The organism is Mucilaginibacter sp. L196 (assembly GCF_009765905.1).
In the GTDB taxonomy this organism is placed as follows: Bacteria; Bacteroidota; Bacteroidia; order Sphingobacteriales; family Sphingobacteriaceae; genus Mucilaginibacter.
The window spans coordinates 53928-110292 of sequence record NZ_LMUO01000019.1 but is presented as its reverse complement, the minus strand read 5'-3'; the positions used below and the strand labels follow the sequence as shown (position 1 = coordinate 110292).

General features: G+C 40.0%; 54 protein-coding genes and 1 pseudogene. 28 read left to right on the top strand and 27 right to left on the bottom strand.

Annotation, left to right across the window (positions count from 1 at the left end):
- Nucleotides 1–1143 precede the first annotated feature (1143 nt).
- Both GSQ74_RS16920 and GSQ74_RS16915 read right to left on the bottom strand, forming a co-directional pair.
- Nucleotides 1144–1671: an adenine phosphoribosyltransferase gene (locus tag GSQ74_RS16920; protein ID WP_158995413.1), complete on the bottom strand. Its 528-nt coding sequence runs from the start codon at nt 1669–1671 to the stop codon at nt 1144–1146.
- On the bottom strand, nt 1668–2336 hold the full coding sequence (locus GSQ74_RS16915) for a helix-hairpin-helix domain-containing protein (protein ID WP_158995412.1): 669 nt from the start codon (nt 2334–2336) through the stop codon (nt 1668–1670). The genes GSQ74_RS16920 and GSQ74_RS16915 overlap by 4 nt, the downstream gene beginning before the upstream one ends.
- 76 nt (nt 2337–2412) lie before the next feature.
- On the opposite strand from GSQ74_RS16915, the gene GSQ74_RS16910 reads away from it, so the two are divergent.
- Nucleotides 2413–4167, top strand: coding sequence for a lysophospholipid acyltransferase family protein (locus tag GSQ74_RS16910; protein ID WP_158995411.1), 1755 nt, complete (start codon nt 2413–2415; stop codon nt 4165–4167).
- A 107-nt stretch (nt 4168–4274) separates the two neighbouring features.
- Here GSQ74_RS16910 and GSQ74_RS16905 read toward each other — a convergent pair whose 3' ends face one another.
- The 3 genes from GSQ74_RS16905 to GSQ74_RS16895 all read right to left on the bottom strand — a co-directional run bounded on the left by GSQ74_RS16905 (nt 4275) and on the right by GSQ74_RS16895 (nt 6186).
- Nucleotides 4275–4502, bottom strand: coding sequence for a hypothetical protein (locus GSQ74_RS16905; RefSeq protein WP_158995410.1), 228 nt, complete (start codon nt 4500–4502; stop codon nt 4275–4277).
- 124 nt (nt 4503–4626) lie between these two features.
- Nucleotides 4627–5892, bottom strand: coding sequence for a metallophosphoesterase (locus GSQ74_RS16900; protein WP_158995409.1), 1266 nt, complete (start codon nt 5890–5892; stop codon nt 4627–4629).
- Nucleotides 5893–6009: 117 nt separating this feature from the next.
- Nucleotides 6010–6186 (bottom strand): hypothetical protein, encoded by a 177-nt coding sequence (locus tag GSQ74_RS16895; protein ID WP_158995408.1) that lies wholly within the window; start codon nt 6184–6186, stop codon nt 6010–6012.
- Between the two features lie 5 nt (nt 6187–6191).
- Between GSQ74_RS16895 and GSQ74_RS16890 the strand changes: the two genes are divergently transcribed.
- Together GSQ74_RS16890 and GSQ74_RS16885 are read left to right on the top strand one after the other, a co-directional pair.
- Nucleotides 6192–6353 carry a hypothetical protein gene (locus GSQ74_RS16890; protein WP_158995407.1) on the top strand — a complete coding sequence of 54 codons (162 nt, stop codon included), beginning with the start codon at nt 6192–6194 and terminating at the stop codon, nt 6351–6353.
- A gap of 361 nt (nt 6354–6714) precedes the next feature.
- On the top strand, nt 6715–7365 hold the full coding sequence (locus GSQ74_RS16885; protein ID WP_158995406.1) for a hypothetical protein: 651 nt from the start codon (nt 6715–6717) through the stop codon (nt 7363–7365).
- A 79-nt stretch (nt 7366–7444) separates the two neighbouring features.
- On the opposite strand, the gene GSQ74_RS16880 is transcribed toward GSQ74_RS16885, so the two are convergent.
- A complete protein-coding gene (locus GSQ74_RS16880) occupies nt 7445–8302 on the bottom strand; it encodes a methylated-DNA--[protein]-cysteine S-methyltransferase (protein ID WP_158995405.1) in 858 nt (285 codons plus the stop codon).
- Nucleotides 8303–8463: 161 nt separating this feature from the next.
- Between GSQ74_RS16880 and GSQ74_RS16875 the strand changes: the two genes are divergently transcribed.
- The 5 genes from GSQ74_RS16875 to GSQ74_RS16855 all read left to right on the top strand — a co-directional run bounded on the left by GSQ74_RS16875 (nt 8464) and on the right by GSQ74_RS16855 (nt 13858).
- On the top strand, nt 8464–9189 hold the full coding sequence (locus GSQ74_RS16875; RefSeq protein ID WP_158995404.1) for an FkbM family methyltransferase: 726 nt from the start codon (nt 8464–8466) through the stop codon (nt 9187–9189).
- Between the two features lie 42 nt (nt 9190–9231).
- Entirely contained in the window at nt 9232–9861 is a 630-nt protein-coding gene (locus GSQ74_RS16870; RefSeq protein WP_158995403.1) for a porin family protein, read from the top strand.
- A gap of 112 nt (nt 9862–9973) precedes the next feature.
- Entirely contained in the window at nt 9974–11503 is a 1530-nt protein-coding gene (gene guaA / locus GSQ74_RS16865; protein WP_158995402.1) for a glutamine-hydrolyzing GMP synthase, read from the top strand.
- Entirely contained in the window at nt 11460–12698 is a 1239-nt protein-coding gene (locus tag GSQ74_RS16860; protein ID WP_158995401.1) for an ABC transporter substrate-binding protein, read from the top strand. Before guaA ends, GSQ74_RS16860 begins: the two co-directional genes overlap by 44 nt.
- Complete coding sequence (locus GSQ74_RS16855) at nt 12695–13858, top strand: RsmB/NOP family class I SAM-dependent RNA methyltransferase (RefSeq protein WP_158995400.1); 1164 nt, start codon at nt 12695–12697, stop codon at nt 13856–13858. Before GSQ74_RS16860 ends, GSQ74_RS16855 begins: the two co-directional genes overlap by 4 nt.
- A gap of 144 nt (nt 13859–14002) precedes the next feature.
- Here GSQ74_RS16855 and GSQ74_RS16850 read toward each other — a convergent pair whose 3' ends face one another.
- The 3 genes from GSQ74_RS16850 to GSQ74_RS16840 form a co-directional block, all read right to left on the bottom strand.
- Entirely contained in the window at nt 14003–14572 is a 570-nt protein-coding gene (locus tag GSQ74_RS16850; RefSeq protein WP_158995399.1) for a MarC family protein, read from the bottom strand.
- A gap of 4 nt (nt 14573–14576) precedes the next feature.
- Entirely contained in the window at nt 14577–15743 is a 1167-nt protein-coding gene (locus GSQ74_RS16845) for an MFS transporter (protein ID WP_158995398.1), read from the bottom strand.
- A gap of 98 nt (nt 15744–15841) precedes the next feature.
- A complete protein-coding gene (locus GSQ74_RS16840; RefSeq protein WP_158995397.1) occupies nt 15842–17374 on the bottom strand; it encodes an amino acid permease in 1533 nt (510 codons plus the stop codon).
- A 203-nt stretch (nt 17375–17577) separates the two neighbouring features.
- Between GSQ74_RS16840 and GSQ74_RS16835 the strand changes: the two genes are divergently transcribed.
- Together GSQ74_RS16835 and GSQ74_RS16830 are read left to right on the top strand one after the other, a co-directional pair.
- Nucleotides 17578–18153, top strand: a complete 576-nt coding sequence (locus tag GSQ74_RS16835; RefSeq protein ID WP_158995396.1) for a YceI family protein — start codon at nt 17578–17580, stop codon at nt 18151–18153.
- A 173-nt stretch (nt 18154–18326) separates the two neighbouring features.
- A complete protein-coding gene (locus GSQ74_RS16830; RefSeq protein WP_158995395.1) occupies nt 18327–19499 on the top strand; it encodes an ROK family transcriptional regulator in 1173 nt (390 codons plus the stop codon).
- A 24-nt stretch (nt 19500–19523) separates the two neighbouring features.
- On the opposite strand, the gene GSQ74_RS16825 is transcribed toward GSQ74_RS16830, so the two are convergent.
- Both GSQ74_RS16825 and GSQ74_RS16820 read right to left on the bottom strand, forming a co-directional pair.
- The gene (locus GSQ74_RS16825) at nt 19524–19862 is read right to left on the bottom strand and encodes a nuclear transport factor 2 family protein (protein ID WP_158995394.1); all 339 of its coding nucleotides are present in this window, start codon (nt 19860–19862) and stop codon (nt 19524–19526) included.
- 83 nt (nt 19863–19945) lie between these two features.
- Nucleotides 19946–20590 carry an HAD family hydrolase gene (locus tag GSQ74_RS16820; protein WP_158995393.1) on the bottom strand — a complete coding sequence of 215 codons (645 nt, stop codon included), beginning with the start codon at nt 20588–20590 and terminating at the stop codon, nt 19946–19948.
- A 125-nt stretch (nt 20591–20715) separates the two neighbouring features.
- Between GSQ74_RS16820 and GSQ74_RS16815 the strand changes: the two genes are divergently transcribed.
- From GSQ74_RS16815 to arsB, 4 genes are read left to right on the top strand one after another with little or no spacing between them, the layout of a single operon-like run.
- Nucleotides 20716–21045, top strand: coding sequence for a helix-turn-helix transcriptional regulator (locus GSQ74_RS16815; protein ID WP_158995392.1), 330 nt, complete (start codon nt 20716–20718; stop codon nt 21043–21045).
- Between the two features lie 45 nt (nt 21046–21090).
- Nucleotides 21091–21618 (top strand): DUF6428 family protein, encoded by a 528-nt coding sequence (locus GSQ74_RS16810; RefSeq protein WP_254060908.1) that lies wholly within the window; start codon nt 21091–21093, stop codon nt 21616–21618.
- 11 nt (nt 21619–21629) lie between these two features.
- Complete coding sequence (locus tag GSQ74_RS16805) at nt 21630–22046, top strand: arsenate reductase ArsC (protein ID WP_158995391.1); 417 nt, start codon at nt 21630–21632, stop codon at nt 22044–22046.
- 4 nt (nt 22047–22050) lie between these two features.
- The gene (arsB, locus tag GSQ74_RS16800; RefSeq protein ID WP_158995390.1) at nt 22051–23115 is read left to right on the top strand and encodes an ACR3 family arsenite efflux transporter; all 1065 of its coding nucleotides are present in this window, start codon (nt 22051–22053) and stop codon (nt 23113–23115) included.
- 64 nt (nt 23116–23179) lie between these two features.
- Here arsB and phoU read toward each other — a convergent pair whose 3' ends face one another.
- From phoU to GSQ74_RS16770, 6 genes are all read right to left on the bottom strand, one after another.
- On the bottom strand, nt 23180–23872 hold the full coding sequence (gene phoU / locus GSQ74_RS16795) for a phosphate signaling complex protein PhoU (protein ID WP_158995389.1): 693 nt from the start codon (nt 23870–23872) through the stop codon (nt 23180–23182).
- Nucleotides 23873–23947: 75 nt separating this feature from the next.
- Nucleotides 23948–24706, bottom strand: coding sequence for a phosphate ABC transporter ATP-binding protein PstB (pstB, locus tag GSQ74_RS16790; protein WP_158995388.1), 759 nt, complete (start codon nt 24704–24706; stop codon nt 23948–23950).
- Nucleotides 24688–25533 (bottom strand): phosphate ABC transporter permease PstA, encoded by an 846-nt coding sequence (gene pstA, locus GSQ74_RS16785; protein WP_158995387.1) that lies wholly within the window; start codon nt 25531–25533, stop codon nt 24688–24690. Before pstA ends, pstB begins: the two co-directional genes overlap by 19 nt.
- Nucleotides 25534–25539: 6 nt before the next feature.
- Nucleotides 25540–26454, bottom strand: a complete 915-nt coding sequence (pstC, locus tag GSQ74_RS16780) for a phosphate ABC transporter permease subunit PstC (protein WP_216846773.1) — start codon at nt 26452–26454, stop codon at nt 25540–25542.
- 183 nt (nt 26455–26637) lie between these two features.
- Entirely contained in the window at nt 26638–27678 is a 1041-nt protein-coding gene (gene pstS, locus GSQ74_RS16775) for a phosphate ABC transporter substrate-binding protein PstS (protein WP_158995386.1), read from the bottom strand.
- Nucleotides 27679–27707: 29 nt separating this feature from the next.
- Nucleotides 27708–29147: a hypothetical protein gene (locus GSQ74_RS16770; RefSeq protein ID WP_158995385.1), complete on the bottom strand. Its 1440-nt coding sequence runs from the start codon at nt 29145–29147 to the stop codon at nt 27708–27710.
- Nucleotides 29148–29444: 297 nt separating this feature from the next.
- Here GSQ74_RS16770 and GSQ74_RS16765 point away from each other — a divergent pair, with 297 nt between their 5' ends.
- The 3 genes from GSQ74_RS16765 (at nt 29445) to GSQ74_RS16755 (ending at nt 34718) form a co-directional block, all read left to right on the top strand.
- Nucleotides 29445–30104, top strand: a complete 660-nt coding sequence (locus GSQ74_RS16765; protein WP_158995384.1) for a DUF47 domain-containing protein — start codon at nt 29445–29447, stop codon at nt 30102–30104.
- A 127-nt stretch (nt 30105–30231) separates the two neighbouring features.
- Nucleotides 30232–30849, top strand: a complete 618-nt coding sequence (locus GSQ74_RS16760) for an HAD family phosphatase (RefSeq protein WP_158995383.1) — start codon at nt 30232–30234, stop codon at nt 30847–30849.
- Nucleotides 30850–30989: 140 nt separating this feature from the next.
- Entirely contained in the window at nt 30990–34718 is a 3729-nt protein-coding gene (locus tag GSQ74_RS16755; RefSeq protein ID WP_158995382.1) for a S8/S53 family peptidase, read from the top strand.
- Nucleotides 34719–35041: 323 nt separating this feature from the next.
- Here the strand turns inward: GSQ74_RS16755 and GSQ74_RS16750 are convergent, their stop codons facing one another.
- Nucleotides 35042–35557 carry a hypothetical protein gene (locus GSQ74_RS16750; RefSeq protein WP_158995381.1) on the bottom strand — a complete coding sequence of 172 codons (516 nt, stop codon included), beginning with the start codon at nt 35555–35557 and terminating at the stop codon, nt 35042–35044.
- Between the two features lie 219 nt (nt 35558–35776).
- Here GSQ74_RS16750 and ggt point away from each other — a divergent pair, with 219 nt between their 5' ends.
- The 4 genes from ggt to GSQ74_RS16730 all read left to right on the top strand — a co-directional run bounded on the left by ggt (nt 35777) and on the right by GSQ74_RS16730 (nt 39583).
- The gene (gene ggt, locus GSQ74_RS16745) at nt 35777–37492 is read left to right on the top strand and encodes a gamma-glutamyltransferase (protein ID WP_158995380.1); all 1716 of its coding nucleotides are present in this window, start codon (nt 35777–35779) and stop codon (nt 37490–37492) included.
- A 37-nt stretch (nt 37493–37529) separates the two neighbouring features.
- Nucleotides 37530–37973, top strand: a complete 444-nt coding sequence (locus GSQ74_RS16740) for a MarR family winged helix-turn-helix transcriptional regulator (RefSeq protein ID WP_158995379.1) — start codon at nt 37530–37532, stop codon at nt 37971–37973.
- 130 nt (nt 37974–38103) lie between these two features.
- A complete protein-coding gene (locus GSQ74_RS16735) occupies nt 38104–38625 on the top strand; it encodes an FKBP-type peptidyl-prolyl cis-trans isomerase (RefSeq protein WP_158995378.1) in 522 nt (173 codons plus the stop codon).
- A 4-nt stretch (nt 38626–38629) separates the two neighbouring features.
- Nucleotides 38630–39583, top strand: coding sequence for a hypothetical protein (locus tag GSQ74_RS16730; protein WP_158995377.1), 954 nt, complete (start codon nt 38630–38632; stop codon nt 39581–39583).
- 1 nt (nt 39584) lies between these two features.
- Here GSQ74_RS16730 and GSQ74_RS23020 read toward each other — a convergent pair whose 3' ends face one another.
- Entirely contained in the window at nt 39585–40127 is a 543-nt protein-coding gene (locus GSQ74_RS23020) for an FAD-binding domain-containing protein (RefSeq protein WP_371724825.1), read from the bottom strand.
- An 81-nt stretch (nt 40128–40208) separates the two neighbouring features.
- On the opposite strand from GSQ74_RS23020, the gene GSQ74_RS23015 reads away from it, so the two are divergent.
- Nucleotides 40209–40325, top strand: a complete 117-nt coding sequence (locus tag GSQ74_RS23015; RefSeq protein ID WP_371724823.1) for a sortase B protein-sorting domain-containing protein — start codon at nt 40209–40211, stop codon at nt 40323–40325.
- A 90-nt stretch (nt 40326–40415) separates the two neighbouring features.
- On the opposite strand, the pseudogene GSQ74_RS23010 reads toward GSQ74_RS23015, so the two are convergent.
- The 6 genes and pseudogenes from GSQ74_RS23010 to GSQ74_RS16700 form a co-directional block, all read right to left on the bottom strand.
- A pseudogene (locus GSQ74_RS23010) lies at nt 40416–40898 on the bottom strand (deoxyribodipyrimidine photo-lyase); the annotation flags it as partial.
- The gene (locus tag GSQ74_RS16720; RefSeq protein WP_158995375.1) at nt 40891–41796 is read right to left on the bottom strand and encodes a TIGR01777 family oxidoreductase; all 906 of its coding nucleotides are present in this window, start codon (nt 41794–41796) and stop codon (nt 40891–40893) included. The gene GSQ74_RS16720 and the pseudogene GSQ74_RS23010, both read right to left, overlap by 8 nt.
- Before the next feature lie 139 nt (nt 41797–41935).
- Nucleotides 41936–42244: a Dabb family protein gene (locus GSQ74_RS16715; RefSeq protein ID WP_158995374.1), complete on the bottom strand. Its 309-nt coding sequence runs from the start codon at nt 42242–42244 to the stop codon at nt 41936–41938.
- 17 nt (nt 42245–42261) lie between these two features.
- The gene (locus GSQ74_RS16710) at nt 42262–43602 is read right to left on the bottom strand and encodes an AarF/ABC1/UbiB kinase family protein (protein ID WP_158995373.1); all 1341 of its coding nucleotides are present in this window, start codon (nt 43600–43602) and stop codon (nt 42262–42264) included.
- Between the two features lie 89 nt (nt 43603–43691).
- On the bottom strand, nt 43692–44348 hold the full coding sequence (locus GSQ74_RS16705; protein ID WP_158995372.1) for an HAD family phosphatase: 657 nt from the start codon (nt 44346–44348) through the stop codon (nt 43692–43694).
- Nucleotides 44349–44444: 96 nt separating this feature from the next.
- A complete protein-coding gene (locus GSQ74_RS16700; protein WP_158995371.1) occupies nt 44445–45104 on the bottom strand; it encodes a TetR family transcriptional regulator C-terminal domain-containing protein in 660 nt (219 codons plus the stop codon).
- A 232-nt stretch (nt 45105–45336) separates the two neighbouring features.
- On the opposite strand from GSQ74_RS16700, the gene GSQ74_RS16695 reads away from it, so the two are divergent.
- From GSQ74_RS16695 to odhB, 3 genes are all read left to right on the top strand, one after another.
- Entirely contained in the window at nt 45337–46650 is a 1314-nt protein-coding gene (locus GSQ74_RS16695; protein ID WP_158995370.1) for a DASH family cryptochrome, read from the top strand.
- 296 nt (nt 46651–46946) lie between these two features.
- Nucleotides 46947–49748 (top strand): 2-oxoglutarate dehydrogenase E1 component, encoded by a 2802-nt coding sequence (locus tag GSQ74_RS16690; protein WP_158995369.1) that lies wholly within the window; start codon nt 46947–46949, stop codon nt 49746–49748.
- Nucleotides 49749–49832: 84 nt separating this feature from the next.
- Nucleotides 49833–51062, top strand: a complete 1230-nt coding sequence (gene odhB, locus GSQ74_RS16685) for a 2-oxoglutarate dehydrogenase complex dihydrolipoyllysine-residue succinyltransferase (RefSeq protein ID WP_158995368.1) — start codon at nt 49833–49835, stop codon at nt 51060–51062.
- Between the two features lie 63 nt (nt 51063–51125).
- Here odhB and GSQ74_RS16680 read toward each other — a convergent pair whose 3' ends face one another.
- The gene (locus GSQ74_RS16680; RefSeq protein ID WP_158995367.1) at nt 51126–51323 is read right to left on the bottom strand and encodes a hypothetical protein; all 198 of its coding nucleotides are present in this window, start codon (nt 51321–51323) and stop codon (nt 51126–51128) included.
- Between the two features lie 136 nt (nt 51324–51459).
- Between GSQ74_RS16680 and GSQ74_RS16675 the strand changes: the two genes are divergently transcribed.
- Nucleotides 51460–52437 carry an aldo/keto reductase gene (locus GSQ74_RS16675; protein ID WP_158995366.1) on the top strand — a complete coding sequence of 326 codons (978 nt, stop codon included), beginning with the start codon at nt 51460–51462 and terminating at the stop codon, nt 52435–52437.
- Between the two features lie 358 nt (nt 52438–52795).
- On the opposite strand, the gene GSQ74_RS16670 is transcribed toward GSQ74_RS16675, so the two are convergent.
- Nucleotides 52796–53251 (bottom strand): DinB family protein, encoded by a 456-nt coding sequence (locus GSQ74_RS16670; protein WP_158995365.1) that lies wholly within the window; start codon nt 53249–53251, stop codon nt 52796–52798.
- Between the two features lie 117 nt (nt 53252–53368).
- On the opposite strand from GSQ74_RS16670, the gene GSQ74_RS16665 reads away from it, so the two are divergent.
- Both GSQ74_RS16665 and GSQ74_RS16660 read left to right on the top strand, forming a co-directional pair.
- Nucleotides 53369–55075 carry a glycosyltransferase family 39 protein gene (locus GSQ74_RS16665; RefSeq protein ID WP_158995364.1) on the top strand — a complete coding sequence of 569 codons (1707 nt, stop codon included), beginning with the start codon at nt 53369–53371 and terminating at the stop codon, nt 55073–55075.
- Nucleotides 55076–55084: 9 nt separating this feature from the next.
- Nucleotides 55085–56134, top strand: a complete 1050-nt coding sequence (locus GSQ74_RS16660) for a hypothetical protein (protein ID WP_158995363.1) — start codon at nt 55085–55087, stop codon at nt 56132–56134.
- Nucleotides 56135–56365: the final 231 nt, after the last annotated feature.

The following is a 56365-nucleotide window of genomic DNA, read 5'->3' as shown; positions in this document are numbered from 1 at the left end:
ATGCTTCGTTCCTCAGCATGACAAACGCTTTAAATTCTCTTTGTCATGCTGAACGCAGTGAAGAATCTACCGATTAGGCTCACCCCTTGCAGGTTCGCGGATAGATGCTTCGTTCCTCAGCATGACAAACGCTTTAAATTCTCTTTGTCATTCTGAACGCAGTGAAGAATCTATCGATAGGCTCACCTCTTGCAGATTCGCGGATAGATGCTTCGTTCCTCAGCATGACAAACGCTTTTAAATTCTCTTTGTCATGCTGAACGCAGTGAAGAATCTATCGATTAGGCTCACCACTTGCAGGTTCGCGGATAGATGCTTCGTTCCTCAGCATGACAAACGCTTTAAATTCTCTTTGTCATGCTGAACGCAGTGAAGAATCTATCGATTAGGCTCACCCCTTGCAGGTTCGCGGATAGATGCTTCGTTCCTCAGCATGACAAACGCTTTAAATTCTCTTTGTCATGCTGAACGCAGTGAAGAATCTACCGATTAGGCTCACCCCTTGCAGATTCGCGGATAGATGCTTCGTTCCTCAGCATGACAAACGCTTTAAATTCTCTTTGTCATTCTGAACGCAGTGAAGAATCTATCGATAGGCTCACCTCTTGCAGATTCGCGGATAGATGCTTCGTTCCTCAGCATGACAAACGCTTTAAATTCTCTTTGTCATTCTGAACGCAGTGAAGAATCTATCGATTAGGCTCACCACTTGCAGATTCGCGGATAGATGCTTCGTTCCTCAGCATGACAAACGCTTTAAATTCTCTTTGTCATTCTGAACGCAGTGAAGAATCTATCCATTAGGCTCACCCACTTGCAGATTCGCGGATAGATACTTCGTTCCTCAGCATGACAAACGCTTTAAACATGTTTCATTATGGAACAAAAACCGCACGAAAACTCGCCAAAATCATTCAAAAGCATCTCAAAAGCCATTAAAAAATTGATAAAAATGATGGTTTTTTGTCCAAAAAAGTGCAAAAAACAGTCGAAAAACGAGTTTTTTTGAGCATTTTTAGCCCTCAAAATAGCATTTTCTTAATCTAATAACGCTGTTTTTGGGTACAAAATGGCACTTTTTGGGGCCAAAAGTGTACCAACTGTACCACTTGTTTCATCTGTGCCGTGGTACAGTACGGGCGGTTAATATTCCGCCAGTACTATTATATTATCGCTGATCGGGGTGATCTTTTCCTTGCCACCTAAAAAGCCTAAACCAACCACGAAGCTAAAACCGCTCACTATTCCGCCGAGTTCCTGTATCAGCTCACTGGCAGCGGTTACGGTGCCACCGGTAGCCAGCAGGTCGTCGTGTATTAGTACATGCTGACCGGGTTTGATGGCATCGATATGCATTTCGATGGTGGCGGTACCGTACTCCAGTTCGTAAACTTTTTGCTTTACAGTGTGTGGCAGCTTACCTGCTTTGCGTACCGGCACGAAGGGAACACCAAGCCGAATAGCCAGCATCAACCCAAACAAAAACCCGCGACTTTCCACACCTGCTACCACGTCTATTTTAGTACCGGCCAGCTTCACGGCGAACACATCCACTATGCGCTCACACAGGGCGGGATCTTTTAAAATCGGGGTAATATCCTTAAAAATAATGCCGGGCTTAGGGAAATCCGGTATATCGCGTATGGCTGCTTTTATCTGCTGTGCTATCATTTAAATTTTATGTAGGGTTCAATCTTGTGCAGTACATCGGGCGTTATAATGGCCACGTTGCCTATATCATCAATCGAATTATAGTTGCCGTGCTGAGTCCTGTACTCAATAAGAGCACTGGCTTGCTTGTAGCTAAGGTATGGGCTTTGCCGCAAGGATGCAAAAGAAATGGTATTGATATTTACTTTAATTACAGCCGATGGATTAACCGTTAGCTGGTCTTTTATCTCGGCGTATTTAGTAGAATCAAGTTCGTACACTTCCATTAATTGCTCCTTATTATAAAAGCCGCCTATCCGGTTACGGTAACGGATGATGCGGATAGCAAATGAAGCACCTATACCACGTACGGTAGTTAGCTGTGCAGAATCAGCAGCGTTTAGCTCGATAGTTGCACCGGGCTTTAGCTTGTTACTTATGTAAGCTTTTACATGTTCATTATTGTATACAGGAGTTTTAGTAGCAGCTATGCTATCGGTCTTTTGCGCCTTGCTTAACTGGACAACCGCCGCATCAAAGCCACTAAAGTTAATTATAGTATCTTTGCGGAAACGCTGGTATACATAAGGGGCAGCCAGTACTAATAATATAAGTACAACCAGCACTACCATTCCGTTCCATTGTTTTTTAGTTATAGCGAAGTAATTTTTAAATTGAGATTTCATTCAGGTTTTAATACCCGGTTAAATTAAATAAATTTGGAATATTTTTTACCCCAAAACAACATCTTTTAAAATACTAATGAAAATTATAACCACCGAAGAGTTTGCCAAAGCCACTAAATTAGATAAGCTAAAGATGCCCGGCCTGGCTGCTTTATTAATGGAAGTAATGAAAATAAACCAGGTAAACGAAGTGTTTGCCCAGGCACAGCACAAAAACGGTATCGAGTTTATTGATGCTATTTTAGCCGGTTGCGGTGTTGAGATTGAGTTTGACGAAAGAGACCTGAGAAACATACCCAAAGAAGGTAGTTTTATAGCCATTGCTAATCACCCTTATGGTGGTATAGAAGGACTAGTATTATTAAAAATGCTATTAACAGTGAGGCCTGATGCCAAACTGATGGCCAATTTCCTGCTTAAAAAAATCCCTAACCTAAGCGATTACTTTATAGCGGTAAACCCGTTTGAAAATATAGAGCATTCATCAAGTATCAGCGGTTTAAAAAACACTTTAGAGCTACTAAATCAGGGTACACCGATTGGTATTTTCCCTGCTGGCGAGGTATCTACTTTTGATATGGAATCGCAGCAGGTAACGGACCGCTTATGGCATCCGGTTGTGGGCAAGATCATCGCTAAAGCAAAAACACCGGTTGTGCCTGTATATTTCCATGGCAACAACGGCTTGCTGTTCAATTTATTGAGCATGATACACCCTGCCCTGCGTACTGCCAAACTGCCATCGGAACTGTTTAATAAACAGGGCCAAACCATAAAGCTGCGCATTGGTAAACCCATCAACATTGCAGATTATCCTGAATATAATAACAGCACTAAACTGCTTAGTTTTTTAAGGGCACGTACCTATGCTTTAGGTACCGGTTTAGAGGAAGAGAAAAAGCTGTTCAACCCGCGTAATCTTTTCAAAATAAAGAAACTGCCTGAAGCCTTTGCACCTGAAATGGATAGCGCGATACTGGAAAAAGAAATTGAACCGCTGCGCGATACTTACCGTGCATGGCAGGAGAAAAACTACGAAGTATTTATTGCACCTACATCGGTTATTCCTAATGTTATAAGAGAGATTGGCCGCTTACGCGAGATCACTTTCCGCGAGATTGGCGAGGGTACTAATAAAAGTGTCGATTTAGATGAATATGATATTTATTATCACCACCTGTTTATTTGGGATACTGAAGCAAAGTTAATAGTAGGAGCCTACCGCATTGGTTTGGGCGATGAGATATTTTATAGTCAGGGTAAAAATGGGTTTTATTTGAACGAACTGTTTAAAATAAAAGAACAGTTAATGCCTGTATTGAGAAAAAGCATCGAACTGGGCCGCTCATTCATCCGTAAAGAATACCAGCAAAAACCACTTCCATTATTTTTATTATGGAAAGGTATATTCAAGTTTTTAATTGACAACCCGCGCTATCGTTACCTGATTGGCCCTGTAAGTATTAGCAATTCGTTTTCTAAGTTTTCAAAATCACTGATCGTAGATTATATCAACCGTAACCATTTCGACCATGAAATGGCGCAATATGTAAAACCACGCAGAAAATTCAAAGTTGATTTCTCGAAAATTGATGCCGATATGCTAATGGCCGGCGAGGATAGCTTTAAAAACCTGGACGATATTATCTCTGAGGTAGAAACCCGCAGCATGAAGGTTCCTGTATTATTAAGGCAATACATCGCGCTAAACGCCAATATCATCTGCTTCAACATCGACCCAAAATTTGCTGATTGTTTAGATGGTTTCCTGGTGCTTGATTTCCAAAAAGTACCTGCTGAGATGTTGGAAAAGTTGGCTAAGAATTTATAATTCTTCTACGTCTTGTCATTTCGACGGGAGGGAGAAATCTTCTTCGACTTACATGGTGCGATAGCAATTTATAGAAGATCTCTCCCTCCGGTCGAGATGACAAAATATTATATTTCTATAATCTTATCATTCTTCCGTTCCGCTGGTTTATGTTCCAAAGCCTTGGGTATCATCTTTACAATGGCAAACATTACTGAACCGATCACAGTAATCGCTTTAAAAGCAAAATGTACAAAAGGCTTCATTACTTCCCAATTATCCTTGGTTAAGTAAGTCCCTTTTTTTGTTTCTGTAGCGGGTTTTACGCCTATTGTTTTTATATGTTGAATTGCCATGATTGATGCTCTTTGATATAAATAAGCATCCGGGTAAGAATTTGTTTGAAGTATTCTATTTTGTCATTGACATGAGAAAGAGACTTACGAAGTTTTAAAAACTAAGTCTTACAAGAAGAGCAAACTACGCTACTTTTCTCTTCAAAGTAATTACAGTAACCTCCGGCCAAATACCTAACCGGCCCGAGAAAGCTAAAAAGCCAAACCCTCTGTTTACATATAAATAACGTTTATTGTGATGCGCCAAACCAGCCCAGTCAAGATAGCGATATTGCACCGGGCTCCATCTAAAGCCTGCGGTTTCAACACCAAATTGCGCGCCGTGTGTATGGCCGGCTAATGTCAGATCGATATTGGTTGTATTAAAACGTACTTTATCCTCCCAATGTGTTGGGTCGTGCGATAGTAGTATTTTAAATGCATTTTCATCAACACCCTTAAGTGCTTTATCCAAATCGCCTATCTGTATAAATCCCCTGCCCCAGTTTTGCACACCTATTAATGATATTTTTTGCCCGTCTTTTTCCAGCTCTACACTTTCATCCAGCAACAGGCTGTAACCTAACTCTTTATGATGCTGTTTCAGCTTATCTAAATTAGCGGCTTTTTCGTCTTCATTATCCCATTGTATATAATCACCATAATCATGGTTACCTAAAATAGAATATTGGCCGTAGGGCGCCTTCAGTTGTTTAAAGTTGGGGATATATTGCTCAATTTCCCAGGCCGCATTGTTCACCAAATCACCAGTAAAAACAAACAGATCGCTTTTTTGGGCATTTGCTAAATCAATTCCTCGTTGCACTGCCGCGGTATTATCAAAACTACCGGAGTGTATATCAGATATTTGGGTGATGGTAAAGCCGTCAAAAGCTTCGGGCAGTCCGTCAAAATAAATAGTTTCGCGGTGTACTTTATAATCATACTTACCCCTTACCATGGCGTAAATAAAACTGGTAAACGGAAATGCCGCCAGTAAAATAGCCAGCTCGCTTATAAATTTTCTTCTCGATGGAAAAAATGGCTCAGTATGTTTTCCGTTGTGATTGGTTATTGAATTACCTATTCCGTATATAAAACGCCCCAGATCGCCCAAAGACAGCACAATAACGAAAACAAGTTTTGTTATAAAAAATGTAATAAATAAGCTCAGCATATACTCGTGATACGGTGTCATCCCACGGGCGTGGCTGAAACTACCAAATCCGGAAACAAAAAGGATGGTTACACCAACAGAGATGATCAAATACCCCCAAAGCACAATTTGCCTTGCTTTTGTGGATTGCCAGTCATTAGTAAATGTTTTCAATCCCGAAAACACATACCAGTCAAACACCAGGGTGATAGCTGCTATAATTAAAAAAACTGTTAAAAAACCACCTCTATGCATATTAAAACTTATAAGTCTGCAATTTAAAAAAGCAAAGGCAATTACCGCGTAAAATATTACCTGACACTCATTTAAAAGTCAAAAAAAAGCCCCGCATAATTGCGGGGCTTAATGTTACTAATAGTAACGATAGTATCTGTGGTGATGGCGCATGTATGCTGTGCGATGATGGTAATGACGGCCATTATGAAAATATGGGCCTATGCCTACTTTAACACGAACTTGCGCATCTGCGCTGCTTCCAAAAGTGAATGCCATAATTACGGCAAACAACATTAATTTAAGGTACTTCATAATTTATGTTTTTTGTGATTGTTGATCAATTATTAACTAATATCTGTGGTAATGATGATGCCAGTGGCGATGATGCCAGTGACGATGATGCCAGTGACGATGATGATAACCAGGGCCGCCAACGCGCGCCCTTACTACAATTTGCGCTTGTGCGCTTGCAAATGTGAATGCCATAATTAAGGCAAGCAACATTAATTTAAGGTACTTCATGATTTGTGGTTTTTTTTATATAGATAAATGTATTTGTATTATTAACTACTAATGATTCATGTCATGATCGTGGTCATGCATGTGATGGCGTTGGCGGTATTGAACTGAGCAACTTGAAATGGCTGAAGCTAATAGCAACAGTGCAATCATTCTTGTTATATACTTTTTCATGGTATGTGGTTTTTACCGGGGTATCATAACATAAACCATATAATTATCAAATTGTTTCTTATAATCACAATTAGGTTATATGAAATATTATTGCAAATTTTATATTAAAGATTTAAATACCAACACTATCACATTAACCTTAAGAAAATGAGAAAATTAATTTTTGCACTTACCTTTCTGTTTAGTGTACTATTTTTTAAACAAGCCGACGCACAGTTAAGTATCAGTTTTAACATTAGCAACCAACCAAGATGGGGCCCTGTTGGCTACAATTATGTTCAATATTACTATTTGCCCGATATTGATTGTTACTACTATGTACCTACAAGGCAGTTTATTTATTTAAGCGGTACCGAATGGATATATTCATCAATATTGCCGCCGATGTATCGCACCTATAATCTTTATAACGGATATAAAGTGGTTATAAATGAACCTCATCCATATTTAAATCACAGTTATTATCATAGTCGATATGCTAGTTACCGTGGCCGCATAGGGCAATCTATTATTCGCGATAGCCGTGACCCTAGATACAGACCCGGATATCGCCCGCCGGTTAAACCTAAGCCACCAGTCAATAAACCCGAGAAACCGGGCAACGGCGGCCGTCCGCCAGGCAATAAACCTGAAAAACCGGGTAATGGCGATCGTCCACCAGGCAATGGTAATAAACCTCAAAAACCGGGCAATGGCGGTCGTCCGCCAGGCAATAGTGGGGCACCAACCCGCCCAGGTAATACTGGCAAACCTAACAATGGTGGAGCTCGCCCACAACCAAAGCAAGGCGATAAATAGTAGCAAGTAATCTATTCAAATAAAAATCCCATTCAACATAATTGAATGGGATTTTTATTTGAATAGCTATATGGTGCATCTATCCTACTCCTGCCAAATTATCACACATAGCGGCCTCCCAACCAATAATTGCCGATTTACGGGTGCTGCCCCAATGGTATTGGCCGGTTTCGCCTGAAGAACGAATAACCCGGTGACAAGGGATTAAAAAAGCAACCGGGTTTGCTCCTATCGCGCTGCCCACCGCCCTGTTAGCTTGCGGAGAGTTGATTTGCTGCGCGATGTTTGCATAAGTGTGTAACCCTCCCATCGGGATTTTGAGTAATGCTTCCCAAACTTTGAGTTGAAAGCTGGTGCCTTTTAAATGCAGTTTTATCTCCGACAACTGTTTCCAGTCTTTCCTGAAAACAAACAAGGCATTTTGCTGCGCGGCATCTGCAAATTGATGATAAGCAGCATTAGGAAATTGAGCTTCCAATTCGGCAAAAGCAAAATCCGGATCATCGGCAAAAGCAATATAACATACACCCTTCGCGGTGGATGCCACAATTAGGTTTCCGAACGGGCTCTCGGCAAAACTGTAATTAATACTTAGTGCCGCTCCACCATTTTTATATTCAGCAGGGGTCATCCCTTCTATATTCACAAATAAATCATGCAAACGCCCGGTACCCGACAGGCCTGTTTCATAAGCTGTATCAAATAAAGTAGCGCTTTTTTCCTTAAGCATGCCCTTCGCATACTCGAGGCTTAAATACTGTAGAAACTTTTTGGGGCTTATACCTGCCCAATCAGTAAACAAACGCTGAAAATGGAATGGACTCAGATTTATTTTGGCGGCAACCTCATTCAGGTTTGGTTGCCCCTTAAAATTTAGCTTTATATAGTCTATCGCTTCGGCTATGCGTTCATAGTTTATTTGTTCCTGCGTTTTCATATTATCTTTATTTTATAAACAAATTTACCCTCTTACCTACGGTATTAAAACCCGGAACTTGCTATTTTACCTGATACTCGAATGTTAATTATACAAAAAACAATTCTAATATATCGCGCAATACTTATAAAACATATATTTACTATTAAACGCTTATAATAATGGTTAAAAATAAAATAAAGTTATTTCTACAAAAGATTTTAGGATTTAACAATTTCCTTTTCTTTTTTTCAATATATACCATTAAACGGCTGTATAGTAATAAGCATGAGGCCGAGTTTTTATATTTCTTAAGTATTTTACCTACCGATAAAGTACTGTTGGATATAGGTGCTAATATAGGCATCATGACTGTGCCGCTAGCTCAAAAAGCCATTAACGGCAAAGTGTATTCTTTCGAGCCCATGCCTCAAAATTTAATCGCCTTAAAAAGGGTAATTAAATATTACAAGCTAAAAAATGTAACCTTGTTTGAGACGGCTTTAGGAAATGAACCGGGCGAGTTAAAAATGGTAATGCCCATTATTAATAACGTAAAAATGCAGGGGCTTTGCCATGTGGTAGATGAAAATAACCCCGAAGAAGGTGAACACTTCACACTACCTGTAAAAAGACTTGATGATATTGCAGAACTACAAAATGCAGACTCAATAGGAGGCATAAAAATAGATGTTGAAAATTTTGAATTTGAAGTACTCTCGGGAGCAAAACAGTTGTTGCTAAAACACAAGCCGCCTATCTATTGCGAACTTTGGGATAATGAAAAACGGACTATTACTATTGATTATCTTACCAAGGAAATTGGCTACCAGGTAAAGATTTATGATGGTGAAGAATTAGTTCCTTTCATTAATCAAAGCGTAATAAACTTCTTTTTTATAGCGTAAATTCTTTAAATTGATATCTTTGCCAAAGATAAAATCACACTTATGAAAAAACTTTTTACCACCCTGGCTATCGTTTTAGGTTGCTATAGTTTAACCTTCGCACAACAAAAAGGCAGTGTTGAATTTGGCGCCAATGTTGGCTACAACAACTCTTACGTAAACGAAACTTACTCCAACCAAAGCAGCGACCTTATTGGCGGGCTTAATACAGGTTTATTTGTAGATTCCTATTTTTCAAGCGACTGGAGCTTAAAAGTAGAAGTAAATTACGACCAAAAAGGCTGGGGAAATGGCTTTTATACCGATCCAAACGGAAACACTTATGACGGCGTAAATTTCAGGCTAAATTATATTACTATACCTGTGCTGGCAAGCTGGCACTTTGGTTATACCCGAAACTGGTACGTACATTTCGGCCCTTACATTGGCATATTAACAGGTGCTAAAGAAACCACCGACGACATTGACGTAAAACAAATTTTCAATACGGTAGATGCAGGTATTGATGTAGGCCTTGGTGTAAAAATCCCGATTTCCAATAGATCCAGAATATTTTTTGAATATGACGGACAAGGTGGCCTGACTAATATCTTCAAAGACAATGGCGATTACTCTTCAGTACAAACCCTGCGTTCAAGCATAAATGCGGGTATCAACTTCTCGATACATTAATCTGTCAAAACAAAATCTTAAAAGGTTCGTGTGTAGTGCACGAACCTTTTTTTATTTAATAAATATTCAAAATTAAGAAATCCAAAATCCTCAAAAAAAGCTATCTTTGCCCATGCAAGAAAAAATCCTTATTCTTGACTTCGGCTCACAGTTCACTCAACTGATAGCTCGCCGTGTCAGGGAACTCAATATCTACTGCGAGATTTACCCCTTCAATCATTTTCCTGAAATTGACAGCACTGTAAAAGGTATCATACTTTCGGGCAGTCCGTATTCTGTACGCCAGGAAGATGCGCCAAACTTCGATTTCAAAAAGTTCCACGGTCAATTGCCTTTATTAGGCGTTTGCTACGGAGCGCAGCACATTGCCCACAACAACGGTGGCGAAGTGATGAAATCAAGTACCCGCGAGTACGGACGTGCTAACTTGCAGTATATTGATAAAGATAACAAGCTATTTAAAGATATTCCATTAGAATCACAGGTTTGGATGTCGCATGCGGATACTATTGCACGCATTGGAGATAATTTCCATATTATAGCCAGTACCGAGTCTGTAAAAGTAGCGGCTTACCAAATTACAGGCACCCAAACTTACGGTATACAATTTCACCCGGAAGTAACCCATAGTATTGATGGCAAACAATTGCTTCAAAACTTTTTGGTTGACATCTGCGGATGCTCACAGGATTGGACACCAGATTCTTTCATCGAAACCACCATTGCTGCCTTACAGGAAAAATTAGGCGATGATAAAGTAGTTTTAGGTTTATCAGGCGGGGTGGATTCATCGGTTGCCGCGGTGTTATTGCACCAGGCCATCGGCAAAAACCTGCATTGTATATTTGTTGATAACGGCTTATTGCGTAAAGATGAATACCAATCGGTATTGGATTCATACCAACACATGGGCCTTAATATAAAGGGTGTTGATGCGAAACAACGTTTTTACGATGCATTAGCTGGCTTAACCGATCCTGAAAAGAAACGTAAAGCTATCGGCCGTGTGTTCATCGAAGTTTTTGATGATGAGGCACACAAAGTAACCGATGTAAAATGGTTAGGCCAGGGTACTATTTACCCGGATATTATTGAGTCCGTATCAGTAAAAGGCCCATCAGCTACCATTAAATCTCACCACAACGTTGGTGGATTACCTGACTTTATGAAACTTAAAGTAGTTGAACCATTAAATACTTTATTTAAGGATGAAGTACGCAGGGTTGGTAAAGCTTTAGGTATCGATCCAAACATATTAGGCCGCCATCCTTTCCCGGGCCCAGGTTTGGCTATCAGGATTTTGGGCGACGTTACACCAGAGAAAGTTCAGATATTACAGGAAGCAGATGCGATTTATATCAACAATTTGCGGTCTTATGGTGTTTATGATAAAGTTTGGCAGGCTGGGGCGATATTTTTGCCCGTACAATCAGTAGGAGTTATGGGCGATGAGCGCACTTACGAAAATGTAATTTGCCTGCGCGCGGTAGAATCATTAGACGGAATGACAGCAGATTGGTGCCATTTACCTTATGATTTGCTGGCTAAAATATCAAACGACATCATTAATAACGTAAAAGGTATTAACCGGGTAGTATATGACATCAGTTCGAAACCGCCTGCTACCATTGAGTGGGAATAGGTGGTTAATAGGTTTATTTACAGTGTTGGTCATCGGGGCGTGTTCACCCAAAACACGCTGGGTATCCCATCCTGTAAATAAACCTGCTGAAAGTCCTGCGCCGCCGCCTGCACCCAAGCCGGTTACACCGCCTGTACCTAAAACTTCAATCATCTCGCTAATACTACCTTTCAATCTGGACCATATTGGCCCGGGACAATCTTACACGCCCGTCACTTTAAAAGAGGCACGCATTGCAGCGGATTATTACCGTGGTTTTAAATTGGCTTTAGATTCACTTACCTTTTACGGCTATAATTATAAACTACAATTATTTGATTCAAGGGATAATGGCTCACAGGTTCATAGCCTTGCTTACAACCCTAAAATACGGGCAAGCGATTTAATAGTTGGCCCTATTTTCCCTGAAGATATAAAAGTGTTTACATCGGTGCTAACCAGCGCGCGTAAAGCTATCGTATCTCCCTTATCGCCCGAGTCGCCATTTACCTTTAAAAATCAAAACCTGGTTACCGTAAATCCGCCGCTTGATTATCATGCATGGACTACCGCCAGATATATCAACGACCATATAAAACCGCAAAAAGTATTTATTCTTGCCTCTGGTTTTAGCGATGATAATAAATACATCATACCCTTTAAAAAAGCGCTCGATAGCCTAAGCAGCAATCATATCAAAATAATAACCATCACTGTTGTACGCGGGAAATTAAACGCGTTACTGCCCCAATTAGTAAAAGACAAGCAAAACGTATTTGTGGTGCCATCCACCAATCAGGCTTTTTTAACAATTACCCTACATTCGCTGGATACTTTGAATGCCCATTACCCGGTTACGCTGTTTGGCCACCCAAATTGGGAACATTTCGCATTTTTAAAAGCAAAGCAATTACAACATTTAAGAACGCACATCACTTCGGCGGATAATGTGGATTATCGCTCGGCAGAAACTATTAATTTTATACGCAGCTACCGCAATACCTGGCACACCGAACCTTCTGTTTATGCATTAAAAGGTTTTGACGAAGGTTTATATTTTGGTAGATTACTTGCTGAAAACAATTTAAAAAGCATGGCAGATTTTAATGGTTTACATAATAGTTTCCATTTTCAAAAAATAGCGGGAATGGGTTGGGTAAACACGCATGTAAAACTGCTAATGTATAGTAACTTTGAGCTTAGAAAGGTAGAATGAAGGCAATAAACCAATTAAAGACGTTTCATCGATTATTAGAAAAATACCCGGCAGAAACGCCTTTAAGTAAATTTTTACCTGGATTTTATCGCCAAAACAAACAAATGGGCTCCACCGACCGCAAGGTTGCCAGCCGATTGATTTACAATTACTTTCGTTTAGGTACAGCTTTGCCCAATCTGCCATCTGAAGAGCGTTTGATAGTTGCTGAATTTTTATGCAATAGTCAGGTAAACTCCTTTTTGCAACATTTCAAACCCGAGTGGGCCGTCTGTATTGGTTTTACTTTGGATGAAAAGCTGGCGTTGGTAAAAACAGCTTATAAAGAATTCTATTTAGCAGATGTTTTCCCATGGGCCGATCAAATATCTGCGGGAATTGATAAAGAAGCCTTTCTAAAATCATTCTTTGTTCAGCCCGATCTTTTTATACATGTACATAACGGCTACGACCATTTGGTTAAAGCCGAACTAAATAAAGCAGAGGTTGCATTTAAAGACGAAGGAAATGGTTGCTTCGCTTTGCCAAATGGTACACGATTGGAAACCATTTTCCCTACCCAGCATTGGTTCGAGGTGCAGGATTATTCATCGCAGCAAACAGCCAACTATTTCAAACCCAATAAATGGGATCAGTGGTGGGATGCCTGCGCGGCATCAGGCGGTAAATCATTACTACTTCATGAAATGGAACCTGATATTAAATTAGTGGTATCCGATATCCGTGAATCTATCTTAGCCAACCTCGACGAACGTTTCCAGCAGGCAGGCCTCCGCAAATACCAAAAAAAGCTACTCGACCTCACTCAAAATCCCGACCAGGAAATGCACGATTATGCCTTTGATGGCATCATCCTCGATGCGCCATGCTCTGGCTCAGGCACCTGGGGTAGAACGCCAGAGATGATCGCCCAGTTCCATCCATCCAAAATAGAATTCTTTCAGCGCCTGCAAAAAAGCATCGCAAGCAATGTGGCCAAGTTTATCAAACCCGGCAAACCTGTTATTTACATTACATGCTCTGCCTTTAAAGGTGAGAATGAGGATGTAGTTAATTACTTAGTTAAAGAATTAGGGTTGAAGCTCGAAGAACAAACAGTATTAACAGGTTATGAAAATAAAGCGGATACTATGTTTGTGGCGAGGTTGGTGGGAGCTTAATCTTCCATAGAGAGTTCGAGTCTCTCTTCGGGCATCTCTCTGTGAGCGTCATTGCGAGGAACGAAGCAATCCACAACTTTGCAGGGCGGCTCTGTATTTTAGGGATTGCCACGCTATCGCTCGCAATGACGTTATATTTAACTATTACAAATGCGTATTACTCCTAAACAACTTTATAGCGATAGCCAATAGAATCACTCCAAAAGCTTTACGCAAAATATTGATACCTGTTTTTCCAAATAGCTTTTCCAGCCATTTCACATTTTTTAAAACGAGATATACAAATATGGTGTTCAGTACAATGCCTACTAATATGTTTTGTGTTTGATATTGCGATTTTAGCGATAACAATGTGGTCATTGTTCCGGCGCCTGCAATTAATGGGAATGCCAATGGGACAATAGATATAGTTTCAGGCATTTCTTCTTTAAAAAACTTAGCACCCAATACCATCTCCATCGCTATAATAAATATCACCAGCGAACCTGCGATAGCAAATGAGGATACATCTAGTCCAATAATGTTTAGTAGTTCGTTACCTGAAAACAAAAAAACCACCATTAATACCAATACCGCGATACTTGCTTTTTCCGACTCGATATGGCCCGCACGCTGGCGCAACTCAATAATTACAGGGATAGCGCCCAAAATATCAATGATCGCGAACAGGATCATGGTTACCGATAGTATCTCTTTAAAAATAAGTGGAGGCATAACGTTAGGATTTACATTTGGATGTTAACCTAAAAGTAAGCAAAAATGCGATGAGAATATAAAATGCTGATAAAAAGAAAACGCAGTGAATAGAAAACATAGTAACAAATCCGGCGGTTATCGGCCCCAATGTTTGCCCTATTGAAGCATAAGATTGATTTACCCCCATTACCTCGCCTTGCCTGTTTGAGGTATTATTATCCGCGATAATAGCATTGAGCATAGGGTTACGGATACCATTAAATAAGCCATAAATAATCATCCCCACACTAAATGTAATAACCACGCCTGTAAAACCAGTATAAAACATAGCTACAAAACATGCCGCGGTAGAGAGTAGTAATATCATAGCCTTTGACGATATTATCCGGGTAAAAAAGGGCACACACAATTGCATAACAATACCGGTAGCAGCAAACCCGGTATACAATAGGCCAATATTGGTATTGCTTAGTTTTAAGTTATCTACACTAAAGGTTTGAAAGCCGATAATCATGGTAAACTGCGCCATGGTCAGTAAAAAACCGATAAAAATTGCGGTACCTATAACCGGCATTTTTAAGGTAGTGATTAACGAAGTAAAGCTAAACCGTTTGGCTTGTACTAAACCCGTATCTTTTTCTTTTATCCTGGTTTCTTTTAAAAGGAACGCTGAACACAGCGCGCCAATAAGCGCCATAAGGGCAGCAAAATAAAAAGGCACTTGCGGGCCAAGTTTACTAAGCAACCCGCCCACAGCAGGCCCTATCACAAAGCCAAAGCCAAAGGCCGAGCTTAATATACCAAACTTTTTCGCCCGGTCTTTACTGGTTGAGGTATCAGATATCATCGCTTGCGCCACCGAGACATTGCCGCCGGTTAATCCATCCAATATCCTTGCAGCAAACAACATAATAACGCCTTGCGCAAAGGCAAACATCAGGAACGACAAACAAGTACCAAACAGACTGATAGCCAACAATGGCTTACGACCAAACTTATCGCTCATAGAGCCCAAAACCGGCGTAGCAAAAAACTGGGCGATACTGAAGGCTGCTGTTAACAAGCCGATAGTTTCATGATTGATACCAAACCTTTTGCCATAAGAATAAAGCAAAGGCACAATAATGCCAAAACCCAGCGAATTGATGATGCATATAAAAACAAGTACGGAGAGTTCTTTATTCTTCACTGGTTGTTGTAACGATGAGGCCGGGGTAAAAGTACTTAAAACAAAAAAGGTTCTGAAAAATCTCAGAACCTTTTTACAATGAGTTATAATTTGTTGGATTAATCTAACGTAGGACGCTCCGGATCATGCGGTAAAACCACTACACCTTTGCGTATTAATGAATGTTTTTTACTGTAAGTAAAATATACAACAAAACCGATAGCCATCCAGATAATTAAACGTAACCAGTTAAATTCACCAAGGCCAAGCATCATTAATAAACAAACTACCGCACCCAGGATTGGCACAAACGGAACCCATGGCGTACGAAATGGACGCGGTGTATTAGGGTCTGATTTTCTTAGGATCATTACTCCTATACAAACTAGCATGAACGCAAACAGGGTACCAATACTGGTCATATCCCCTACTATATCTCCCGGCACAAACGCTGCAAAAATGCCCACGAATACTAAGAATATCAAATTTGATTTATAAGGTGTTTTGAATTTCGGATGCACCTTTGAAAATACAGGCGGTACCAATCCATCTTTCGACATAGAGAAAAATACTCTTGACTGGCCCAATAACATCACCAATATAACAGATGAGAAACCGAACAGAATAGCTACAGTAACCAATAATGATAACCAGTGGTAACTCTGCATATATGTTTCAATGGTATAAGCTACTGAAGCTTCTTTACCAGCAGCTTCAAACTCTTTATAATTAGCAACACCAGTTAATACGTGGCCAAATAATACATATAAAACTGTACAGATAGCTAAGGAAACCAATATACCGATAGGCATATCCCTTTTAGGATTTTTAGCTTCCTGCGCGGCGGTTGATACGGCATCAAAACCAATAAAGGCAAAGAAAACCACACCCGCTGCGCTAATTATACCCGATATACCAAACTTCCCGAAGTCGTTCGCGAAATAATCCAGAAAGCTTTTCTGCCCGTGGAAAAACGCTACCTCACCAGCATTTACAGGTATATATGGCGTATGGTTTATCGGCTTCATAAAGCCCCATCCTATGCTAATAAACAATACAACTATGGCTACTTTAACAATAACAATGATACCATTTAATGCTGCTGACTCCTGTGTACCACGAATAAGCACTAAGGATAGGCATACTATAATAAATAGCGCAGGTATGTTTATTAATCCGTGTACACCATCTAATGATGATTGAAACGGAGAGTGGCAGAATTGATAAGGTATATTAATACCAAAATTATTGAGGAGTTTATTCAGATATTCAGACCAGGCGATAGATACGGTGGCTGCACCAACGGCATATTCCAGTACTAAATCCCATCCTATAATCCAGGCTACCATTTCGCCCATTGTAGCATATGAATAGGTGTAAGCACTACCTGCAATTGGTATCATGGCGGCAAACTCTGCATAGCATAAACCGGCAAGTCCGCAACCTACTGCGGCAAGTATAAATGCTAATGTTACAGATGGACCGGCATGATCTGCGGCTGCAGCAGCGGTTCTTACAAATAATCCGGCTCCAATGATGGCGCCGATGCCCAGGGCAACCAAATTACCTGCTCCTAATGTTCTTTTTAACGTACCTTCGCCTGTTTCAGCGGCTTCTTGTAATAGCTTATCAAGTGGCTTTTTAAATCGCATAAATGTTTTTAATAATTTCGATCAGTTAAGCATCAAACGTAATTATTTTTTTTCATATCCTAAAACACTGATTATGCTATGAATATAGCATAAAATAGCCATAAATTAACCTAATTTATATGACAATAAATTTACATGTTTAAACATTTAAATAAAAATAACTATCCTACATTTGATTAAAATATTCAAGAACAAAAAACAACATGAAAAAATTAATTCTATTAGCTGCTGCTGTGTTATTACAAACCGCGGTATTTGCACAAACTACCTGGAAAGTTGACAAAGCACATGCTCGCTTGCAATTTACTATCACTCACATGGCCGTATCTGACGTTGACGGTAACTTTAAAGACTTTGATGTAACCATCACCACTACAAAACCTGATTTCAGCGATGCTAAATTTGACCTTACCGCAAATGTAGCTTCTATCAACACCGGAAATGATATGCGCGATGGCGATTTAAAATCAGATCATTTCTTTAACGCTGCTGTTAATCCAACCCTTACGTTCACCAGCACCCGTATTGTTAAAACAACAGCTAACCATTATAAATTAAGCGGTAATTTAACTATACATGGCATAACCAAATTGGTAACGCTTGACCTTTGGTACCGCGGAACCATTGTTAACCCAATGAGCAAAGCTAATGATGCAGGTTTCCAATTAACCGGAACTATCAGCCGTGCAGCATTTAACATTGGTGGTATGTATCCAAATGCTATCCTGAGCGATGATGTTACCATTAAAGCTGATGGTGAATTTGCAGTAGCAAAATAAACCGCTCAAATATATTTGAAAGCGCCGTGGTATTAACTCGGCGCTTTTTTTGTATAATTATGCGTGAAAGTGACAGTAAATATTGCTTATTTGCACTATTTATTTATACTTTGCTTTAGCAATTCCATTGCGTACTTTTATAAATTTTCATCACCCATTAATTTAATAACAGTTTGAAAAATTCACCGCTAAAAAGCCAGATAATTAAGCATCTTTATTTTGATAAAGGACTATCATGTGCCGAATTAAGTGAAATATTGGATAAAAGCCTTCCTTCAACAGCAAAAGCCATTGCTGAATTGATTGAAGATGGCCTGGTAATGGAAGATGGTTACGCGCGCTCAAGCGGCGGCCGCAGGCCGCAGGTATATTCCATAAAAGGAGATGCCATGTACATTTTAACTGTGGCCATGGATCAATTTACAACCCGTATCCAGCTAACTGATTTACTTAACAATTCAGTTGGTGATATGATGGTGGTTGAGTTGCAGTTAATGGATAACCCCAACGCGTTGCCTAAACTAATATCTTACATAAACCAATATGTAAAAAGTACCGGTATCCCTAAAGATAAATTTGCAGGCATAGGCATAGGAATGCCCGGGTTTATTAATGTAATTGAAGGCATAAACTACACCCACCTTGATGCCGGCGGCGAAAGCTTAACCCATCTGTTAACACAGGAAACAGGGATCCCAACTTGTATCGATAACGATTCAAGTCTTATTGCGCTTGCTGAACAGCGTTTTGGTATTGCGAAAAACCGTAAAGACGTTATGGTTATTAATCTGGGCTGGGGTATAGGTTTGGGAATGATTGTGAATGATGACTTATACCGGGGGCATAACGGTTTTGCGGGTGAGTTTAGCCACATCCCTATATCAGACAGCAACGCGCTATGTAGCTGTGGTAAACGTGGCTGTTTAGAAATTGAAGCATCCTTGCTGGTTGTTGTGCAAAAAGCTATAGAAGGTATAAAAGAAGGCCGCGTATCTTCTTTAAAATATACCGAGGAGAATCATCCCAAATTAGTTGGCGATGCAATAATGGACGCAGCAAACGCAGGCGATCAGTTTGCTATAGAATTATTGTCGGATTCTGGTTATAAGATAGGTAAAGCACTGGCTATTCTTATCCATATTATGAACCCCGCAAGTATTGTACTAAGCGGCCGTGGCGCTATAGTTGGTAAAATATTATTAGCGCCAATACAACAGGCTTTAAATAAATATTGTATACCTCGTTTGGTAGCGAGTACTGAGTTATTAATATCAGAACTCGGTTTTGATGCCGAATTGATAGGTGCAGCTATTTTGGTAATGGAAAGTTTAGTTTGCGATCAGTAAGAATGGTAAGTTGAAAGACATTGCTTATCTTATTATGCTGATTTTACTTATTTTTTCGTTTTCTACTTCAAAAATAATTACCTGTTCCGTTTTTTTATCGCTCCCGTTTCTTCCAAAAATAAATTCATGAACAATGGCTTTGTTCTCGAAAATAATCGTGTTTATAATCTCCGCATAAAGTTTCGGGGAATGTTCAAATAAATCTGAATACATTTTCTCACATTCTTCAAAACCATCAATTAAGGTTTTATTATCTGAGAAACTAATTATTTTAATGTCATCATTAAATACGGCCATCATGCTTTCAATATCTCTATTATCGAAGGCCTGCATTTGCTTTTCTACAACTTGTTCTATGGTCATGGTATTAATTTGCCTGAGCTTTTGTTATTAGGGTTACAGCAATCTTGGTTGTTACAACCAAACGGTCTAACTAATTATAATCACTAAAGTATTTCCAGCAGATCGGTAAAATGCTCAATCGTGGCTATCTGGCCTTCCTCTACCTTACCAAAACCATAATCGGCAAAAATAAAAGGCACGCCGGCTTTGTGCGCGCTGGTAAAATCGCCCATGGTATCGCCAACATAAACCGGCGCTTTAAGGTTATGATCATTAACAATATCCATAATATTCTCAGCCTTAGGTGCGTTCTTGGTACCGTAACACTGGTGGCCTAAAAAGTAATGCCCAAGCTGACTAAAATTCAGGAAAGTCTCGATGTAATTACTCTGGCAATTACTCACAATAAATAACTTGTATTTAGTTTGCAGGGCTTGTAGTACAAACTCAAGTTGCGGATAAAGCTCGCCTCCCTTTTCATCCAGCATTTCAATCTCATATTTGGCGGCTATAGCCTTAAACTCTTCACGCTGATTTTCATCAAGTTCCGGCAATAAAACTTCAAATATGGCTTTGTAAGTCATACCGGTGATGCTACGTATGGTATCTACCGTAAATTCCTTTTGCACATAGTTAACTTGTTGTTCAGCTTTCTGCCATGCTGCAGCAACGTTAGCGGTACTATCCCAAAGTGTGCCGTCAAGATCAAAAATTATACTGTCGAATTTATTTTTTAGTGAGATACTCATAGCCGCAAAAATAGATTTTTAACGGCGTGATTGTGTTATTTTATGATAAATAACATCTGTAAAGTAAAAAACAGTCTCTAATTATTGCAAATATCAACAATCAATCGTAATATTGCGATACAAATATGGGAACTACCAAAACTGAAATATTTACTGATGAGCAAAACAAGCTGGCGCTAATGCTTAAAGCAATGGCACACCCGGCGCGCATTGCCATTCTGCAACATATAATAAATGCTAACGCCTGTATTTGTGGCGATTTAGTTGAAGAACTAGGGCTGGCACAAGCAACTATATCGCAGCATTTAAAAGAGCTTAAAAACGCGGGTTTAATACAAGGCACTATCGAAGGTGTAAGTGTTTGTTATTGTATTGAGCCCACAGCATGGTCAATGCTGAATAAAGAATTAGGTAATTTCTTTGGAGCATATAAGAATCCCAAAACCTGCTGTTAAAAAAATTTGATTCGATCAATCGTAATATTACAATTAAATAAAAAGATGATGAATACTACCCAAACAACAAACTGGCAAACATTTAAGGATACATTAATACAAAACCCTGAGTTGAACCTGCAATTTAAGTATGCGGAGAATAAACTGGTTGATGCATCCTATCACATTACAGAGATTAAACAAGCACCTATCACATCAGTTGATTGCGGCGGAGTACTAAGTGGTTGGACAGAAATAGTTGTTCAGCTATGGGAGCCAATTGGCCAGCATCAGCGTAAGCCCATGAAGGCTAAAAAGGCTTTAACAATTATTGACGTGGTGGAGCAAAAACTAAAATTAGCATCAGATGGAATAGTGAAAATTGAATTTGGTAATTCTGATTTTGATACCCGCCAAATGTTTCCGAATGAAATTATAATAGATGGCGACGACTTGGTTATTGACCTGCGACCGGATGCTGTGCAATGCAAAGCCATTAACCGTGGCGATAGCTGCGGCACTGATAAGCCAAAAGTAGAATTAAAAAACCTGGCAGGGGCAAATAGCTGCGCACCAGGATCGGGATGTTGTTAATTAACACACAAATGAAAAACATATTAGTACTATGCACTGGCAACAGTTGCCGCAGCCAGATAGCCGAGGGTTATTTAAGGCACTTTGCAAACAACAAAGCAAATGTTTACAGCGCCGGGATAGAAACCCATGGTGTTAACCCAAAAGCTATACAGGTTATGGCCGAGGGTGGCATAGATATATCCAAACATACCTCCAATAACATTGATGAATACATGAATATTGCTTTCGACTTTGTAATAACGGTTTGTGATAACGCGAAGGAGAACTGCCCTTATTTCCCAACCAAAGCACAACGTTTTCACAAAAACTTCCCTGACCCGGCAAAAGCTACCGGCGATTTAAACGAGGTGATGGATGAATTTAGAAGCGTAAGGGATATGATAAAAGCATACTCCGAAAGTTTCGTAAACGAACATTTATCGTAAGCCAATGAGCGCAAATAACTGTAACCCAACCCAGCGAAAAAAGTTATCTTTTTTGGATAGCTACCTAACCCTATGGATTTTTATAGCAATGGGCATAGGTATTGCCCTGGGTTATTTCATACCATCGGCACCTGCATTCATCAATTCATATTCCAGCGGAACAACCAATATTCCCTTAGCTATCGGTTTAATATTAATGCTATATCCGCCATTGGCTAAGGTTAATTACGAAACCATTGGCAAAGTATTCAGCAATACCAAAATATTAGGTGCATCCCTCCTGCTTAATTGGATCATCGGACCTATATTAATGTTTACACTGGCGATAATATTCCTGCATAATTATCCGCAGTATATGATCGGACTTATCCTTATAGGTATCGCCCGCTGCATAGCCATGGTATTGGTATGGAACGAATTAGCCGATGGCAACCGTGAATATGCCGCAGGCTTAGTAGCCATCAACAGCATTTTCCAGGTATTGCTTTACAGCGTGTACGCCTGGTTGTTTATTACTATTCTGCTACCGCTTCTCGGGTTCAAAGGTTCCGAGATCAATGTTACCATTGGCGCGATTGCAAAGTCGGTGGCAGCGTATTTGGGAATACCATTTATTGCAGGTTTTAGTAGCCGATACCTATTAATAAAAGCAAAAGGCAAAGATTGGTATCAGTGGAAATTCATTCCTTTTATATCGCCCATCACATTGGTTGCTTTACTGTTTACCATCATTGTAATGTTCAGTCTTAAAGGTAAATTGATTGTGGCTATTCCTTTTGATGTATTGCGGATCGCCTTGCCGTTGGTGGTTTACTTTGCCATTATGTTTTTAGCCAGTTTCTTTTTAGGCAGATACCTTGGCGCTGATTATTCGCAAAATGCTGCCATATCCTTTACCGCTGCGGGTAATAATTTCGAATTAGCTATTGCTGTCGCGATAGGTGTATTCGGCATTAATAGCGGACAAGCATTTGTGGGAGTGATAGGTCCATTGGTTGAAGTACCTGCTCTAATAGCATTGGTTAATGTAGCTTTTTGGTTGAAGAGAAGACTTTATCCATCAAATTAAACCAACAAAAAAGGCAGGTATAAAACCTGCCTCTTAAAAATCAAATCAAACTTATTCAACTAACCTATTGTTGCTCTTCATCGGCCAAATCTTCGCGGCCGCTCTCATAATGTTTAAGGATCTTGGCCTCAACATAAAAAATAATTTCTTCTGCTATGTTCTTTGATTGATCGCCTACCCGCTCCAGTTTACGGATGATGGATAAAATGTAAAGCGCCTCAGGCAAACTGTCAATATCAGCTTTTATAACGTCAGCAACCGTAGTTGGTGCGGCATCATTAATATTATCTAACACATCGTCACGTTTAAATATGCTACGTGCCAATACGGTATCTTCTTTTTCAAAAGCGGTACGGGTGTCAATCAATATATTCACGGCTTCTTCATACATCCGGATCATAGAAGTGCTTTCCATAGCCGCCTGATCAAAGTTAACCGATGAATCAACTACATACTTAGCTATACTGGCAGCAATATCGCCTATACGCTCTAAATTGGTATTGATTTTTAAAGCTGCTAATAAAAATCTAAGGTCGATTGCTACCGGGCAATGTAACGCGAAGATATTTTCGCAATCCCTGTCAATCTTTAACTCAAAAGAGTTTACTCTTTTTTCTTTTATCAAAACTTCGCGGGCCAGATCCTTATCAAACTGGATCATGGCTTCCTTAGCCTTGTTTAATTGCGACTGTACCAATATCCACATACTGATAAGTTCTTTTTTTAGCCCGTTTATCTCAATTTCTAATGGTGTCATATAATTTAAAATTAAAAAGTCAAAAGTCAAAAGTGATCATTGATTCAACTAATCACTAACCTCTAATCTCTATCATTAACTAAACCTTCCTGTAATATAATTTTGTGTACGCTGATCTGCCGGGTTGGTGAACATTTGTTTGGTATCATCAAACTCAACCAACTCACCCATGTAAAAGAACGCGGTTCTATCACTAACACGAGCAGCTTGCTGCATATTATGTGTTACGATGATCAGCGTATAGTTAGCTTTTAATTCATGAAATAATGCTTCAACACTTGAAGTAGATATTGGATCGAGTGCCGAAGTTGGCTCATCAAACAAAATCAATTCAGGCTGCATGGCAATTGCACGTGCAATGCACAAGCGCTGTTGCTGCCCGCCTGATAAAAACGTCCCTTTTTTATGTAACGAATCTTTAACCTCTTTCCACAAAGCGGCGCTGGTTAATGATTTTTCAACGATAACATCCTTATCAGCTTTTGATATTTTAATGCCGTTAAGCAAGTATCCAGCTACAACATTTTCATATATACTCAAGTTCGGGAAAGGGTTAGGGCGTTGAAACACCATACCAATTTTCGACCGCACATAAATAGCATTCATGTCATAAACATTTTCACCGTCAAGTAGTATTTTACCTTTTGATGTTGCGTTAGGGATCAGTTCGTGCATACGGTTAATACCACGTAAAAACGTAGTTTTGCCGCAACCCGAAGGGCCCATTACCGCGATAACCTCATTTTTGTTTATGCTGATATTTACATCTTTTACAACATGGTTATCACCAAAATAAGAGTTATAATTTTCAGCTTTTACAATTGTACTTTCCATTTTCTTGTTAACACTTTGGTGAATATGTTTAATACTAAAACAAACATTAATAATATGAATGATGCGCCCCAGGCCAGGTTGTGCCAGTCGTCATAAGGGCTGGTGGCATAGGTAAATATCAGGTGAGGTAAGCTTTCCATTGGTTTGGTAAGCGAATATGATAAATAAGGGTTACCAAAGGCGGTAAACAATAATGGTGCAGTTTCACCAATAACACGCGCAATTGACAGCATGATACCTGATAGGATACCCGCAAATCCGCACGGAACGATAACTTTTAAAATCACCCTGTGATAGGGTACGCCTAATGAAAGCGCAGCCTCTTTTAATGAATCAGGCAACATTTTAAGTGTCTGTTCTGTTGATCTGATCACGATCGGCAACATCATAATGGCCAAAGCGGCACTACCTGATAATGCCGAGAATGTACCAAGCGGTTTCACTATCCAGAAATAAACAACAATACCTACCACAATTGATGGCACGCCTTGCAAAATATCAACACATAAACCACTGTAGTAAGCAAGTTTCGACCGTGGATTTTCACTCAGATATATCCCGGCTGCCATTCCAACAGGGATAGCGACCACCGCGGCTACCATAACCATGATAAAACTACCTACCAATGCATTTATTATACCACCGCCTGTTTCACCCACCGGGGCAGGTACACTGGTTAAAAAATGCCAGTTAACCTGGAATATACCTTGTTTTATAATGTAACCTAATACAACTATAAGCGGCACGGTAATTAAAAAAGCAAAAAATACTATGATGCCTTTGAATATCGCGCTCTTGGTGTTTCTTAATCCTATATTTAATTCCATAACAGATTAGTCGTTTGTGAACCGGGTGATGATTCGTTTACCAATCAGGTTAATTATCACTGTTACAAAAAACAATACCAAACCAAGTTCTATCAACGCTGATAGATATTCGGTATGATCTGCTTCAGTAAACTCATTGGCTATTACGCTAGCCATGGTGTTACCCGGACCGAAAATGGCGTTCTTGATACTATCAGCAACCGCGCTGGTATTACCAATCAACATGGTTACTGCCATAGTTTCGCCTAAGGCCCTGCCTAACGAAAGCAATACACCTGCAAATAAACCCGAACGGGTATAAGGCATAATTACGCTTCTGATAACTTCAAAACGTGTTGCGCCCAAACCGTAAGCAGCTTCTTTTAATGGAGAGGGCACCATGCGAATCAATGTTATACCTAATGATGCAGCATACGGGATAATCATCACCGCTAAAATAAGTGATGAAGTTAAAACACCAATACCATAAGGGGCAACACCAATTTTCATCTCGAAAGTGCGGATGATAGGCACCAATACGAACAACCCCCAGAAACCATAAATGATAGATGGAACTGCCGCGATCAGCTCAATAGCATTCTTTAACAGGTCAGATAACCAGCCTTTAGGATTATACTCCCCAAGGTAAATCGCGATAGCATAAGAGAAAGGCACCGAAATAATAAGCGCGATAAAGGATGTAAGCAACGTACCTACTAAAAATGGATAAGCACCGTATATATTGCTTACCGGATCCCATACCTTGCCCCATAAAAACCCTATACCTAATGATTTGATTGAGGGCATAGATTCAACGATGAGCGTTGCCAGTACACCTAATATGATGACCACCAGCAAAATGCTCATTGCTATCAGTATACGCCTAAATATGGTTTCCCATTTAAGCTGACTGTTAGATAGTTTTAATCTTTTATTTTCCACAAACTTGTTGGTTTTCTTATACAAACAATTACCAGCCCCCGATTTTCGCAGGAAGCTGGTAGTTTTTTTTAGAGAATCAAGAGCCCCACCCAACCCTCCCCGGAAGGGAGGGCTTTTAAAAAGAGCGAAATTAAAGTCTCCCCTACCGGGGGAGATTTAGAGGGGGCTAATTCTTAACTCTTATTATAATATTGCTTTACCGTCGTAAGTAGCTGATTTTAATATTTGCTCAGCAACTTTAACAGCCGATTTTGAAAGCGGTGCATAGTTTAACGGAGCGCAATCAGCTTGTCCCTGGTGAATGTTCCACCATAACAATTTCAATAACTCAGTAGCACGAGCTTTTGAACGGCTACCGTAGTTTTGCTCTTTGTATATTAAAGCCCAGGTAAAGCTGGCAATTGGGTAACCTTTAGGGTTATCAGTATCAGTGATAGATACTTTTGAATCTGCAGGGATAACCACGTTGCTTGCTAAAGTTGTAGCTTCGATAGTTGGAGTAATAAATTTACCGCCTTTGTTTTGGATGTTAGCAAAAGGCATATGGTTTTGTTTAGCATAAGCTAATTCAACATAACCAATAGCACCAGGAGTTTGCTTTACTAAACCAGCAACACCTTCGCTACCTTTGCCACCTAAACCAGCTGGCCAGTTAACAGCACTTGCTTTACCAACTCTTTTTGCCCAATCAGCATTTACTTTAGTTAAGTAATCAGTGAAGATAAATGATGTACCGCTACCATCTGAACGGTGAATAACCACGATAGGTAATTCAGGTAAGTTAACACCTTTGTTGCTAGCTTTAATTTCAGCTGCGTTCCAGGTAGTAATTTTACCTAAGTAAATATCAGCAAGATCTTTACCGGTAAGGTTTAAAGCCGCGCTAACACCAGGAATGTTGTAAGTTACAACAACAGCACCTGAAGTCATTGGGATATGCAGAACAGGGGCACTCATTTTAGCTGTTTGATCAGCATTTAAAGGAGCATCTGAATCACCAAAATCAACTGTTTTGTTTGTTAATTGCAATATACCGCCACCAGAACCAATTGACTGGTAGTTTACTTTAGTAGCAGTGTATTGAGAGAACATTTTTGAGAACAGGGGGTAAACAAATGTACTACCTGCACCCAGTAAGGTATTATCCTGTGCCGAAGCAGATAATGTTGCCACTGATGCTGCTAATGCAACAACCGCAACTTTTAAACTTTTCATTACTTTCATGATCTGTATTTTATATTACTTGTTTGTTATTATTTACCAAAAGTGTAGAAGAAAGTCATTCTGTATACCAAAGTGTGATTATCAGCTAAATAACCTGCTGTAGTTTTGTCTAACTGTTCGTTGTACCTTGTAAACCATACGTTTGGCATAAAGTGGATGTTTTTAGCTGGTGTAAAATCTAAACCTGCTGTAACAAATTGTTCTTTAACTGTAGGGTCATATGAACCGTAGTTAGTATTAACAGTGTAAGTATTAGCACCGTTAAATTTGGTATCAGGATTGTAGCTATCGTAACGAGCAAACCAACCCCATTGATTTTTAACAATGGCACCTCTAGCCCATATTGAAAGGCCTTGTGCAGTTACATTCTCAGCTGTTAGTGTAGTTTTATCGGTAACACCTAATCCAAATTGTTGGGTATAGGCCTCAACACCCACGGTTATAGGTGTGCTGTTGTACGAAACAAATATCTTATACATATTGTGCTCTTGTGTACCTAAAACACCTGAAGGAAGAACTGTAGTAGCTACAGGCGTATTAGATTGAGTTTTTGCATAATCCGCGTATAAATCGACATATATTCTATTGTTCAGGAATTTACCCCACAAATCACCATAAAATATTTTGAAGAAACCTGTGTTAGGGTTAGGATTGGTTGCACTTATAGCGTTATTGCTGTTATAAACAGTAGCTAAAGTTGAAGTAGTGTTATCACCGATCATGAAAACATAACCGAAGTTTTTAGTTTTAGGATCAAAAGTACCTTGTAAAGCAGCACCAACGTCATAAGAGTTATTCTTGTGGAAGTCAGTGATAGTTCTTTCAACAGAACGGTATCCCCAAGTTGTTTCCGATAGTGATGTTGGAGCATTTGTTCCACCTTCGTTCAATGCGAAACCAGGGGTACTCAATTCACCAATCACGAAGTCAGTTCCTGGCCAAACTTCTCTTGCACGTAAGTTGAAGTTTTTGATATAGAATGACATTTTGCCATCAGCAAGGTTATCGCTATTTTGAACACCAACAGTGCTGCTTACAGGAAGCGTATTCTCATTAGGCTCAGATGCTAACAAAACTTCAGCTTTGAATTTCTTGTTAATATCGTAGTCGTAACCTAAATAAATACGACGGAATTGGAAAGCGTTTCTGTTACTTGGTGTTTGGTAATAGTTATTTTCTTTACCTTGAGTAGAAGTTAAAGCAGGTGAATGCTGATCATAATAAGCATCACCAAATGCATAACCCCATAATCTTCTTTGTGGATGCCATGCAGTATCAACAGGCTCATCCTTTGCAGCTACTTTAGTAGGTGTTATATTTGCATTAGCTGCTGAGTCAGTTTTAATAACTGTTTTTTTATGCATGGTTTCTGCCGATGCAAAAGTAGTTTGGGCTTCAGTAGTAAAGCTGCTCATTAACAATCCTGTTAATAAAGCTGTACTAAGTAAATACGTAAACGTTTTTTTCATAACGATATGAGTTAATTTTTTTCTTCAAAGGTGCGGCGCTCAGGTTACCTTAATATTAAGGATGCATTAACATTTGGTAATGTTATTTAAATATTAACTCGACATTATTTATATACTCTGAGTATAATTTGATTAATTATTGATTAAATTCATATTAAATAAACAGCTGTTTAGCAGTTATTTACAGTCAAAAACACCTCTTTAAATTTGTTTATATAAAATTAACATAGCATAATCCTGCGTTAATGCCTAGTTAATATCCCGCCTTTATTTTAGCGTTTAAATAACAACAGGCATATGGGAAGATTTTTCCAGGATTACTTTTTAAATGGCGCACAGTTCTACAATCTATTTGATCAAGCTGCTGATAATACCGTTGAAATGGCTGGCTTACTGGTGAATGCGGTAAATAGTGACTTGGCCGATGACCGGGAAGTGATCTTTAAACAAATAGACCGCCTTGAAAATTGTGGCGATGACATCACCCATAAAATATACCTGGCGCTTGATAAGGTAATATTTACCCCTTTAAACCGCCCTGATATTCATACCCTTGCATCGGCCATTGATGATGTTGCCGATTTTATACATGAGGCAAGCGAACGGATATATCTATATAATATTACAGAGTTCACTTCATCCATGATAGAAATTGCTGACATTGTATTGGAAGCGAGCAAGGAAATTAAAAAATCAATTAATATGCTTAGTGCATCCGCAAAAGGTGTTTTAATATTGGAATCGTGCCGACACATTAAACAATTAGAGCATAACTCTGATCAGATATATTATAATGCCCTTGCAGACTTGTTCGCGAACGAGAAGAACGCAATAACATTGATCAAATACCGCGAAATACTATATTCATTAGAAACTACCACAAATAAGTGCAAAGGTGTTACCGATGTTTTAAAAACCATATTAGTAAACAGCTTTAATTATTCGGTTAATAGTTAAATAACTGGCCCCCTCTAAATCTCCCCCGGAAGGGGAGACTTTGGCTTCGCCCACGTTTGATTTTTTAAGTCCTCCTTACCGGGGAGGATTTAGGTGGGGCTAAATAAATAATTACTTTTGCGATATAATGGCAGATACTACTAATAATTCCAGATACGAAAAGCTTACCGTGCTTACTGAAGGCGATTTCCAGGCATTTTTATATGATTGCGATGGAACACTTGCCGATAACATGGGCGCCCACAAAAAAACCTACGTACATATAGCCGCCCAAGATGGTGTTTTAATAGATGCTGCTTTGGTTGATGAGCTAGCTGGATGGCCCGTTGTAAAAGTTGTTGAAGAAATAAACAAACGTTACAACAGCACGCTTGATCCGATTGAATTCGCCCATAAAAGAGAAGAACTCTTCCTGGAAGAATATATAGATCAAACCCAGCCCATAGATTATGTGGTTAATCATCTAAAGGCACATGTAGGCAAAGTTAAAATTGGCGTAGTATCCGGAAGCCAGCGTAGTGCGGTGGAAAGAACCTTGCGCGTACTTGGAATAGCTGATCTGCCTGATGTATTAGTTTGTGCAGGCGAAACTCCGCATGGCAAACCATATCCTGATCCGTTTTTGGCGGCTGCCGAAAAGTTAGGTGTAGCGCCAGAGTATTGCCTTGTTTTTGAAGATGGCGAAGCGGGAACCCGTGCAGCTGAAGCAGCAGGTATGAAATGGATAAGAATCGATAAAATATAGTGCTTGGCAATTAGTCGGGTTAAAATACTGTTTCATCGATTCTAATGCCATTACAATCTGAAAAATTTCCTAATCCCGTTTAAATTACAGAAACTTGTTAAACTAAACTTAACAGGTTAAAATATTTATTTTCAGGGCTTATGAGGAAATGCTACTCGGCAATAATTACCGGTATTTTGTTATTTATTTTTATTGGTGATGCCTTTGGCCAGCATCAGCTAGTTACCGATGCTAAAAAGAAAGCCCTTCATGATCTGTCTGTTCAAAAAAACGCCTTATATACCAGCAGTCATCAACAAGCTTTGGCACAAGCTGCCATTCACGGTTGGAAAATCCGGACTAAAACCAAAGATGGTGGCGTAAAATCATTGCAGGGATTGAATAGCAAAGGCTTCCCTATCTACCTTAAAACTTATGATAATATAATATCCGCAGCAACAACACAAACCAATGCGGTTCAACCCGGCGGATCGTTAGGCCTTAATCTATCAGGATCAAGCAGTTTCTTAGCCAATAAACTTGGAATTTGGGATGGCGGCGCGGTATATGCCGCTCACCAGGAATTTGCTGGCAAAACCATAACCATTAATACTACCGAAGCGGTATTAGATCACTCAACACATGTTGCAGGCACCATGATAGCCAAGGGTGTTTATGCCCCAGCCAAAGGGATGGCTTTTAATGCAGCTACCCTGCAATCCTATGATTTTAATAATGATATTACTACCATAAGCGCGGCTGCCTCAGGGTTAATACTATCAAACCACTCTTATGGGGATGTTGCCGGATGGGACCTGGATGCTAATGGCAACTGGACGTGGTATGGCTTACCGGGCGATAGTGTCGACTATGCTTTCGGCCAATATAGTGACCGTACGGTAAGCTTCGACCAGATAGAATATAATGCGCCTTATTACCTGATAGTGGAATCCGCAGGAAATTCACGCGGCTATAATGGCCCTGCAATTGGCGGCACCTACCAGGGTTACACAAGCGCAACAAACATGACCCTGATAACAAAAACCCGTACTGCTACCAGTAATATTAGCAGTCAACTTGGTTATGATGGTATCGCCACTACGGGCAACGCTAAAAATATTTTAACGGTTGGATCTGTAGGCCAGTTACCATACGGGCCACCAAATAGTGCATCTATTATTGCAAGTTACTTTAGTAGTTATGGGCCAACTGATGATGGGAGGGTTAAACCCGATATAGTGGGTATGGGCGAAAATGTACTATCATGTGGCGCCGCGTCACCCACAACTTATATTACGTTAAGTGGTACATCCATGTCGGCGCCCAATGTAACCGGCTCCTTATATTTATTGCAGGAGTATTATGCCGAGAAACACTCCGGAGCTTTTATGCGTGCTGCTACCTTAAAAGGACTGGTATGCGCGACTGCTGTTGATGCAGGAAACGTTGGACCAGATTATATGTATGGATGGGGATTGCTCAATACCAAAAGCGCGGCACAGGCATTAATTGATAATGGCACAAAAAGCATAATCAAAGAAGATTCCTTATCTCAAGGACAAACAAAAACACTTACCGTAACAGCATCAGGTGATGGGCCGCTAATAGCTACTATTTCATGGACAGATCCTGCAGGTACTGCAACGGCGGATGGTATAGTAAACGACCCAACTATTAAATTGGTAAATGACCTGGATGTTAGGGTTAGCGACAGCACGACTACCTTTATGCCCTGGATATTAGACCCATCAAATCCATCAAGCCCGGCACAAACTGGTGATAATATTCGTGATAATGTTGAACAGGTTTACATCGCAGGTGCTGTTCCCGGCAGGAAATACACCATCACCGTATCGCACAAAAACACTTTAAAATCAGGCGGACAAGCCTATTCACTAATAGCAACTGGTGTGGGAGGATCTGCCTATTGTACATCTGGACCAACGTCAAGCGCTGATTCGCGTATAAACAACGTAACACTATCAAACATAAATAATACTCCGCCGGCAGGCTGTACTACTTATTCTGATTATACAAACCTTACCGATTCACTGGTTGCAGGAAAAACTTATCCATTAAGCCTTACATTGGGTACTTGTGGTAATAATTTCAATAAAGTTGCTAAAGTATATATTGACTGGAATGGCGATGGCAATTTCAATGGCCCGGGCGAGCTGGTAGCAACCACAAATGTTATTAATGGCACCGGAACTTACACCACTAACGTTACGGTTCCCATTACTGTTATACCCGGCAATTACAGTTTAATGCGCGTAGTATTAACAGAAACCAGCGATACCTCGACGGTACAGGCATGCGGCTCTTACGCGAAAGGCGAAACACAGGATTACCGTGTTGAATTTATAAAATCAACCACCGATGCAGGTGCAGTTGCAATCGCCAGTCCGGATACATCCGGTGCTTGCTCTGGCTCTACTCCTATTATAGTTACGCTAAAAAACTATGGTTCTGCATCCATCAGCAATATCCCTGTAACAGTTACCGTAAAAGCACCTAACAATACTATTACCACTTTTAATGAAACTTATACAGGTACATTATCACCATTAGCTGAAGCTAATTTCACGTTAAATTCAACATTTAATGCAACAGCGGGAGCAACATATACCATAACGGCTATAACCAGCCTGCCTAATGATGCTATAACCAGTAACGATACGGCAAGCTCAAAAATCACCATAAACCCAGCCCCAACCGTAAGCAACCTGAATGTTAACTATTGTATTGAAAGTAGTAAATATTCATTTACCGGAACCGGCGATGGAACAATATTCTGGTATAATAACACTACCGATACAGCTCCTATTGCCATAGGATCTCCTGCAATAGCAGCACAAATCCCGGCAAACAAAACAGTTTACGCAGGCCTTAATGATTTTAGCGGGACAGTTGGCCCTGCCACTAAAGAAGCTTTTACCGGCGGTGGATATAATCAGTTTGGCCCCTCAGTTTTGGTGCATGCCAATGCGCCGGTAATATTACAAAGCGCGCGTTTATACATTGGCTATCCCGGTAGTATAACTTTTTCGGTAACCAATGCAGGCGGCGAAACATTATCAAGCACTACCATTAACGCTGCTGCAACCACTACTAACCCACAACCAGGCGCACAAGATGATGATCCAAGCGATACAGGCAGGGTATATAATCTAAATTTACAGATACCCGCAGCAGGAGATTATTCAATAAATGTTACCTATGATGCCAATGTCACCATCTACCGTAATAATGCCGGTGTAAGCGGATACCCTTTCTCTGCCGATAGCGTATTTACGATAACTAGCAACACCGCGACAGGTACAGGTACCAACCCAGCTACTTACTATTACTATTTTTATAACTTAAAGGTAATAAGCGCGGGTTGTACATCTGATGGAAGACAGGCGGCAACACTGGTTAGACCAACTATTACCGGCAATGGTACAGTACTAAGCTCTAATTTTTCATCAGGCAACCAATGGTACTTAAATGACACCATTATAAATAATGCTATTAACCAAACGTACTCACCAACAGTTAATGGCAATTATAAAGTTAGGGTTACATCAAGCACCGGTTGTTCAGATACATCTTCTACTTATGTATATATATCCCCATCTACTTTAACTGATAATGGGGTAGGCTTAACAGTATATCCGGTACCGGCAAATACTATTTTAAATGTACTGTTTGATGCTCCAACCAATACGGACATGACACTTAGCCTGGTAAACAGCATAGGCAGGATTGTATATACTGGCAAACAAGGTATAGCTGCGGGTAATTTTAGCACCATATTAAATGTAAGCAACCAGGCTCCCGGCGCATATATATTAAAGTTGACGCTGGGCACTAAGGTTTATACAAAAAAGATCGTTATTGTTAGATAACGATCTTTTTATATGCTCAAAAAGTGTACTACGCTGGTACACTTTTGGTGTTTTAAAGTTAAAAAAGAGTGATTTTTAGTCATTTTTTTAGATAAAAACACGTCTTTTTGACCTGTTTTTAATGAAAAATGACACCAAAACAGTGTTTTTCAAGCTGTTTTGATGCTTAAAACCGAAGTAAAAACGCCCTTTTTGATGCTTTTTAGGGCGATTTTGGGCATAAAAGTGTACCAAATGTACCAATTGTTTCACTTACACATGATACGGTACAGTAGTAATGAGTACTGCGAAAACGGATTTCGCGCTAGTGATAATTCAGAATACTAAAAGGTATATTTTAATCCGATGCCGGGAGCAAGATCAAAGTATGGGCCACTGGCCAGCTCTATCCTTGGATCAAGATCAAGGCTTATGGCTATAGGCGCTTGGGGAAAAGTATATTCAAGACCAATAACTCCATCTGCTCCTAATAAAATATGGTTGTTGTTATAATATTCACTGCCGTTAAAATTGTCAATTTCGCCCTTGCCCACAGAACCGATATGGGCACCGAATCCATAATAGAACTTTAATGCGGGCACATTAAAGGCTTCCTGGTTTAATTCATACAAGCCGGTTAAAACAAGTCCGTGATTCTTGAAGCCGATTATACCTTCATAAGATATATCACTGGTAGGAAAGTATTTAATGCTTACCCCACTTTCAAATGGGCCAAATTTTAATCCTACAGCAGTTTTATAATCCTGTCCGCCCTGCGTTTGCGAATCCTGTGCCTGCGACCTGTTAGTCATTAGCAAAAAGGAAGCTGAAATAAACAATGTTATTAGTACTTTTTTCATCAATAGGTAGTTTTGTGAGTATAAATGTTACAATCAGTAAACGGCCAAAATTAAGTTTTATGGCTTTGTTATCTAAAAAATAAATATTACAACCGGCAAACTAGCTGTGTGTCAATAAAAAACAATTCTATTTTTAACAGTACAATGCACCAAAATAAACTAAATTAGTGCGGTTATCCCGGCAAAGCATTGCGGATATTTTTAACCACATTATAATAAATGCGAAATTCCATCATAATAAAAAAAGCATGTTATGTGCTCTCATTTTTACTTGTCATCTCTACCCTCCATGCCTGCGTGCAGGGAGCTTTAAATGATACCAGCGGTAAGGAATATACTAACGGCATGGTTGTTTGCGCTTACCCTGATGCATCAAAGGTTGGGCTGGCCATCCTTCAAAAGGGCGGCAATGCCGTTGATGCTGCCATTGCTGTACAATTCGCGCTTGCGGTAACATTACCACAGGCCGGCAATATAGGCGGCGGCGGATTTATGGTATATCGTGCTGCCGATGGCCAAAGCAATACACTCGATTTCAGAGAAAAAGCACCCGCCGCCGCAACTACCAACATGTACCTTGATTCAGCGGGCAATCCAATACCTGATATGAGTTTATATACTCATAAAGCATCGGGTGTACCGGGTTCTGTTGATGGCATGATTGAGGCGCATAATAAATACGGCAAATTAAAATGGGCCGATCTTGTTCAGCCCGCGATTGATTTGGCTGCCGATGGGTTTAAAGTTACAGCTAAACTTGCCGCGGGATTAAATGAATCACAGGGGATATTTAAAAGGTTGAATCCCGGCAAATCTTATATGCTAAAAGATACACCGTGGAAAGAAGGTGATTTATTAGTTCAGAGTGACTTGGCGAAAACGCTAGAGCTCATTCGTGATAAAGGTCGCGCAGGCTTTTACGAGGGCGAAGTTGCCGATGAAATGGTAGCCGAAATGAAAGGTGGCGATGGCATCATCACCAAAGCTGATCTTAAAAATTACCATGCCGTTTGGCGTAAACCTATCATCGGTAAGTATAAAAATTATACTATTATTACTATGCCCCCTCCCTCAAGCGGTGGTATTGCCTTAATTCAATTATTAAAATCAGTTGAGAAATATCCTTTACAACGATGGGGCTATAACCAGGATTCAACCGTACAATTAATGGTTGAGGCAGAGCGCCGCGTTTATGCTGACCGTTCAAAATACTTAGGTGATCCTGACTTTTATAAGGTACCTGTTGACAGCTTGTTAAATCCTGCCTATATCGCGCAGCGGATGCAAAGCTTTAACTGGAACGCAGCTACTCCAAGTACAGCAATACAGCCGGGAACTTTCATAGGTTATGAAAGTAATCAGACCACGCACTATTGCGTTGTTGATCGTGATGGGAATGCGGTATCCATCACCACCACACTTAATGATACATTCGGGTCGAAAATATTTGTTAAAGGCGCAGGCTTTCTACTGAATAACGAGATGGATGATTTTAGCGAAAAACCCGGCGTTCCGAATATGTACGGTTTGGTTGGCGGCAAAGCTAATAGTATACAGCCCGGCAAACGGATGTTATCATCCATGACACCAACTATTGTTGAAAAGGACGGTAAGCTTTTTATGGTGGTAGGCACGCCGGGAGGGTCAACTATTATCACTTCTGTATTTCAAACCATATTAAACGCGATTGAATTCAATATGGATATGCAACAAGCCGTTGCTGCAAAACGTTTCCATAACCAATGGTTACCGGATGAAGTGGATGTTGAGGCAGGAGCAATAGATAGCCTCACTCGCCAAAAGTTGCAAAAGAAGGGCTACAAAATTGCAGATCATAAACCGATAGGCCGTGTTGATGCAATTTTGAAAACAAAATGGGGTTATTATGAAGGCGGTGCCGATCCACGTGGCGATGACACCAAACTTGGATGGTAAATTTTACGAAGCCGAAAATTACTTATGTTTGTGAGATATGCGTAACAATGTAAAAAGCCAGGAAACCATCGACTATTTTTTGAAGATAGTATGGCAAACTGTTGCAAACAGGTATAACCAATTGGTAACAGAATTTGGCATTACGCAATCAATAGGGTATTTATTGATCAATATTGATGAACAGGAAGGCACTACTGTATCAAAAGCGGCGGCTTTGCTGGGGCTTAAATCAACCAGTTTATCGCGCATGCTTAACCAACTGGAGGAAACAGGGCTTATCTATCGGGAATCAAACCCCGGTGACAAGCGATCTGTTAAAATTTATTTAACAGAACTAGGTAAAGAGAAGCGACACCTTGCCCGGGGTGTTGTTAAACAATTTAATAACTACCTGAATGACCACATTAATGAGGCCGATAAACAATATCTGATCAATATGCTCGAGAAGATAAATCAGCTAACCCTAAATTACAAGCCATAAATGGCTCAAAAAAAGTATTTTCACCACAATAAATTCCGATTTACAAGGTTAAATCACAATAATATTGTTAAAAAATGTTAACCTGCCGTTTTTGAATTATAAAAGAATAAATTTGCCGTTTGAAATTTAAATGAACAGGATACTGCTAGTTATTGCACTTTTTTATGTTTGCTGTACTATTGCCTGTACTAAATCATCATTATACGGGCCTGAACAGTACGCGGCACAAAAAAAAATTGATGATTCAATTGTAAGCAATTACATCAGGAGCAAGGGATTAGAAGGTAAGTTTAAGCATGTACAAAACAATGACACAATTGGTGTTTATTATATGGTGATTGATACAGGATCGACTAATACTCTTTTTACAAGTTCAACACAAGTAACCGTTGGGGATACCGCAAGCTATATTAACAGTAATGGCACTTCCGAAACCCAATTTTATGAGACCAACATTTTTCATCCCACTTATACATTGTCAAGTGTAATTCTGGGTTGGCAAGTAGGAATCCCTATGGGTACGGCAGGTGGCGAGATCCGTTTACTTATACCATCACGCTATGCATATGGCCATTATGCCCAACCAGGTTTAGGACTACCTGAAAATGCAATTCTTGATTTTTCGATACGAATTTATAGTGTAACTAATTAATTAAATGAAACAAACAATTTTTACCCTTTTACTACTTTCAACTATTGGGTTTGTATCATGCCGAAAAACCGGCACGGAACCCAATATTGTACAATACGATCAAGCCCAGATACTAAACTACATTAAGGCTAATGGCATAAAAGGTATGCACCAAGATACTGTAGGCGGTGATACATCAGGTATTTATTATAAACTCATAGACAGTGCAATAGCTCCTTCAGACGTCCCTTTAACTTATAGTGATGAGGTATCCTTTGTATATACCCTACGCAGTTTTGATGGCAAATATATAAGCTCTGATACTATCCTAAATCAATATTTGGGCTATATAGGGCATCTTACCAATGTTGCTTTTCCTGCCGGGCTTGAACTTGCCATCATTAATGATTTAAGATATAGCGGCAGAAGCATGCGTGTTTTAATACCTTCCTATTTGGCTTATGGTGTTAATGGTTATGGCTCGGGCAGTATAAATGTTGCAGGCAGCCACATAGCCGGCAACCAATGCCTTGACTACTATGTGCATGTGATTAACAAACAACCTGACACAGTTGCACAATACAATTATGATGAACAAGTAATTAATAAGTACCTGACTGCCCAAAATTTAACTGGCTACTTACCCGATGGTGGAGTATATTACAAAATATTAACAAAAGGCACTGGTACCGATCCGATAACAGATAATACCACTATTGAGGCTACGTACAATGAACGATTGCTTAACGGCAATGTAATAGGCGGAGCAAATCAAACTACCGGTGTTGACAGTACTTCGTTTGATGTACCCACTCTTATACCGGGTGTAGCACGTATGTTAGAAAATCATGCAGTAAAAGGAACTGTAATCTCTATGATAATACCATCAGGCCAGGCTTACGGAATATCATCTCCATCAGGTACACCGGCTAATGCCTGTTTAAGATATGAGTTTACAATAGTGGATGTTAGCCCATAGTTTACCGAACTAAGGCAGCTTTAAAAGCTTTTAAACAACGCTCACGTGCAAAAGCGTGATCAACAATGGGTTTTGGATATTTGCTAAAGTCAGCATACTCCGGAACCCATTTTTTTATGTAGATAAATTGCGGATCGAATTTTTTAAGTTGAGAGTCTGGGTTGAAAATTCGGAAGTATGGCGCTGCATCAGTACCACTCCCCGCCGACCATTGCCAGCCGCCAACATTGCTTGCCATTTCATAGTCCAGTAGTTTGCGGGCAAAATAGTGCTCACCCCAGCGCCAGTCAATTAAAAGGTCTTTGGCTAAAAAACTGGCTACTACCATACGTACACGGTTATGCATATAACCTGTGGCATTAAGCTCGCGCATACCCGCATCAACCAGCGGAAAGCCAGTTTCGCCTTCGCACCAGGCTTTAAACTGAGCTTCATCATTTATCCACTTAATGTTATCATATTCCGGCCTGAAAGCATGATTCATAGTATGAGGAAAATGATCTAGGATCATCATATAAAACTCTCGCCATATTAACTCATTCAGCCAGGTTTTTTCTTTGTAGCTATTAGCTGTGCTGGCCAGTTCCCGTATACTTACAGTGCCGAATCTTAAGCGTAAACCAATGTGCGACGTGCCATTGATTCCTGGAAAATCACGCTTTTCGGCATAATCCTTTATCACAGCTTCATAGTTTTCATTAGGAAAGTTTATGAAGCTCTTTTCAAAGCCCATATCTTTTAACAACGGCATTTTAAAGCCATCCGTTTTAAACAGTTTTTTGAAGTATTTTTTTGTAGGATAAACTTTTAGGTAGAATGGGCTAAGTGTCTCATACCATTTACGCATGTAAGGAGTATAAACAGTGTAAGGTTTACCATCATTTTTCAAAACCTCGTCGCGATCAAAAATAACCTGGTCTTTGTAAGTTTTAAACCCGATGTTATGCTTCTTTAATAGCTGGGCAACCTCGCCATCACGCTTTTTTGCATAGGGCTCATAGTCATGGTTGGTATACACCGAAGCAATTGCATAATCCTTTAGCAGTTTAGCCCAAACATGGTCAGGCTTATCATACAAAACCAGTAAACTACTGCCATGCTTTTTAAGTTCCGTATTAATATTTTCGATGGTATTATAAATAAACGTAACCCGCGCATCATCCTTATCTTCCAGCTTATCCAGTATTTCTTTGTCGAAGATAAAAATCGGCAATACGGGGTTACCACTTTTTAAGGCGTGATATAAACCAGCATTATCATCCAACCGCAAATCACGCCTAAACCAAAATATAGTTAGCGGTAGTTTATTATCCATAAATTTCTTTTAGAGCACCAGATAGCTCGGGATAATCAAATTTAAACCCGGTATCTTCTATTTTTTTTGATGATGTTCTGGTACTTTCTAATACCGCAAGCCGCATTTCGCCCATTATCAGTTTCAAAACAAATACCGGCACATTTGGGGCCCAGAATGGTTTATGAAGTTGTTGTGCCACCGCTTTGGTTAGTTGTTTATTAGTTACGGGGTTGGGCCCTGTCATGTTATAAACGCCGGATAAAGCCACGTGTTCAATACCGTAGACATACATCTTCACCACATCCCGCCAATGTATCCAGGGTGTCCATTGCCCGCCGCTGCCCAAAGGTGAGCCAACGCCCCATTTTACCGGGTTGGCTAGTTGCGGCAAAGCACTGCCATCTTTATCTAACACTATCCCTGTACGAAATTTCACTACCCGAAAACCCAAATCCTTGCCTTCATCAGCAGCAGCCTCCCACTTTACACAAACTTCTGCTAAAAAATCCTTGCCTTTCTGGCTATCCTCGGTAAGTAACTCTGCTCCCCTATCGCCATAATAACCTGTTGCAGATGCTGAGATTACCGTTTTAACGATATGATTCTTTTTGCGAAGTAGCCGGTATATTAACCCGATAGATTTAGTACGACTATCAATAATCTCTTTCTTTCGCTCATCCGACCACCGTTTGTCAACTACACCTGCACCGGCTAAATGCACAATCGTATCAACCCCGGTTATACATGCCTCATCAATTTCACCTTTGGCCACATTCCACAAATAGGTTTTCACTTTAGGGTTATTGCCCGGATTCCTGCTTAAATGGCTCACTTCATAGCCCTTATCCAGTAATGCTTTTGTAAGTCGCGCGCCAACAAGTCCGGTACCACCCGTTAGTAATATATGTTTGTACATGCCGAATGATTTAATATGTGGTTTATAACTGATGCATTTTTTAGCCGCCTCTTCGCATCAGCAATTGAGACTTTCATAAAACTGCAACAATATAAATTGGTAGCTGTTTGGCTTATCGCATTCTTAAAAAGAATAGCAATTAAGCAGTGATGCTATCGTATGCCACCAACTTTGAACAAAGCTTATCATACCGCGCGATAAAATCCAGGTGGATAGGATCAACCTCATATGAATCATGGTCTGCCTGGTTATTAAACAATATCAGCAAAGAAACATCACAAGAATCATCAATTGGCCCGCCATGTGTATTTGCCGTTATGCCTACATGAATATCTCTTATTGAGGTTATTGCTGTTAATTGCTGCAAACCATCCACAAACTTTTGCCTGTCGGCTTTATCATTTAACCAAAAAAGCACATGGTGCACAAATGTGTTTTCTAAGACCATAATTAATTACTATTAGGTTAATATAAGCTATCAACGGTAAATTGAGTAGTTACATGCGGTTTATAAGTATCGGTTTTAACTTTTGCCTTTAATTCATGCAATATGTTGTATAAGCCAAAATTGGTTCGGTTAACATAAATAAAGTGCTTTACACCACGGGCTTGTTTAAACTCCGGCATCTTTGATATTTTCTCACCAAAGCCATACAATTCATCGAAAAACTTTGTCTCGCCAAAATCAAAAGTGCTGTCAATATAAGGCATGGCAAACAGCTTTATCATTTGCTTATACATGCCATAATAAAACTCAACCTGCGCCGGTGTATCATTTGGATGGATCATCTCCAGCAAACGGAAAGCCTTAATTGTTTCTTCTTTATTATCCAATAAATTGGTAGAAGTAAGCGAGAAGAAAGGCGCATAAAAATCTTCGGGCATTTCTTTAATGCAGCCAAAATCAATCACACCCAATTTGCCATCAGGCGTGATCATAAAATTACCCGGATGCGGATCAGCATGCACAGCACGTAACTCGTGTTGCTGAAAATTATAAAAATCCCAAAGTGCCTGCCCTATGGTATTTCTTAGTTCCTGCGATGGATTGGTAGCTAAAAACTCTTTTAAATGGTGACCTTCCAACCAATCCATTGTGATGATGCGTTTGCTGGATAATTCGGGATAATAAGTAGGAAAAACTATATTATCCAAATTAGCGCAGGCGTTTGAAAACTCAATCGATCTGCGGATCTCTAATTCGTAGTCCGTTTCTTCTAACAAGCGCTCCTCAACTTCGCGCATGTAAACGTCCAGTTCTTTTTCGCTCATGCCCAACAATCGGAATGCAAACGGCTTAACCAGTTTTAAATCGGATGATATAGAATCGCCCACGCCGGGATATTGTATTTTAACGGCCAATTTTTTACCATTTAATTCTGCCGAATGCACCTGGCCTATTGAAGCCGCATTGGTTGATTTCAGATTGAATTTATCATAGATGTGCTCCGGCGTTTTGCCGAAGTATTTTTTAAACGACTGAATGATTAGCGGACCAGAAAGCGGCGGCGCATTATATTGTGATTGCGAAAACTTATCTACATAGGCCTGCGGCAACAGGTTTTTATCCATGCTGAGCATCTGAGCGACTTTTAAGGCGCTACCTTTCAATTCGCTTAACGATTCATAAATATCCGTAGCATTGTCCTCATTCAATTCACTTTTATCCAATTCGGGATTAAAAAGCTTTTTTGAATAATGCTTGATATAATTCCCACCGATCTTAAAGCCAGTCTTCACAAATTTGCCTGACCGTTGTACTTTACTGGTTGGTATACTATTTTGTTCTTTTGGCGTATCGCTCATGTCTTTTTAGTTCATAGTGTCTAGTTCATGGTTCATAGCACAAATCTCATGCTTAATCTTCATAGCCACTATCAACTATGAACCGTAATCTATTCAAATAATGCAGCCAGCTTTTGTACCGTTAAAGTGGAATAATCATCTATTACCAAATTCGATGGTTGCAATTGCGCTGCTTTGTGGCCTGTGGTAATCCCTACTACTTTCATGCCAGCCGCGTTCGCGGCTTTAATACCTGCCAACGAATCCTCAAAAACCACACAATTGGCAGGGTCGGCGTTCAACTCTTCAGCTGCTTTTAAAAATATCTGTGGGTTTGGTTTTCCCTTGGTTACCCTACTACCATCAATAATCGCTTCGAAATCGTCGCGGATGGGTATTTTATTCAGGATGAAATTAATATCTTCCATAGTGGCCGACGACGCCATAGCCATTTTCACACCTGCCGCTTTCAATTCCGCTAAAAAGTTTTCCAATCCGTTTATCGGCCTTAAAAATGGAGCATATATTTCACGGTAATAAGTTTCTTTTTCATTTAGATAACCTTTTAAAGTTGCCTCATCAGCATCGGGAAATAAACCTCCTAATGTTTCAATAATAGGCACACCGCTGATAGATGTTTTATAAGTTGATTGCTCCAATTCGCCAAGCTCGTGTTTTTTGTAAAATGCCTGCCATGATTTAAAATGATATGGGGTATTGTCGACAAGCGTACCATCCATATCAAAAATTGCGGTAAAGTTTTTCAAAGAGTGTAATGTGTTATGCCCCCTCTAAATCTCCCCCGGTTGGGGAGACTTTTAAGCCCTCCCTTCCGGGGAGGGTTCGGGTGGGGCTGTTAAGTATTAAAATCCGAAACCCATCTTTTCTTTCATACCGCCGTTTTTAGCCAAAAACTTGCCGTACTCAAAAAGGTTGTCAATGGGCGAACGTTGGAAAAGGTCGAAGGTTACGTTAACGCCTTTTTCAATAGCTTCATCAGTTTTTTCAAAACCTGCTGTGCTGTCATTTATCCAAAAATTCAATACAAATACAAACTGGATCCATAAAGCGTCTTTATAGCGTTTTGAGAAGAATTTACGATCAGACAATTCTGAAGTTTCAATGCCTCCGTTAATAATCTCTTCGGCAAATCCTTCAAAAATTTCTTTCAGCTTCTCAAACACCTTTGGCGTAGTAAAACCTTTAGGCTGTTTTTTTATGCTATATACCGCGAAACTGCGGCTACTTTTAAGCAACTCAAAAAACGCGTAAAAAAACGACAATGCTTTTTCCCTGGATGAATACTCCAGCCAAACTTCCTGCGCTCTGATCTCGATAAGCGTATTCAACGCTAAACCCGACCAGATACTCTCTTCTATTGCATCAAACGAACCGAAAAACTGATAAAACTCAGCCTCGGTCATTTTATTTTTTTTAGCGAATATGTAAACCGACTTTGGCTGCTCGCCCTCAGTCAGTACAAAATCCATATATGCCTTTCTAATCCCTTCTATAGTTGCCATATTGTTTGAATTATGATATAAAATTAAGCATTATATAAACAGGTATATGTCATGCCTATCTATAATTAAACGAATAATAAGTGGTGGTATTATACTTAATACTCCGGCTACTACAGTACCATATAAACTTCAAAAATGTTTAGTGCATGTCAAATAATCGGTACATATGCAAAAAACAAATAAAAATTTGCAATTTTTGTCTACCGCAAATTTTCTGAAGGGTCTGCTAAACATGAGCGAAAAAACTATTCTGGTTTGGTTTAGAAATGATTTACGAATACACGATAACGAAATATTGTTAGAAGCTATCCGTAAAGCTGATAAAATTTTGCCCGTATATTGTTTTGATCCTTTCTATTTCACAAAATCAGCTTCAGGCGAACCTAAAACTGGTAATTTCCGTGCCCGATTTTTATTAGAATCCGTTGCTGATCTACGCAAGAATTTACAAGCACATGGCGCCGAACTTATTATCCGCACCGGTAACCCGGCCGAAATTTTACCACAGCTTTGTGAAGAATACCATGTAAATGAAGTATACCATCATCGTGAAGTAGCCTACGAAGAAACCAATATATCTGAGCAGGTAGAAGAAGCGTTATGGAAGATTAAACTTAATCTGAAACATTTTATAGGCCATACGCTATACCATAAAGAGGACTTGCCGTTCCCAATAAAAGACATTCCGGATAGCTTTGCCATCTTTAAAAAGAAAATTGAGCGCGATAGTAATGTGCGCCCATGTATCGATACACCGGGTGAGATTAATATCCCAGTTATTACCGATGCCGGCGAAATACCAACGTTAATTGAATTAGGTTTGGATGAGCCTGCTGATGATCACCGTGCTAATATTAAATTAGTTGGTGGCGAAACGGAAGCGTTAAAACAATTACAAAACTTTCTTTTCAATATCCAGCAAACTAGCCCAAAAGCAGGCAAGAATAGTGCGAGTTCATCTATAGCTTCACATCTTTCTCCTTGGATCACCATTGGTTGTATATCATTAAGGCAAGTTTACTGGGAAGTGTTAAAAACCGGGAACTTTCAGCATAACAACGGGCCGCTGATATTAGAATTATTATGGCGTGATTATTTCAGGTTTATGTTTAAAAAACATGGCCAAAAATTTATTGCCGCTAAAAATGATGAATATGTTAGCGATTTTGCCGAAAACCAGGATGAGCTTTTTAATAAATGGAAAAACGGCACTACCGGCACTCCTTTAGTTGATGCCATTATGCATGAATTAAATGCCACAGGCTACATTAATAATTATAGCAGGCAAATTACAGCTGGATACCTGGTAAATACACTTAAAGTTGACTGGACCAAAGGTGCCAGCTATTTTGAAGAGAAACTAATAGACTATTCCCCTGCCAGCAATTGGGGTAACTGGGCTTTTATAGCAGGCATTGGCAATGACCCACGAGATAACCGTTATTTTAACACAGCCCGCCAAACCGGCGAACTTGAAACTAAAGGCGATTTTATTGATATATGGTTGTGTAATACCGCAAAACCGTTACATGTCAGTTCTTTGTAAACTAAAAATTTAACAAGTAACTTTTAGACACTTATTTCGTCTATATGATTATAAACGCCACCATCATGAATTCTTTTGAATCATTTACTGTTATTATCGGCCTGCTTGCAGTGCTTTTAGAAGGGGTATCGTATGTGCGCGATTTTCTGCATAAACTGTTACACTAAGGTAACATTCTAAGTTATTTTTATCAACCACCACCTTATTTCAATTTTAATGAATGTTTTATAAATTAAATTTAAAGTTTGTAAGCACATATGCTTACTTTTGTACCGTTTAATAGATTGGTTTTACACATGGATCGCCTAAATTATATAAATAGCGGTAACGCAGCTTTTATTGATTCCCTATACGAAGAATACAAGCAAGACCCCACCTCCATTGATTTTGGATGGCAAAAATTTTTTGAAGGTTTTGATTTTGGCCGTGGCGCCGAAGCAACTTCAGTAAGTGCCGAAACTCCTGATCACTTTTTGAAAGAGATTAACGTACTTAACATGATAAACGGTTACCGCTCACGCGGGCACTTGTTTGCCACCACAAACCCAGTACGTGAGCGCCGCCAATATTTCCCGGGTAAAGAACTGGAAACATTTGGTTTGAGCGAAGCGGATATGGACACTGTATTTAATGCAGGTGTTGAGATTGGCTTAGGCCCAGCCAAACTGCGCGACATTCGCCAGGCTTTGGAAGACACGTATTGCCGTACCATTGGCGCCGAATACCGCTATGTACGCAATCCCATAAAAATAAAATGGTTTGAAGAGCGCATGGAGCGTACCCGCAACACGCCTTCATTTACCGTTGACCAAAAAAGGCTGATGTTTGAAAAACTTAGTCAGGCCGTAATCTTCGAGAACTTTTTAGGCACCAAGTTTTTGGGCCAAAAACGTTTTTCGTTAGAGGGCGCCGAAGCTATTATACCAGCTCTTGATTCTGTGATTCAGAAAGGATCATCATTAGGTATCCAGGAATACATTATTGGTATGGCTCACCGTGGCCGCTTAAACGTGCTGGCAAACATCATGAAGAAAACCTATAAGGAGATCTTTTTTGAGTTTGAAGGCAAAAATTATGACCAGGATTCACCATTTAGCGGTGACGTTAAATATCACTTAGGATATTCAACCGACGTGAAAACAGACGATGGTAAAAATGTTCACTTGAGCCTTTGCCCTAACCCTTCGCATTTAGAAGCGGTTGATCCGGTTGTTGAAGGCCTTACCCGTTCAAAAATTGATTTTAAATATAATGGCGATGAAGAAAAAATCGCACCTATATTAATACATGGTGATGCATCAGTTGCAGGCCAGGGTATAGTTTATGAGGTTTTACAAATGGAAAAACTGAATGGCTATAGCACCGGCGGTACTATCCACCTGGTAATCAATAACCAGATTGGTTTTACCACCAATTACCTTGATGCCCGCTCAAGTACCTATTGTACAGATGTTGCCAAAACTGTGCTTTCGCCGGTTTTCCACGTTAATGGTGATGACGTTGAGGCTGTCACTTATGTAATCAACTTAGCTATGGAATACCGTCAGGCTTTCCATAGTGATGTATTTATTGATATTTTATGCTACCGTCGTTATGGTCATAATGAGGCTGATGAACCAAAATTCACCCAGCCGGTATTATATAAAGCCATCGATGCTCATGAAAACCCACGTAAAGTTTATTTAGATAAACTTTTGGCAGAAGGTTCGATTACTGATGCACTGGCAAAAGAATCTGAGAAAAAATTCCGCGATCTTTTACAATCACAGTTAGACGAATCAAAAGCAGAAGAACGCTTTACCAATGCTATCCCAATGTTTGAAGGTGCATGGCAAGGTTTGCACATAGCCACTGAAAAGGAAACTATTGCGAAAACTGAGACAGCAGTACCTAAAGACGAGTTATTAGCGATTGGTAAATCACTTACTGAATTACCAAAGGATAAAGAGTTTTTCAAAAAGATAGAGAAATTATTCCAGGATCGCGCAGCAATGGTTAACCAAACCCAGGTATTTGACTGGGCAATGGGTGAGTTATTAGCTTACGGTACTTTATTAAAAGATGGCCATTCAGTTAGGTTAAGCGGCGAAGACGTTAAACGTGGTACATTCTCTCATCGCCATGCGGTATTAACACTTGCCGATTCGGAACAAGAATACACTCCGCTTGATACTATAGAAACTGATGCAAAATTCAGTATCTACAATTCATTATTATCTGAATACGGTGTGTTAGGTTTTGAGTATGGTTATGCCTTAGCTAATCCTAATGCATTAACTATTTGGGAAGCTCAATTTGGTGACTTCTTTAACGGTGCGCAAATCATCGTTGACCAATACATAGCCAGTGCCGAAACAAAATGGCAACGTGGTAATGGTTTGGTAATGTTATTGCCACATGGTTACGAAGGCCAGGGCCCTGAGCACTCATCAGCACGTATTGAGCGTTTTATGGAGCTTTGTGCCGATAACAATATCCAGGTAGCAAATTGTACTACTCCTGCAAACTTCTTCCATATATTGCGCCGCCAGATCTATCGTGATTTCCGTAAACCGTTGATCGTGTTTACACCTAAGAGCTTGCTTCGCAGCCCTAAGTGCGTATCTCCGTTGGTTGATTTTACAGAAGGTAAATTTCAGGAGGTTATTGATGATAACTTTGCGGATGCTAAAAAAGTTAAACGTGTATTATTCTGCTCAGGCAAAATATATTACGATTTATTAGATAAACAACAAGCCGACCAGCGTAAGGATATAGCTATTGTTCGTATTGAGCAATTGTACCCTACACCTGTACAGCAAATGGCTAAAATAAAATCTAAATACAGCAAAGCCACCGAATTTGTATGGGTACAGGAAGAACCAGAAAATATGGGCGCCTGGCCATATATGTGCCGCAAATTCCGCAAGGATGATGTATTGAAACTGGATGTAATATCACGCTTAGAAGGAAGCAGTACCGCAACCGGTTTTGCTAAACAACATGCTGCGCAACAGTTACACATCATTTCCAAGGCATTTGAATCACCTGTTGGCCCTGTATTAAAGGAAAAAATAAACAAAATAACACAAAAAATGGCTACGGCCAGCGCAGATTAGTGAACGGTATGTGGTGCGACAAGCGGGTTAACTGCTATCCACACCACACGCCCCCACCTTCGCACCGATAACAAAACAACAATTATGAGTTTAGAGATCAAAGTTCCGCCGGTTGGCGAATCAATTACCGAAGTAACACTGGCATCGTGGTTAAAAAAAGACGGTGATGCAGTACAAATGGATGAAGTAATTGCTGAATTAGAATCAGACAAGGCTACCTTCGAGCTTACTGCCGAAAAAGCCGGAACTTTAAAAATAATAGCAAAAGAAGGCGATGTATTACCTATTGGCGCAATAGTTTGCACCATTGAAGAAGGTGGCGCAGCAGTATCTGCCCCGGCAACAGCCCAAACCGCTGCTCCTACCAAAGAAGAAGCTAAGGAAGAAGAAAAATTAGCTTTAACAACTGCCACAACATCAAAACAAAGTACTTATGCATCGGGCACACCATCGCCTGCTGCTGCAAAAATATTAGCTGAAAAAGGAATTGATCCTGCCAGCGTAAATGGTAACGGCGTTGCCGGAAGAATTACTAAGGAAGATGCTCTTAACGCGCAAAGCGCGCCGGCTGCGGCACCTGTTGCAGCTCCTGCACCGGTTGCACAAACAGGCGAACGTACTGAAAAACGCGAAAAAATGTCGTCGTTACGCAAAACTGTTGCTAAGCGTTTAGTAACAGTTAAAAACGAAACCGCGATGCTTACCACTTTTAACGAAGTGGATATGGCCCCAATTATGGAGCTTCGTGCTAAATACAAAGATAAATTTAAAGAGAAATATGGTGTTGGCTTAGGCTTCATGTCATTCTTTACCAAAGCGGTTACCGAGGCATTGAAAGATTGGCCTGCTGTTGGCGCACGTATTGAAGGCGAAGAAGTAGTTTATAGCAATTATGCCGATATTTCTATAGCGGTATCTGCACCGAAAGGATTAGTGGTACCTATTATCCGCAATGCGGATAGCCTTAGCCTTGCCGGTATTGAGAAAGCTGTTGCCGCACTAGCTGCTAAAGCCCGCGACAACAAATTATCACTGGAAGAAATGACAGGCGGTACATTTACCATAACTAACGGTGGTGTTTTTGGATCAATGTTATCAACCCCGATCATTAACTCACCGCAGTCAGCTATCCTAGGTATGCACAATATTATTGAGCGCCCGGTTGCTGTAAACGGACAAGTAGTTATCCGCCCGATGATGTACGTTGCACTATCTTATGATCACCGCATCATCGATGGCCGCGAGTCGGTTAGCTTCCTGGTAAGGGTAAAACAATTACTGGAAGATCCATCAAGATTATTATTGGGAGTTTAATTTTCCTATAGAAAATATAAAGCCCGGTTGTAAATTACAACCGGGCTTTTTTATTGGAGTTTCTTAGAAAGTCGGTATAAAATACTTCTTCACCACTGCAGTAACTTTATGCTTGATGTGGGTTGACGCTTTTTTCTCCCACACAATCTTGTAACTGTCATTAGGTCGTTGGATGATTTTGAAATAGTCTTTCAAATCTCCACTAATCTCAATCGCATTCTTTACCCCTATCGCGGCTATTTCTTTATTGAATTCGTCCATGCTTTTTTTGTGCGAATTTATCGATTTTTAATTTAGCATTTTCATTCGGAAGCGGTAACACAATTATTACCCTTATTTTTCTCTGAAAAAGCAAACTTACCCTACCTTCCAATTGTAATTTAATAAACAATATATTATGGAATTTACAAGATTTGGAAATACCGGGATAACCGTTTCAAAGCTATGCCTCGGCACCATGACCTACGGCGAACCCGATACCCGCTGGCCCTGGGCGTTGAACGAAGAACAAAGCAGGCCATTCATTAAAAAAGCATTTGAACTGGGTATTAACTTTTTTGATACTGCAGATGTGTACACCAACGGCAAAAGCGAAGAAGTTGTAGGCCGAGCTTTAAAAGATTTTGCCAAACGTGATGATTACGTACTGGCTACCAAAGTATTCAATCCTATGGGGCCCGGCCCAAATGACAAGGGCCTATCCCGCAAACATATTATGAGCGCCATTGATGCCAGTCTGAAACGTTTGGGAACTGATTATGTAGATCTATACCAGATCCACCGCTGGGATTACAATACCCCGATTGAAGAAACAATGGAAGCTTTGCACGATGTGGTAAAAGCAGGCAAAGTAAGGTATATCGGCGCATCGTCCATGTATAGCTGGCAGTTTGCAAAGGCCTTGTATACCTCTGATCTACATGGCTGGACCAGATTTGTATCGATGCAACCGCATTACAACTTAATTTACCGCGAAGAAGAGCGTGAAATGCTGCCACTTTGTGAAGATCAGAAAATAGCGGTTATCCCATGGTCGCCGTTGGCACGCGGTGTGCTGACTCGTAAACCGGAAGAACGCAATGATACCAAACGTGCCCAAACGGATGCTTTCGGCAAATCATTGTATACTGAAGATGCTGACATGGAAATTGTAAAACGGGTTACGGAGATAGCGGAACAGCGTGGTGTATCAAATGCGCAAGTGGCTATGGCCTGGATGCTGACCAAACCGGTAATTACCTCACCTATTATAGGTGCCAGTAAACCCGGGCATTTAGAAGATGCGGTTGCTTCATTATCATTAAAATTAAGTGCCGAGGAAATTAAAAAACTCGAAGAACCTTATAACCCCCGCTCCATACAAGGGCATAGTTAATGGAGATTATTGTACCAACTGTACCACGAAACAAGTGAAACAGTTGGTACATTTGGTACACTTTTCACCTAAAAAAAGCCCGAAACAGCCCCAAAAAAGTGGTTTTTAGTTACTTTTTAAACGGGTTTTCAGCCCAAAACAGCCTGTTTTAGACCTAAAAACGACCAAAAAACATTACTTTTTATTCATTTTTTGCCCACTTTTGATAGAAAATTCACAGTTTTTATAGCTTTTCCTTCAGAAAATATACGCAAAATGTTACAAGATGAAACACCTTTGGTACATTCATAGCTTCATAGTTTTATTATAACTTTACAGCCTATAAAAGTTTATTGTTACGTATTATCCAGTTCATTTCTTATACCAGTTTCTTCAAACTCATAATATAACCAATATGCAAGCCTTCATGAAAAGGCAAAAAGGCTAATGCCTCATCAATGCTGCTTAACGGGATACCATAACGGGTAACAAACGAAGTATAATTGCTGATTATTCCATTACTATAATCGGCTTCTAACTGCTCAAGTGTGGTAAACAACATTTTTTTAATTTCTTCAACACCTACCGCATCAACAAATCCTTCAGGTTTAGTTCCGGGTTTGTAGGTGTTAAAAAATGCATCATCTACCCTAGCGTCTAAACCGGCACGCTTGTAGCATATGCCTTGCTGGGCAGCTATCATGTGGCCAAGGTTCCATATAATATTATTATTAAAACCAGCAGGTACCTTATTTAATTGCTCAACACTCAAATGGCTTATTTCATCAAGTATTCGTTCGCGTGGTTGTTTTATAATTTCAATTTCTCTTATCATTGTGATACAATTTTAGGCTAATGTGCGTAAAATATTTTAATTGGCTATACGTTTGCTACATTCATAGCTTCATAGTTTTATTATAACTTTACGGGCTGTAACCAACGCGAAATTTGAATGCCGGATACCACTTTAAATACCTCTTATCAATCTAAAAAGATCATCTGGTATTTCCTGCTTGGCTGGACGGTATTAAACATCATCCAGGGCTACACCCTTGAACTCCATGCCGACGAAGCCTACTACTGGCTCTACTCCCGCTTTTTAGATTGGGGTTATTTTGATCACCCACCAATGGTCGCGCTATTCATCCGCTTTGGCGATAGTATTATGCACAACGAACTTGGGCTGCGGATACTCACCATTACTGTTAGCACTGCATCTTTCTATATCCTTTGGCTCATTTTAAAAAAATATAACGCCAGCGCAAAGCTGTTTGCAATAGTGATTTCCTGCATGTTTATGTGCCATATGTATGGCTTTACTACTACGCCAGATTCTCCACTTTTCTTTTTCGCGGTGGTGTTTTATTATTTCTATCAAAAGTATATTGAGCAGGATACCTGGCTATTGGCTTTTATATTGGGTGTAGTGATTGCCTGCCTGCTTTACAGTAAATATCATGCTATATTACTTATAGGGTTTGCCGTACTCTCAAACATCAAGTTACTAAAACGACCATCTTTTTGGTTAATAGTTGTATTGGCAGGTGTACTATTCATCCCACATATATTATGGCAGGTACATCATAATTTCCCATCGCTCAACTACCATTTATCAGAACGCTCGGCAGAAAAATATCACCCTGAATTTACTTATTTATTTCCCCTCGGGCAAATATTAATGGCCGGGCCGATTATTGGCTGGTACTTATTTTATAAGGGCTTTACCACTAAAATTACAGATGGATTTATCCGTTGCCTGATGGTTAACAGCATCGGCACACCTATATTTTTCCTGATCTCGTCTTTCCGCGGCGAGGTACAGCCACAATGGACTTATATTGCCTTTGCCCCGCTTATACTATTAATCGTTATCAACTTTGCACAAAAACCTAATCTGCCAAAATGGTTTTACCCGGTTGCTTATGTCAATATCGCTATCATTTTATGTGTACGGATAGCATTAATTGCAGGCATACCTATCGGCCGTTTGCAAAGTCAGTTTGGTTTTAGGCAATGGGCATATGCCGTAAAACAAAAAGCAGGCGATAACTACGTAGTATTTAACGAAGGTTTCCAAAACCCATCAAAATACGATTACTATAATAACACATTAAAAGGCTTTTCTTATGATGACAGGTATTATCGTGGTACCCAATTTGATATTTGGCCAATAGAAGACAGTATACAACACAAGCGAGTTTTATATGTGACGGTTTTCAAGTCGCCTAATGTGACCACCGATTCTATAAAAGTACCCGCTGGTACCTGGTATACCGGTTGGATCAATGATGTGCGCACTTATCAAAAGGTTATCATTGATAATGGCAATTACAAAATGAGCTTGCCCGCAGGCCAAAAGCACACCTACGATCTGGTGATTAAAAATCCATACCCGATAGCTATAAATTTCAGCAATAAAGGTCAGCTACACCATGCTTTTTTAGAAGCTTGTTTCTTTGATGAAAAAGGGGATGCAAAAATACAACAGGCAGATACTACCTTTAATAATATTGCGTTAAAAGCGGGACAAAGCACCCATTACAAGTTTACAATTGTCACCCCAAAGCAAAAAGGGCAGTATGAATTGATGTTTTCTATCCGAACTGAACCTTTTAACGGTAGCAAGAACAGCAGAATAGTTAAATTCACCGCCGAATAATTACCCCATATGATTAAAAAACTTTACTTACTCGCCGTCTTATTGTTTTTATCTTCAGCTGCAGCTTTTGCGCAGGATAGCCTTGATGTGCATTTTAGTGCATTAGGCTGGTTAGATAACCGCGAATACAAAGCCTTTATCCCACGTTCACGTACCTACTCGGGCACACGTACAGCCTTAGATGTTGGTTTAGTGATAGATACCAATAACAGCTTTCGTGTAGGTACAAATGCCATACACGAATTTGGCGCACAACCTTATTTTTTGAGCGCCGTGCCGGTTGCATATTATCACTTTGAAAACAAAAGCTGGTTATTTAACGCAGGTGAATTTCCTCGCGAAGGTTTAATAGACGACTTCCCACGTGCTATGCTAAATGATACCTTGATGTATTTCCGGCCTAATGTGGAGGGTTTGCTGACGCGATATACCTCTGAGAATTTTTGGCAGATAGGTTTTATCGATTGGTTAAGCCGCCAAACCGATACCCAGCGCGAAGAGTTTATGTTTGGAGCCGAAGGACGCTACACTCCTAATGCTGACGGACCATTTTACGTAAGAGATTACTTTATGATGGAGCACGATGCCGGAGCCGCCATATTACAACCAACCGACCACATATATGATAATGGCGCGCTTGAATTAAGACTTGGACTAGATCTTACCAAAAACTCAGGCCTCGATTCCTTGGCATTTGAGGCTGGTAACCTTACCTCATTTTTAAGGGAACGTGGCTCTACCGGCTGGCAAACCCGCAACGGTTTTGTGTTTACCGCTTATGCTGCCCTAAATCGTCGCCTTGCTTTTAGGGATGAATTTTACAAAGGCCAGGGCAGTATCATCTATTACGGTGATTCTTTCTATGAAAAAACGCTTTACAATCGTTTGGATGTAATATATACACCGTTTAAAGCTAAACGCATTACCGGCCAGTTTATAGCGAGTTTCCACATGTCGCCCGGTCACTTTAACGATAATCAAGAAGTGTTCAGGATTACCTATGACTTAGGAAGAAAAACCATTGCGAGGTTTAAACCGGCTGAAAATAATAATTATTAGATTACATTCGCGTGCTGACTCACCCGGTTTTCGCTCAGCCGCTTAACCTGCCCTCTCTTCCGTAAACGGGAAAGAGGGCAAAAGACTATCGTCCTTACCTCTTTCCGCCGCAGGCGAAGAGAGGTCGACCAGCGCAGCGTAGTCGGGTGAGTCAACTTCGCCAGTTTCCACATGTCGCCCGGCCACTTAAATGATAACCAGGAAGTATTCAGGATCACTTATGATTTAGGT

Excerpts from the sequence above, each read along its gene's own strand:
- GSQ74_RS16715 (WP_158995374.1), bottom strand. The coding sequence starts at position 42,244 with ATGGTCTTAGAAAACACATTTGTGCACCATGTGCTTTTTTGGTTAAAT.
- phoU (WP_158995389.1), bottom strand. The coding sequence starts at position 23,872 with ATGACACCATTAGAAATTGAGATAAACGGGCTAAAAAAAGAACTTATC.
- pstB (WP_158995388.1), bottom strand. The coding sequence starts at position 24,706 with ATGGAAAGTACAATTGTAAAAGCTGAAAATTATAACTCTTATTTTGGT.
- pstS (WP_158995386.1), bottom strand. The coding sequence starts at position 27,678 with ATGAAAGTAATGAAAAGTTTAAAAGTTGCGGTTGTTGCATTAGCAGCA.
- GSQ74_RS16750 (WP_158995381.1), bottom strand. The coding sequence starts at position 35,557 with ATGAAAAAAGTACTAATAACATTGTTTATTTCAGCTTCCTTTTTGCTA.
- GSQ74_RS16890 (WP_158995407.1), top strand. The coding sequence starts at position 6,192 with ATGTTTTTTGTGATTGTTGATCAATTATTAACTAATATCTGTGGTAAT.
- GSQ74_RS16905 (WP_158995410.1), bottom strand. The coding sequence starts at position 4,502 with ATGGCAATTCAACATATAAAAACAATAGGCGTAAAACCCGCTACAGAA.
- GSQ74_RS16755 (WP_158995382.1), top strand. The coding sequence starts at position 30,990 with ATGAGGAAATGCTACTCGGCAATAATTACCGGTATTTTGTTATTTATT.
- GSQ74_RS16910 (WP_158995411.1), top strand. The coding sequence starts at position 2,413 with ATGAAAATTATAACCACCGAAGAGTTTGCCAAAGCCACTAAATTAGAT.
- GSQ74_RS16710 (WP_158995373.1), bottom strand. The coding sequence starts at position 43,602 with ATGAGCGATACGCCAAAAGAACAAAATAGTATACCAACCAGTAAAGTA.
- GSQ74_RS16820 (WP_158995393.1), bottom strand. The coding sequence starts at position 20,590 with ATGAGTATCTCACTAAAAAATAAATTCGACAGTATAATTTTTGATCTT.
- GSQ74_RS16900 (WP_158995409.1), bottom strand. The coding sequence starts at position 5,892 with ATGCATAGAGGTGGTTTTTTAACAGTTTTTTTAATTATAGCAGCTATC.
- GSQ74_RS16850 (WP_158995399.1), bottom strand. The coding sequence starts at position 14,572 with ATGCCTCCACTTATTTTTAAAGAGATACTATCGGTAACCATGATCCTG.
- GSQ74_RS16840 (WP_158995397.1), bottom strand. The coding sequence starts at position 17,374 with ATGCGATTTAAAAAGCCACTTGATAAGCTATTACAAGAAGCCGCTGAA.
- GSQ74_RS16660 (WP_158995363.1), top strand. The coding sequence starts at position 55,085 with ATGATTAAAAAACTTTACTTACTCGCCGTCTTATTGTTTTTATCTTCA.
- GSQ74_RS16665 (WP_158995364.1), top strand. The coding sequence starts at position 53,369 with ATGCCGGATACCACTTTAAATACCTCTTATCAATCTAAAAAGATCATC.
- GSQ74_RS16805 (WP_158995391.1), top strand. The coding sequence starts at position 21,630 with ATGAAAAACATATTAGTACTATGCACTGGCAACAGTTGCCGCAGCCAG.
- GSQ74_RS16835 (WP_158995396.1), top strand. The coding sequence starts at position 17,578 with ATGAAAAAATTAATTCTATTAGCTGCTGCTGTGTTATTACAAACCGCG.
- GSQ74_RS16860 (WP_158995401.1), top strand. The coding sequence starts at position 11,460 with ATGACATCAGTTCGAAACCGCCTGCTACCATTGAGTGGGAATAGGTGG.
- GSQ74_RS16825 (WP_158995394.1), bottom strand. The coding sequence starts at position 19,862 with ATGACCATAGAACAAGTTGTAGAAAAGCAAATGCAGGCCTTCGATAAT.
- GSQ74_RS16810 (WP_254060908.1), top strand. The coding sequence starts at position 21,091 with ATGATGAATACTACCCAAACAACAAACTGGCAAACATTTAAGGATACA.
- GSQ74_RS16730 (WP_158995377.1), top strand. The coding sequence starts at position 38,630 with ATGAAACAAACAATTTTTACCCTTTTACTACTTTCAACTATTGGGTTT.
- GSQ74_RS16765 (WP_158995384.1), top strand. The coding sequence starts at position 29,445 with ATGGGAAGATTTTTCCAGGATTACTTTTTAAATGGCGCACAGTTCTAC.
- GSQ74_RS16675 (WP_158995366.1), top strand. The coding sequence starts at position 51,460 with ATGGAATTTACAAGATTTGGAAATACCGGGATAACCGTTTCAAAGCTA.
- odhB (WP_158995368.1), top strand. The coding sequence starts at position 49,833 with ATGAGTTTAGAGATCAAAGTTCCGCCGGTTGGCGAATCAATTACCGAA.
- GSQ74_RS16735 (WP_158995378.1), top strand. The coding sequence starts at position 38,104 with ATGAACAGGATACTGCTAGTTATTGCACTTTTTTATGTTTGCTGTACT.
- GSQ74_RS16895 (WP_158995408.1), bottom strand. The coding sequence starts at position 6,186 with ATGAAGTACCTTAAATTAATGTTGTTTGCCGTAATTATGGCATTCACT.
- GSQ74_RS16770 (WP_158995385.1), bottom strand. The coding sequence starts at position 29,147 with ATGAAAAAAACGTTTACGTATTTACTTAGTACAGCTTTATTAACAGGA.
- GSQ74_RS16680 (WP_158995367.1), bottom strand. The coding sequence starts at position 51,323 with ATGGACGAATTCAATAAAGAAATAGCCGCGATAGGGGTAAAGAATGCG.
- GSQ74_RS16695 (WP_158995370.1), top strand. The coding sequence starts at position 45,337 with ATGAGCGAAAAAACTATTCTGGTTTGGTTTAGAAATGATTTACGAATA.
- GSQ74_RS16880 (WP_158995405.1), bottom strand. The coding sequence starts at position 8,302 with ATGAAAACGCAGGAACAAATAAACTATGAACGCATAGCCGAAGCGATA.
- GSQ74_RS16690 (WP_158995369.1), top strand. The coding sequence starts at position 46,947 with ATGGATCGCCTAAATTATATAAATAGCGGTAACGCAGCTTTTATTGAT.
- GSQ74_RS16870 (WP_158995403.1), top strand. The coding sequence starts at position 9,232 with ATGAAAAAACTTTTTACCACCCTGGCTATCGTTTTAGGTTGCTATAGT.
- GSQ74_RS16855 (WP_158995400.1), top strand. The coding sequence starts at position 12,695 with ATGAAGGCAATAAACCAATTAAAGACGTTTCATCGATTATTAGAAAAA.
- GSQ74_RS16920 (WP_158995413.1), bottom strand. The coding sequence starts at position 1,671 with ATGATAGCACAGCAGATAAAAGCAGCCATACGCGATATACCGGATTTC.
- GSQ74_RS16915 (WP_158995412.1), bottom strand. The coding sequence starts at position 2,336 with ATGAAATCTCAATTTAAAAATTACTTCGCTATAACTAAAAAACAATGG.
- GSQ74_RS16815 (WP_158995392.1), top strand. The coding sequence starts at position 20,716 with ATGGGAACTACCAAAACTGAAATATTTACTGATGAGCAAAACAAGCTG.
- GSQ74_RS16740 (WP_158995379.1), top strand. The coding sequence starts at position 37,530 with ATGCGTAACAATGTAAAAAGCCAGGAAACCATCGACTATTTTTTGAAG.
- GSQ74_RS16760 (WP_158995383.1), top strand. The coding sequence starts at position 30,232 with ATGGCAGATACTACTAATAATTCCAGATACGAAAAGCTTACCGTGCTT.
- guaA (WP_158995402.1), top strand. The coding sequence starts at position 9,974 with ATGCAAGAAAAAATCCTTATTCTTGACTTCGGCTCACAGTTCACTCAA.
- arsB (WP_158995390.1), top strand. The coding sequence starts at position 22,051 with ATGAGCGCAAATAACTGTAACCCAACCCAGCGAAAAAAGTTATCTTTT.
- GSQ74_RS16670 (WP_158995365.1), bottom strand. The coding sequence starts at position 53,251 with ATGATAAGAGAAATTGAAATTATAAAACAACCACGCGAACGAATACTT.
- pstA (WP_158995387.1), bottom strand. The coding sequence starts at position 25,533 with ATGGAATTAAATATAGGATTAAGAAACACCAAGAGCGCGATATTCAAA.
- ggt (WP_158995380.1), top strand. The coding sequence starts at position 35,777 with ATGCGAAATTCCATCATAATAAAAAAAGCATGTTATGTGCTCTCATTT.
- GSQ74_RS16700 (WP_158995371.1), bottom strand. The coding sequence starts at position 45,104 with ATGGCAACTATAGAAGGGATTAGAAAGGCATATATGGATTTTGTACTG.
- GSQ74_RS16875 (WP_158995404.1), top strand. The coding sequence starts at position 8,464 with ATGGTTAAAAATAAAATAAAGTTATTTCTACAAAAGATTTTAGGATTT.
- GSQ74_RS16720 (WP_158995375.1), bottom strand. The coding sequence starts at position 41,796 with ATGTACAAACATATATTACTAACGGGTGGTACCGGACTTGTTGGCGCG.
- GSQ74_RS16885 (WP_158995406.1), top strand. The coding sequence starts at position 6,715 with ATGAGAAAATTAATTTTTGCACTTACCTTTCTGTTTAGTGTACTATTT.